The sequence below is a fragment of the Flavobacterium sp. GP15 genome (assembly GCF_014281985.1).
Classification (GTDB): domain Bacteria; phylum Bacteroidota; class Bacteroidia; order Flavobacteriales; family Flavobacteriaceae; genus Flavobacterium; species Flavobacterium pygoscelis.
Genome location: NZ_JACFTC010000002.1, coordinates 519042 through 576712, shown reverse-complemented (window position 1 = coordinate 576712; position 57671 = coordinate 519042). Strand labels below are relative to the sequence as shown.

The following is a 57671-nucleotide window of genomic DNA, read 5'->3' as shown; positions in this document are numbered from 1 at the left end:
ATTAGATAATTAACAACCCCAACATCATTAGATAAATTAAACTCAGCAGCCAATTTTGGCTTACGCAAATCAAGTCCAATTATAACTGTCTTTTTTTCACTTAAAGCAAATACTGTTGCTATATTTATGGAACAAAAAGTTTTTCCCTCGCCACTTATTGACGATGTAATCATTAAAGTTTTTGCCCCATCTACATTTTGTTTTTTATAAAGAAACTGAAGTGAGGATCGAATGGCTCTAAAGGATTCTGACAAAGCCGATTTGGGTTTATCAAATACCGCTAGATTTGTATTTTCTTTATTGATTCCAACCACACCTATTAATGGAATTTTAGTCATTTTACTAATATCTTCAGCGTTTTGAACTGAATTATTAATAAAGAAAATTGCAAAAATAAAAATCAAGGGGATCAGTATTCCTAAGAATAATGCTAATACATAATTTGCAGAAGTTTTAGGGCCAATTAAACCACCTCCAACATCTTTTGCGGGGTCAATAAAGTGAATGTCTGATAAATTTGCTGCCTTGACAATATCTGCTTCACTTCGTTTTTGAAGAAAAGTGCTGTAAATATTGTCGCTTAAATCATATTTCCTTTTAATTTTAATTAATTCTTGCTGATCCTCTGGAAGTTGCTTTATTGTACTTTCAGTTTCGTTTATCTTACTACTGATCATAGCCAAATCATACTGCAAAGAAGACTTTGCACTAGCAATATTTTCTAGAAGAACATTTTTTACAGCCTCCATTTGATTATCAAAATCACTAAATATCTTTTCGCTTTTTACGGCATAGGCCATTTCAGACCTTTGAGCAGATAACGCTATTAATTTTGAAACATTGACAACAATATTTGGATCTTCGATTCCTGCCACTGATGGCGCTGGAAGTTTTGCGTAATTGACACTATTTTTTAGGTAGGATTTTAAAGAATTATAATAGGCAATTTTGCGATTTACCTCGTCCTTTTTGACGTCAAATTCAACTATTTTTTCTGAGAATTTTACTCCGCCATCCTCAACATCGTAAATGTTTTTGCCTTTCCTAAAACTCTTTAATTCATTTCCGGTCTCTTTCAATTGAGACTCCATAGCCACCAAAGTACTATCTATAAAGGAAATCGTATTCGTAGCAAACTGATTCTTACTATCCAATTGCCTTTTGATCAGCATTTTTACAGTAGCATTCAGGTATTCTACCATTCTTGCTTTATTATTCCCTTGCATCGACAAGGTTATAATAGAACCTCCTTTGTCATCAGATCGAACTCCAATCCCTTTATAACTAGAAACTGTCCCGTCATAATCATTAAAACGAACAAAGTATTCTTTGCCTTTATAAAAACCTGGATTGTCATTTATTTGTAATTTCCAATTCAAAAAGGGCAACGACACTGACTCACCTACTTTATATTTTTTTACGAAATCACCAATTTCAACAGCTGTATTGCTGTAGGAATTAGTAGAATAAGTTAATATAGATACATTTGATGTAGCAAATGGAATTCTAAGTTCGTATTCATTTTCACTTAAAAACTTAATGCCAATTAGATTTCCAACAAGTTGTCCCTTCGACTTATCGATTGCCACGTAAAAAGGAACGGCACCATAAGCATCTACTAAATTGTATTTACCTTGAACTAAATAATCAATATAAAACTGGAGCTTATCTACCACTAACTCATTATGCGATCTAGACTGTAAAGTTGTTGAAATAGTTTGTACCTGATCTGAAGTCCCACCCCAATTAAAAACTAGGCTGGTATTTGAGGTAAAAAGTGGATTGCTTTCTTCTTTGACAGAAATAAGCGTTTCCATAGCATAAATTTTTTCTTTGCGTACGTTGACTTGATACGCAATTGTAAAAGTGATTATTAAACAAATTAAAAACCATTTCCAATAGCTGACAATTTTAATCAAAAACCCTTTGAAGTCAAAATTGACTTGATTTTCAAAAATTGAAAAATCTTTTATATCTAACATTTTCTATGTAAGGTTTTTATTTTTTTAACAACAAAAAAGTCGTTGTTGCCAAAGACAATAAGGTAATAATAGTCCCCAAAGATTCTATTCCCGTTTTCCCCGTTCCCCAAGTCTTTTGTTTTAAAGGCTTAATATAGACATAATCATTGGGTTGTAAGTAATAATAAGGAGATTTCATTACATTAATATCCGTAAGATCTAAGTCATGCATCTCAACACCTGTTGGTGTTTTTCGCATAATAGTAACTGCTTTCCTATTTCCTGTAATTGTAATATCGCCAGCATTTGCAATAGCTTCCATAATATTTAAATGCTCCTGAAACAAGGTCTTGGTACCTGGAGTTCCAATTTCTCCGTTGATCGTATATCGAAAACCAGCCAATTTTACAGTGACAAAAATATTAGCCTCTTTATTAAAATATTCGGCTAATAATTGCTTTTCTACAAATTGTCTAACTTCATCTAATGTATATCCAATTACATTTATATTTCCTAATACAGGGATTCTAATATTTCCATGATCATCCACTGTAAAACCATCAAAATATAATCCTGTTTCAGATTTACCCGCTGAAGCTTCATTATTTGTAGTATTAAAAATACTCACTAATTTAGGATCAATCGCTTTTATAGTAATGCTCAAAACATCATTAATTTGCAAACGATACGGTTTAGATTCGACAGCAGAAATAATTTCTTCTGGCTGTGCATTATCTTTTTTCTGAAGATAAATTAAATCTTGGGTTGGTATGCAAGACGAAACCATCAGACCTATAATTAGCGACAAACAGAGTACGTATTTGCTCATTTTTACTGTTTTTATTAAGCAACAAATATAGCTTTTCATTTACGAATTTAAAGCATCACTATTCTTTAAAATAGATTAATTATTTTTAAACCCTTTTTCAAACGGAATTCTTTGCAAAATACTTCTTCCGAGTGTTACTTCATCCGCATATTCTAGTTCATCACCCACTGAGATTCCTCTTGCGATGGTAGATATGATTATTTCAGATTCCGCAATTTGTTTGTAAATATAAAAATTAGTAGTATCCCCTTCCATAGTCGAACTTAACGCAAAAATAATTTCCTGAACTGTGCCTGATTTTACTTTTTCTACTAATGAATTTATATTCAGTTGACTCGGACCAACCCCGTCAATTGGTGAAATTTTCCCTCCAAGAACATGATAAATCCCTCTAAACTGGCCTGTGTTTTCGATAGCCATAACATCGCGTATGTCTTCAACAACACAGATTAATTGATGATTGCGATTATTATTAGCGCAGATTTCACATAAAATACTGTCCGAAATATTGTGACAACTCCCGCAATACTTTATATCTTGTCGCATTGCAACAAGCGCTTGTGACAAAAATACAGTTTGGTCTTTGGGTTGTTTTAATAAATGTAAAACCAATCGCAATGCGGTTCGCTTACCAATTCCTGGCAACTGAGACATTTCATTAACTGCTTTTTCTATTAATTTTGATGAAAATTCCATAATTACAAAAGTAATGAATTTGAAAAATAGTTATTTTAAAAACTGGAGTTGTATTTAAAAGGAAAATAAAATGGATAATTTTTTAAAATAAAATGTCTTACAATATTCTTTGATCAATATGAGAGTTGAAATTTCAAATCAATTTGTAAAAGAAAATAGGAATTAAAACACTTCGATTTTAGTATTTCTTTTTTTATTAATCCTAAATATAATATCAGAAACCCTGATTCTAATCTTCACTTATAGTATAAAACAACATTTTTTTTGATGAAGTTGTAACTATCAGTAAAAAGAATTTAACACAATAATTATGTCAGTTAATAACAAAACCAATATTCTTATCTCCTTATTGCTTAAAATAAAGAAACAAGAATACTGACTGTATCATTAAGATTAAAAAAATATTGAAATTTAATATTGATTTGTAGCCAACAATACTAATGTACAAGCTATTTCTACCTTAATATCATTTAATTTTAATAACTGATAGAATTCTGGATTTTCTGTACCAGGATTAAAAATAACACGTTTCGGTTTTACCTCTACGATGTAATTATAATAATCACGTTGGCGAGTTGGATTTAAATATAAAGTAACCGTATCAATGTTTTTTATTGGAATAGCTTTCGTTTGAATTTTTATTCCAGCCACTTCACCAGCATTCTGACCTAATGCAAGCACTGAGTGTCCTTTATCAACCAACATTGTTATCGCTTTAAAAGCATATCGGTCTGGCTTTGTAGTAGCGCCAAGAACTAAAGTTTTTTTACTCTTTATCATTTTATAGAATTGTATTGCACAAAAGTAAGCAAAAAGGATTGTTGGTTAAACTATTTTAAGGATTACTTATAAGTCAATAAAAAACATTAGGTTAACGTTAAAAAGTAAAAAAAGAGTATTTTTGCTATCATAAAAAACAAAACATGGATTTATTTATTTATCTTTTTGTAGCTCTTTTTTCGGTGTTAAACCCTATTGGCACAGTGCCTATTTTTGTAGGATTAACTCAAAATGACACTAAAAAAGAACGTTCAAGAATTTCTTTATGGACAGCGATAAATGTATTTATCATTCTTATTGTTTCTTTTTTTATCGGCCAATATGTATTGATTTTCTTTGGAATTAGCATAGATGCTTTAAGAATTGCCGGAGGAATTATCATTGTGAACTCTGGATTCTCATTACTTTCAGGAAAATTCAATAAAAAGAGAGGTATTAACAAAAAAGCAGAAACTGACGCACAAAAAAGAAATGACATTGCCTTAACACCGCTTGCAATCCCAATGTTGGCTGGCCCAGGATCTATTTCTCTTCTTATTGCTTTTTATCAAGAACACAACGAAACAGTAGAGATTATTGTTTCTTCTTTAGCAATTCTTGCTATCGCTTTTACAATCTTTATCATTCTTAGGAGCGCTCATTATTTAGCAAAAATTCTAGGAGCATCAGGAATAGTAGCTATTTCTAGAATCGTTGGTTTTATAGTTATTGCGATAGGCATACAATATATTGTAAGCGCCATTATTAATATTATAAAGACTAATTTGTAATAGTAAATTTAGAAGCCCTATCAAGTTAAATAAACGAGATAGGGCTTTTAAATTTAATTTCTTGGCAAGAAAATTTCTGCCATCATACATCTGGCGCTTCCACCTCCGCAAGCTTCAATTGTGTCTAAACTAGAACTCAATATTTCGGCATGTTTTTCTAACTGTGTAATTTGTTTTGAAGTCAAAGATTGATGCGCAGCTGCACTCATCACCAAATACCTTTTGTCGTTTGTTCCTCTAACTTCAAGCATGTTTCCTGCAAAATTATTTACCTGATCTTCTGAAATCAAAATAACTTCTTTATTATTTTCCTTGAGATTATCAAGAACCATTTTACGTTCTTTTTTATCATCAATGCAATCCATACAAATAACAGCAAAAGTCTCTCCCAAACACATCATTACATTAGTATGGTAAATTAATTTGCGTTCTGAATCAACCGTTTGAAAAGCTTCAAAGATTACTGGCGCATAATCAAAATCTTCACAGAATTCAATAAAGAGCTCTTCGTCTGCACGTGGTGATAAAGCACAATATGCTTTGCTATTCGCTCTATCCAAAAGTAAGCTTCCTGTACCTTCCAGAAAGAAACCATCTTCTTCTGCAGAAGTATAATCTACAATATTTTGAATCATAAATCCCTTCTCTTCCAGCATATCTAAAATTTCTTCTCTACGTTCTTGACGGCGATTTACAGCAAACATTGGATATAGTGCTACATCTCCATTTTCATGGAAAGAAATCCAGTTATTCGGGAAAATACTATCAGGAGTATCCGGATTTAAAGTATCATCCACCACAGTAACATCTACTCCTACAGCTTGTAATTTCTCTACAAAAACATCAAACTCTTGTTGCGCTTTTGCATTTACAGTAGCAGGCAAAAGCCCATCTAGTACTTTTTGATAATAGTTATTTACTGCCGTTTGTTCATTCATACGAAACGCAACTGGGCGAATCATTAATATAGAATTTGTTGTTTGTTTCATAATTTTATTATTGGTAATAATGACATCTAGCAATGTTCATCATTGTTAAATTAATCTCTAATTAATGGCAAAGTAGAACATCTTAATAAACCTTCTTGCTTTGCAATTTCTGTATATGGAATTTCTTCTACAACAAATCCGTTTTCTCGCAACCAATTGTTCAAACGAGTAAAATTTCTTTCGGAGACAACGACATTAGTGTCAATAGAAAACACATTAGAATTCATATCATACATTTCATCTCTAGTAATTTGAAATAAATTTTCTTTTCCAAAAAGATTGACTAAAAACAGATAATCGGCTTCTTCGCGAAAACCATTTTTATATATAATTGCCTTATTATTACCTAATGGCTGAAAACAACAATCTAAATGCAAGGCATTATCACGAGCTTCTATTTTAGATTTAACTAAGTCAAATTCTTTGACAATTTTTTGAGGAAACAAGTCTCTAATATACTGAACCCCTAACATATTTGTTCTTGCTGTAATATAATCTTTATAATCACTTCCTTTATAAGTTCCTATAAAAATATAATCGTTCCAAAGCATAACATCACCACCTTCTATATGAACTTCAGACGGTGGACGTACCACTTTTTTAGGATCTATTTGATCAATAATATACTGTATCGCATCTATTTCTAGTTCTCTATTGGGCAATATATTTGATTTTACAAAAATGTCTTCAATAACAAAACTAATGTCTCTTGTAAATATCTGATTGTAATTTTCAATATTTTCTGGACGATACACAGTTACATCGTATTTTTGTAAAACATTTTTAAAGGTTTGCATTTCATTGACCATATCTTGCTCTTTTGGATAAGTACCCGCTAAAATATGCTCTAATGATTTGGGATCGTAAGCCTCGGCTACTTCGGGTACAGGCCCACTACTAACTGCCGAACCCAGTACGACTGCTCTAAGTCTTGAACTTTCGTTATTTATATTTAGTTTTAACATCATTTTGGATTTTAGCAAATATAAAAAAGCTTCACTAATTAGTGAAGCTTTTACATTTGAAATTATCTTTTATCGGATTCTTTAAAATCTCTTAAAGGATGACCTGTATAAATTTGTCTTGGCCTTCCAATTGGCTCTTTATTTTCACGCATTTCTTTCCATTGTGCAATCCAACCTGGTAAACGACCAATAGCGAACATTACTGTAAACATATCAGTAGGAATACCTAAAGCTCTGTATATAATTCCTGAATAAAAATCTACGTTTGGATATAATTTTCTTGAAACGAAATAATCATCAACTAATGCTGATTCTTCTAGTTTTTTTGCAATTGCAAGAATTGGATCATTAACACCTAAAGTTGATAAAACTTCATCCGCTGCTTTTTTAATAATTTTTGCTCTAGGATCGAAATTTTTATAAACTCTATGTCCAAATCCCATTAAACGGAATGGATCATTTTTATCTTTGGCTTTAGCTAAATATTTATCTGCATCTCCACCTGTTCTGTGAATTTCTTCTAACATCTCAAGAACAGCTTGATTAGCACCTCCATGTAAAGGTCCCCAAAGTGCTGAAACTCCAGCAGAAATAGAAGCGAATAAACCTGCATGAGAAGAACCTACCATTCTTACAGTAGAAGTAGAACAATTTTGTTCGTGATCTGCATGAAGAATAAATAATTTATCTAACGCATCAACAACAATTTGGTTTGGTTTGTAAGGCTCATTAGGTAGCTCAAACATCAATCTCATAAAGTTTTGAACATATCCTTTTGTATTATCGTAATAATTTAAAGGATAACCCATACTTTTTCTATAAGTCCATGTTGCAATAACTAAAAATTTACCCATCGTTTTACAAACAGCCTCATACATCTCTTTCTCATTCTCTGCATTTACAGACTTTGGATTGAAAGCAGTTAAAGCACTAGTCAAAGCAGCTAAAACGCCCATAGGATGAGCCGTTTTAGGAAAACCATCAATGATGCTTTTCATTTCTTCATTAACTAAGGTATATCTTCTGATATCTTTTTCAAATTGCTCTAACTGAACTGCAGTTGGTAATTCTCCAAAAATAACTAAATACGAAACCTCAAGAAAATGGCCTTTTTCTGCTAAATCTTCAATTGCATATCCTCTGTATCGAAGTATACCCAATTCTCCATCTAAGAAAGTAATTTTACTAGTACATGAACCTGAATTTTTATAACCTGGATCGAGAGTTATCATACCTGATAAATCACGTAATTTGCTAATGTCAATAGCTACTTCATTCTCACTACCTGTAATAATAGGCAGTTCAAATTTCTCGCTATCAACCTCTAATATTGCTGTTTTTGACATCATATAATTGGAATAAACTTTTAAAAATAATAATTTACCAAATCTAAGGAATTTAACATTAAATAAAAAGAGAATTGTACCTTCAATATGTTAAATATAATAAAAAACCCACCCTCTTTTGGAGGGCAGGTTTTTTATAAGTTAAGTACTATGTTTAAAGTTTTATTTTATTTTAAATGCATTTTTGCCCGGGAAATAAGCAGTATCACCTAACTCTTCTTCTATTCTTAATAACTGATTGTATTTTGCCATTCTATCGGAACGAGAAGCAGAACCAGTTTTTATCTGACCACAGTTCAATGCAACCGCTAAATCTGCAATAGTATTATCTTCAGTTTCTCCTGAACGGTGCGACATCACAGAGGTATACCCAGCATTTTTAGCCATATTAACCGCCGCAATAGTTTCTGTCAAAGTTCCAATTTGGTTTACTTTAATAAGGATAGAATTAGCAATTCCTTTTTCAATACCTGTTGACAAACGCTCTACGTTAGTTACAAATAAATCATCACCTACTAATTGTACTTTATCACCAATTTTTTCAGTCAATAACTTCCAACCATCCCAGTCATTTTCATCCATACCGTCTTCAATAGAAATGATTGGATATTTCGCTACTAATTCAGCTAAATAATCAACTTGCTCTGAAGACGACCTAACTTTTCCAGTTTCACCTTCGAATTTAGAATAATCATATTTACCATTTACACAGAACTCTGCAGCGGCACAATCTAAAGCGATCATGATTTCATCTCCAAAACTATAACCAGCGTTTTCAACCGCTTTTTGGATAGTATCAAGCGCATCTTCAGTTCCACCAGGAAGATTTGGCGCAAAACCTCCTTCATCACCTACAGCAGTCGAAAGACCTCTATCATGAAGTACTTTTTTCAAACTATGAAAGATTTCAGTTCCCATTTGCATAGCTTGAGAAAATGAAGTTGCTTTAACCGGAAAGATCATAAATTCTTGAAAAGCAATTGGCGCATCAGAATGCGATCCTCCATTAATGATATTCATCATAGGCACAGGTAATGTATTTGCTGACACACCACCAACGTATCTGTATAAAGGCAATCCTAATTCATTTGCAGCTGCTTTTGCTACAGCAAGTGAAACCCCTAAAATAGCATTAGCACCTAGATTCGATTTATTTGAAGTTCCGTCTAAATCAATCATCATTTGATCAATTAAATTTTGTTCAAAAATAGAAACTCCCAAAAGTTCCTCAGCAATAATGGTATTTACATTTTTCACTGCATTCAAAACACCTTTTCCTAAATAGGCTTTTCCTCCATCGCGTAATTCTACTGCTTCATGTTCGCCTGTAGAAGCACCAGATGGTACTGCCGCTCTACCTAAAATTCCATTATCTGTAATTACATCTACTTCAATTGTAGGGTTACCTCTTGAATCAAAAATTTGCCTTGCGTGAATTTTTATAATTATACTCATAATACTTCGTTTTTATATTTAAATTACAAATATATCCTATCTATTTTGATTGATTTTATGAAAACTACGAATCTTATTAACGAAAACGTTGTAAATTATTTACAATTAATCAGTTTAAACTATTAAAAGTAAAAAAAGATTCAAAAAAGAAATTATAGATGTAATCTGGTTTGTTTTTATACATTTTAGGATTGAATCAAATAGAGTCAATCCTAAATCTGTCTTTTATAAAAATAATAACTGAAATTATCTTTTTAGATTCTTAATAAATTCATCAAATAAATAAGAAGAATCATGAGGACCTGGGCTAGCTTCTGGGTGATATTGAACTGAGAAACAGTTTTTATTTTTCATTCTCATACCTGCTACTGTTCCATCATTAAGATGAAGATGCGTAATTTCGAAATCATCATTAGCTTCTAATTCTTCTTTATTTACAGCAAAACCATGGTTTTGAGAAGTAACTTCCCCTTTTCCTGTAATAATATTTTTTACTGGATGATTAATACCTCTATGTCCGTTGAACATTTTATAAGTAGAAATTCCATTCGCTAAACCAATCACTTGATGTCCAAGACATATACCAAATAAAGGTTTATTATTTTCAAGTATTTCTTTAGCTACTTGAATAGCACCAGAAAGTGGCTCTGGATCACCAGGTCCATTCGACAAAAAATAACCATCTGGGTTGAATGATGCTAAATCTTGATACGTTGAATCATAAGGAAAAACCTTAATATAGCAATCTCTTTTAGCTAGATTACGTAGTATATTCGTTTTTATTCCTAAATCAAGTGCTGAGATTTTATAAGTAGCATTCTCTTCTCCGTAAAAATAGGGTTCCTTAGTAGAAACTTTAGAAGCTAATTCTAAACCTTTCATATCGGGAACGTTGGCTAAAGCTATTTTTAGATCAGCAACAGACGTTCCATCTGTGCAAATTACTGCATTCATAGCTCCGTTGTCACGGATATAGCTAACTAATGCTCTTGTATCAACATCAGAAATGCATATAAGATTTTGTTTTGTAAAATAATCCTCTAAACTTCCTGAAGCATCTTCACGAGAATAATTAAAACTAAAGTTTTTACAAACCAAACCTGATATTTTGATACTTTGTGATTCTACTTCTGAATCATTCACACCATAATTTCCGATATGTGCATTTGTAGCTACCATTAACTGCCCAAAATAAGAAGGGTCAGTAAAAATTTCTTGGTAACCAGTCATTCCTGTATTAAAACAAACTTCTCCAAAAGTAGTTCCACTGATACCAATAGATTTCCCGTGGAAAATAGTTCCATCGCTTAGTAGAAGTATAGCGCTTTGTCTTGTTGTGTATTTCATTCGTTGATTTCTAAATGTTGTAAGGTTGTTTGAGACACACTATGCGTGTAACATTTGTAGTTAATTCTGGTGCAAATTTAATTTAATAAAATAGTGAAAGCAAAAAAAATAAAAAAATATATAATTTTAAACTTTCTTTATAAAAGTTGTTAGAATGGCACAATTTCAAACCTAGCCCTGATGGGAGCGGCATCCTTATTGCCCAGTGTTTGGGCGAGAAGATACAGCAAAGAGCAGGAAAAATTATCTTTTGAAATTGAAACTTCTGCTAAAAAAAAAAATCAAAAAAAAAGGATAAACTATAAATAGCTTATCCTTAATTTTTATTGAATGATTATCTTCATAATTATTCAGCAGCGTCAGTAGTAGTTTCTGTTTCAGCAGCTGGAGCTTCAGTAGCTTCATCTGCCTTCTTAGTTTTAGCACCACGACGGCTTTTTGCTTTCTTAACTTCTTTTTTACCACCATTGTAAAGTTCATTAAAATCTACTAATTCGATCATTGCCATATCAGCATTATCTCCTAGACGATTTCCAACTTTAATGATACGAGTGTATCCACCTGGACGGTCACCAACTTTAGCAGCTACGTCTCTGAACAAGTCAGTTACCGCATATTTGCTACGTAAGTAAGCAAAAACGATACGACGATTGTGAGTCGTATCAGATTTAGATTTTGTTATTAAAGGCTCAACAAATTGTTTAAGCGCTTTTGCTTTAGCAACAGTAGTGTTAATACGTTTGTGCTCGATAAGAGAACAAGCCATATTAGCTAACATAGATTTTCTATGTGCTGTCTGTCTGCTTAAGTGATTGAATTTTTTTCCGTGTCTCATGACGTGTTTTTTTATACTTTCATCTTGATGCTATCCGTTTTGGAGATCAAAATATGAAGTAATTTATTCTTTATCTAATTTGTATTTCGCTAAATCCATACCGAAGTTTAAATTTTTAATGGCTACAAGTTCATCTAGCTCAGTTAAAGATTTTTTACCAAAATTACGGAATTTCATTAGGTCATTTTTATTGAACGATACTAAATCACCAAGTGTATCAACTTCAGCCGCTTTCAAGCAATTTAATGCTCTTACAGAAAGATCCATATCTACAAGCTTAGTTTTAAGCAATTGTCTCATATGTAATGATTCTTCATCATACGATTCTGTTTGTGCAATTTCGTCAGCCTCAAGTGTAATTCTTTCGTCAGAAAACAACATGAAATGGTGAATTAGAACTTTAGCAGCCTCAGTTAAAGCATCTTTAGGATTGATTGAACCATCAGTTTTAATTTCAAAAACTAATTTTTCATAATCTGTTTTTTGCTCAACACGGAAGTTTTCAATAGCGTATTTTACATTTTTTACCGGAGTAAAAATTGAGTCTGTAAAAATAGTTCCAATAGCAGCATTCTGTTTTTTATTCTCCTCAGCAGGAACATATCCTCTACCTTTTTCGATTGTTAAGTCGAAATTAAGTTTGATTTTACTATCTAAATTACAGATAACTAGTTCTGGATTCAAAACTTGGAAACCTGAAATAAATTTTTGAAAATCACCAGCTGTCAATTGATCTTTACCTGAAACAGAAATAGTAACTGATTCATTATCTATATCTTCAATCTGGCGTTTAAAACGTACTTGTTTAAGATTAAGAATAATTTCGGTAACGTCTTCAACAACTCCTGAAATAGTAGAAAACTCATGATCTACACCTTCAATGCGAACAGATGTAATTGCATAACCTTCTAATGCTGAAAGCAAAACTCTTCTAAGTGCATTACCAACGGTCAATCCGTAACCAGGTTCTAAAGGTCTAAATTCAAATTTACCTTCAAAATCGGTTGAATCGATCATGATAACTTTATCGGGCTTCTGAAAATTAAATATTGCCATAAATTTCGACTAAGTCAATTATTATTTGTTGTACAACTCTACGATTAATTGTTCTTTAATGTTTTCTGGGATTTGAAGTCTTGCAGGTACAGAAACAAAAGTACCTTCTTTAACGTCATTATTCCAAGTAATCCATTCATAAACATGACTTGAATTAGATAAAGAACGTTCGATAGCCTCTAAAGATTTAGATTTTTCACGAACTGCAACTTTGTCACCAGGTTTAAGGTGGTAAGAAGCGATATTTACAACATCACCGTTAACAGTGATATGTCTGTGAGAAACTAATTGTCTAGCGCCTCTTCTAGAAGGAGCGATACCCATTCTAAAAACAACGTTGTCTAATCTTGCTTCACATAATTGTAAAAGAACCTCACCAGTAACACCTTTAGTAGCTGATGCTTTTTTGAATAAACCTCTGAATTGTTTTTCTAAAATTCCATAAGAATATTTAGCTTTTTGCTTTTCCATTAACTGGATTGCATATTCAGATTTTTTTCCTCTTTTTTTAGCCATCCCGTGTTGTCCAGGTGGGTAATTTCTTTTTTCGAAAGATTTATCATCTCCGAAGATTGCTTCGCCAAATTTACGAGCAATTCTAGTTTTTGGACCAGTATATCTTGCCATTTCTAAAAAATTAAATTAAGGTAGAGATTATGAATTCAGGTCATATCCTTCGATAATCGTATATTCTACCTAGTTATACTTAAATATATTATTAAACTCTACGTCTTTTTGGAGGACGACATCCGTTGTGAGGCATTGGAGTAACATCGATAATCTCAGTCACTTCAATTCCACCGTTATGCAAAGAACGAATAGCAGACTCACGTCCGTTTCCTGGTCCTTTTACATAAACTTTAACTTTTTTAAGTCCAGCTTCAAGAGCTACTTTACTACAATCTTCTGCTGCCATTTGAGCTGCATATGGAGTATTCTTTTTAGAACCTCTAAAGCCCATTTTTCCAGCCGAAGACCAAGAAATAACTTCACCTTTTTTGTTAGTCAAAGAAATGATGATATTGTTAAAAGTAGCAGAAATATGAGCTTCTCCCGTTGATTCAACGATAACTTTACGTTTTTTTGCAGTTGCTTTAGCCATATTACTTATTATTTAGTTGCTTTTTTCTTGTTAGCAACAGTTTTTCTTTTACCTTTTCTTGTTCTAGAGTTGTTTTTAGTTCTTTGTCCTCTTAAAGGAAGACCAGTTCTATGACGGATACCTCTATAACATCCAATATCCATTAAACGTTTGATGTTTAAAGAAACCTCAGAACGCAATTCTCCTTCAATTTTGAAAGTTGATACTGCTTCACGAATTGCTCCGATCTCATCATCATTCCAATCTTGAACTTTTTTATCTTGGCTAACTTGAGCTTTTTCTAAAATCTCAATAGCTCTACTTTTTCCTAATCCAAAGATATAGGTAAGTGCTATAACACCTCTCTTATTTTTTGGGATATCTACCCCTGCTATTCTTGCCATAATTATCCTTGTCTTTGTTTAAATCTAGGATTCTTTTTGTTTATTACGTACAATCTCCCTTTTCTTCGCACAATTTTGCACTCGGGACTTCTCTTTTTTACTGAAGCTCTAACTTTCATTTTGAATATCCTTTAATATCTATAAGTAATTCTTGCTTTTGACAAGTCATAAGGGCTCATTTCTAGCTTCACTTTATCACCAGGTAATAATTTGATATAATGCATACGCATTTTTCCAGAAATATGGGCGATTACAATATGTCCATTCTCTAACTCTACACGGAACATCGCATTTGATAATGCTTCGATGATTGACCCGTCTTGTTCTATTGCTGATTGTTTTGCCATAAAGTTAAGCTACTGCTTTTCTATTTTTTCCACTTTTCATTAAACCATCATAATGTTTGTTCAACAAATATGAATTGATTTGCTGCATTGTATCTATGGCAACTCCAACCATAATTATTAATGAAGTACCTCCAAAAAACATTGCCCAAGATTGTTGAACATCCATAACACTTACAATTATTGCTGGGAACACAGCAATTAGAGCTAGAAATAAAGATCCTGGAAAAGTTATTAAAGACATCACTTTGTCAAGATAATCTGAGGTTTCAACTCCTGGACGAATCCCTGGAATAAATCCACCACTTCTTTTCAAGTCATCTGACATTTTGTTCGTAGGAACAGTAATGGCCGTGTAAAAGAATGTAAAGACAATAATTAAAGTTGCAAATACAAAATTATACCAAAAACCAAACATATTACTAAAAGCACCAACGACAGATTGTGATGCATCTGATTTTGACAAACCGGCTAAAGCAGCTGGTATAAACATAATCGCTTGTGCAAATATTATTGGCATAACTCCAGAAGCATTAAGCTTCAAAGGAATCCATTGTCTATTTCCATTAAGCATATCTTGCTCGAAATCACCTGAAGTTGTACGACGTGCATACTGAACAGGTATTTTTCTAACTGCCATAACTAAGAGTACACAACAGATAATAACTAGTAACCAAACAATGATTTCAATAACTAATAACATTGGACCACCATTATTGTTGGTAACCCTAGTTGTAAATTCCTGAATAAATGCTTGTGGCAGCCTAGCTAAAATACCAACCATAATCAACAATGATATACCATTTCCAATTCCCTTATCAGTAATTTTCTCTCCTAACCACATGGCGAAAATTGTACCTGTAACTAAAATAACTACTGAAGAAAATAAGAATTCAAATGAATTGAACCCCAATAAAAATGCATTACTAGGTAATGTTCTATATAAATTATAGATGTAAGTTGGACCTTGAACTAAAGTTATTCCAATTGTCAACCAACGAGTAATTTGATTAATCTTTTTTCTACCGCTTTCTCCATCACTTTGCAATTTTTGTAAATAAGGAATAGCAATTCCCATTAACTGAACTACAATTGAAGCAGAAATATAAGGCATAATTCCTAAAGCAAAAACTGACGCTTGAGAAAATGCACCTCCAGTAAACATGTCAAGAATTGAACCAATTCCCTCTTTGGTTTGCCCAGCTAAATTACCTAACTGTGTAGCATCAATGCCTGGTAGGGTAACTTGCGCCCCAAAACGATAAACTAAAAGTAATCCTAATGTAATTAAGATTCTATTTTTAAGTTCTTCAATTTTCCAAACATTACTTATTGATTCAATAAATTTCTTCATATTAATAGAAAAATTACATTGTTACAGCTTCTCCACCAGCAGCTTCAATAGCAGCTTTTGCAGTAGCAGTAAATTTGTGAGCGGTTACTTTTAATTTTGCTGTCAATTCACCTCTACCTAAAATCTTTACGATTTCATTTTTAGTAGCTAAACGATTAGCAACATAAACTGTCATATCAACAGTATCTTTAATAACACCATTATCAACTAAAAGTTGAAGTGTATCAAGATTTACACCTTCGTAATCTTTACGATTGATGTTTGTAAAACCAAACTTAGGCACACGTCTTTGAAGTGGCATTTGCCCTCCCTCAAAACCAATCTTTTTAGAATAACCAGAACGAGATTTTGCTCCTTTGTGTCCTCTTGCAGAAGTACCACCTTTTCCAGAACCTTCTCCTCTACCTAATCTTTTATTCTGATTGTGTGTAGAACCTTCAGCAGGTTGTAAGTTACTTAAATTCATAACAGTATTTGTTATTTAGTTTCTTCAACAGAAACTAAGTGTTTAACTTTATTTATCATCCCAAGGATTGTAGGGTTTGAATCATGCTCTACAACTTGTCCCATTTTACGTAGACCTAAAGCTTCTAATCCTCTCTTTTGAGAAAGAGGACAGTTGATTTTGCTTCTAACTTGTTTTACTAATAATTTAGCCATAATTTCCTTGAATTAACCTTTAAAAACTTTTTCTAAAGAAACACCTCTTTGTTTTGCAACAGCATAAGCACTTCTCATTTGTAATAAAGCATCAAAAGTTGCTTTTACTACGTTGTGAGGATTTGAAGATCCTTGTGATTTAGATAATACATCATGAATCCCTACTGATTCAAGAACTGAACGAACAGCTCCACCAGCAATAACTCCTGTACCATGAGAGGCAGGAATTAAGAAAACACGTGCACCACCAAATTTACCTTTTTGTTCGTGAGGAACTGAAAGACCATTCAAAGGAATCTTAACTAGATTTTTCTTAGCATCTTCTACTGCTTTCGCAATTGCTTCAGAAACGTCTTTAGATTTCCCTAAACCATGTCCAACCACTCCATTTTCATCACCTACAACTACAATAGCAGAAAAACCGAAAGCTCTACCACCTTTTGTAACCTTAGTAACACGATTTACACTTACCAAACGATCTTTTAATTCAAGACCACTTGGTTTTACTAACTCTACATTCTTGTATTTACTATTAGACATACTATATTAGAATTTAAGTCCAGCCGCTCTTGCGCCTTCCGCTAATGATTTAATACGACCGTGATATAAATAACCTCCTCTATCGAAAGTTACTACCTCAATTCCGGCTTTTAAAGCTTTTTCAGCAACTAGTTTTCCAACTGCTGTAGCCACTTCGATATTCGTACCGTTACCTATTTCTTTTTCTCTTGAAGAAGCTGCTAATAAAGTAACACCGTTTACGTCATCAATAAGTTGAGCGTAAATTTCTTTGTTACTTCTAAATACAGATAGTCTTGGATTTGTAGCAGTACCACTAATCGTTTTTCTAATTCTGAATCTAATTCTTTGTCTTCTTTCAGGTTTTGTTAATGACATAATCTTATTTTTTAAGCTGATTTACCTGCTTTTCTTCTTAATACTTCACCTACAAATTTAACACCTTTTCCTTTATACGGCTCTGGCTTACGGAAACCTCTGATTTTCGCAGCTACTTGCCCTAAAAGTTGTTTGTCAAATGATGTTAATTTAACTATAGGGTTCTTACCTTTTTCAGATATTGTTTCTAAAGTAACTTCAGGAGCAATTTCTAAAACTATATTGTGAGAGAATCCAAGTGCTAAATCTAATTTTTGTCCTTGATTTGAAGCTCTATAACCAACTCCTACCAATTCTAATGACTTTGTAAAACCTTCTGTAACACCGATAATCATATTATTGATTAAAGATCTGTACAAACCATGTTTTGCTCTTTGGTCTTTGTGATCAGACGATCTTTCTACTTGAACTTGATCGCCTTCAACTGTAACAGTAACGTCCGAAAACTCCTGAGTTAGTTGACCATTTTTTCCTTTTACTGTAATAATACCATTTGCAACTTCAACAGTTACACCAGCTGGTATAGTTACCGGACTTTTACCTATTCTTGACATCTTTATATAGTCTTTAAATTAGTATACGTAACAAATAACTTCACCACCTACGTTCAATTGTTTTGCTTTCTTTCCAGTCATTAACCCTTTAGAAGTTGACACGATAGCAATACCTAATCCGTTAAGGATTCTAGGAATAGATGAAGAACTTGAATATTTACGTAAACCTGGTTTACTAATTCTTTGGATATCTTTAATTACCGGCTCTTTAGTATCTTTATCATACTTTAAAGCGATTTTGATTGAACCCTGAACAGCGTTGTCCTCAAATTTGTAACTCAAGATATAACCTTGATCAAATAAGATCTTAGTTATTTCTTTTTTTAGATTAGATGCAGGAATTTCTACAACTTTGTGGTTTGCAGCCACAGCGTTACGAACTCTTGTCAAATAATCAGCAATAGGATCTGTATACATTATGTATCAATTTGCGGTTTTGGTTTTCGATGAACTATTCATCGAACCTGAAACCAGTTTATAAATATGAATGATACAGACGTAACTAGGTTGCGTCTGTATCAGAACGTAATAAAATTACGTATTACCAAGATGCTTTTTTAACACCTGGAATCAATCCGTTATTTGCCATTTCACGAAATGTAACACGTGAAAGACCGAATTGACGCATATATCCTCTTGGTCTACCTGTTAATTTACAACGATTGTGCAAACGAACTGGTGAAGCATTTTTCGGTAACTTTTGCAAACCTACGAAATCTCCAGCTTCTAACAAAGCTTTTCTTTTCTCAGCAAACTTAGCTACTGTTTTTTCTCTCTTAACCTCGCGGGCTTTCATTGATTCTTTAGCCATGTCTTAATTCTTTTTAAAAGGTAATCCTAATTCTGTTAATAGAGACTTTGCTTCTTTATCCGTTTTTGCAGACGTTACAAAAGTAATATCCATTCCTGATATTTTGTTTACTTTGTCAATATCAATTTCTGGGAAAATGATTTGCTCTAAAACACCAAGATTGTAATTACCTCTTCCATCGAATCCAGTAGCTTTGATACCACTAAAATCTCTAACACGTGGCAAAGCTGAAGTTACAAGTCTATCTAAAAACTCATACATTCTTTCTCCACGCAAAGTAACTTTTGCTCCAATCGGCATCCCTTTTCTCAATTTAAAAGACGCAACGTCTTTCTTAGAGATAGTAGATACTGCTTTCTGTCCAGTGATCTTTGTTAACTCATCAACTGCATAGTCAATTAGTTTTTTATCAGATACAGCTGCACCAACTCCTTTACTTAAAACGATTTTTTCCAATTTAGGAACTTGCATTACGTTTACGTATCCGAATTCCTCTTTAAGAGCAGCGATTACTCTGCTCTTATATTCTTCTTTTAGTCTAGGTATATACGCCATTACTATAGTACTTGATTAGATTTTTTTGAAAATCTTACTTTCTTATCTCCTTCTACTCTAATACCAACTCTAGTTGTTTCCTTAGTTTTAGGATCAATTAAAGAGATGTTAGATATTTGTATAGAAGCTTCTTTCTTTACAATACCACCTTGAGGGCTTTTTGCACTTGGTTTCGTGTGTTTAGAAACCATATTTACACCTTCAACAATCGCTTTGTTTTTCTCTTTGTACACACGTAATACTTTACCTTCAGCACCTTTATGGTCTCCAGCAATTACTCTTACGATGTCACCTGATTTTATTTTTAGCTTTATCATCTTAAAACGAATTAAAGCACTTCTGGTGCTAATGATACAATTTTCATGAATTGTTTTTCACGAAGTTCTCTTGCTACTGGACCAAAAACACGAGTTCCTCTCATTTCACCTGCAGCATTCAAAAGAACACATGCATTGTCATCGAAACGGATATAAGAACCATCAGCTCTTCTCACTTCTTTTTTGGTACGTACAACAACTGCAGTTGAAACAGCCCCTTTTTTAACGCTTCCGTTAGGTGCTGTATCTTTGATAGAAACTACAATTTTGTCACCAACAGAGGCATACCTTCTTTTGGTACCTCCTAAAACACGGATAGTTAAAACTTCTTTAGCTCCAGTGTTATCTGCTACTTTTAATCTTGACTCTTGTTGTACCATAATTATTTAGCTCTTTCTAAGATTTCAACTAACCTCCAACATTTAGTTTTACTTAAAGGACGCGTTTCGCTAATCCTTACCGTATCTCCAATGTTACAGTCGTTCATTTCGTCGTGTGCGTGATACTTTTTAGTTTTCAACACGAACTTACCGTATAATGGGTGTTTTACTTTACGTACTTCTGCAACAACAATAGACTTATCCATTTTGTCTGAAGTCACAACACCAATTCTCTCTTTTCTTAAATTTCTTTTTTCTTCCATCTTTCAGCAGACTACAGTTATTGTAACTCTCTTTTAGTAAGTTCTGTAGCTAATCTAGCAACCACTCTTCTTACACTTCTAATTTGAAGTGGGTTCTCAATTGGTGAAATAGCGTGAGCCATTTTTAGATCAGCATATGTTTTCTTAGTCTGGCTAAGCTTTTCTTGCAACTCTGCTGCAGAAAGATCTTTTATTTCTGATTGTTTCATAATATAATATAGATTATGCTTCGAAATCTCTAGCAACAACGAATTTTGTTTTTACTGGAAGCTTTTGAGCTGCAAGACGTAATGCCTCTTTTGCAACTGATAAAGGAACTCCTCCAACTTCAAACATAATTCTTCCGGGTTTAACAACAGCAGCCCAATATTCAACGGCTCCTTTACCTTTACCCATACGTACCTCAAGAGGCTTCTTAGTAATTGGTTTGTCTGGAAATACTTTGATCCATAATTGTCCTTCTCTTTTCATAAAACGAGTTGCAGCAATACGCGCAGCTTCGATTTGACGTGAGGTTAAGAACATTCCATCTTCATGTACAGATTTAATACCAAACATTCCATTTGAAAGCTCATACCCTCTATGAGAGTTCCCTTTCATTTTACCCTTTTGTACCTTACGGTATTTTGTTCTTTTAGGCTGTAACATTTTTCTTTAATTTAAAAATTTACTTTCGTTTACGAGCATCTGGTTTTCCACCTTTGTTAAAAGGTTTTCTGTCTCCTCTTGGAGAATCTCCACCTTTACCTCCACCAGTACCAGATTGTTTTTTGTCCATTCCAGCAAGCGGAGAAAGATCTCTCTTTCCATAAACTTCACCTTTCATGATCCACACTTTGATCCCCATTCTACCATAAGTAGTATGCGCTTCAGCTAATGCATAATCAATATCGGCTCTGAAAGTTGATAGAGGAATTCTTCCTTCTTTGAAACCTTCTGAACGTGCCATCTCTGCACCATTCAAACGACCAGAAATCAAAACTTTGATACCTTCAGCGTTCATACGCATAGAAGCAGCAATAGCCATTTTGATTGCACGTCTGTAAGAAATACGGCTTTCGATTTGACGACAGATGCTTGTAGCAACTAGATACGCGTCAAGTTCAGGTCTTTTTATTTCAAAGATGTTGATTTGAACCTCTTTGTCAGTAATTTTCTTAAGCTCTTCTTTCAACTTGTCTACCTCTTGTCCACCTTTTCCGATAATGATACCAGGTCTAGCAGTAGTGATAGTAACGGTTACAAGTTTCAAAGTTCTCTCGATGATTACTTTTGATACACTAGCTTTTGATAAACGAGCATGGATATACTTTCTGATTTTGTGATCTTCGGCAAGTTTATCACCATAATCATTTCCACCATACCAGTTTGAGTCCCATCCTCTGATGATACCAAGTCTATTTCCAATTGGATTTGTCTTTTGTCCCATCTTGTATTAAATTGCTTGTGTGTTATTAATAGATCCAAGCACGATTGTTACGTGATTAGAACGTTTTCTAATTCTGTGAGCACGACCTTGTGGAGCTGGACGAAGTCTTTTCAACATCATTCCACCATCTACTGTAATCGTTTTAACAAATAAACCAGCTTCTTCCATATTAGCGTCTGGGTTTTTTGCTTGCCAGTTGGCAATAACAGATAAAACCAATTTTTCTAATTTTCTTGAAGCTTCTTTAGAACTAAATCTTAAGATGTTCAATGCTCTCTCTACCTTCTGACCTCTTACCAAGTCCGCTACTAAGCGCATTTTTCTAGGTGAAGTAGGGCAGTTATTCAATTTTGCGAAAGCTATAGACTTATTAGCCTCTTTTCTCGCATCTGCTGTTTCTCTTTTACGAACTCCCATTGCTTCTTATTTTTTACCTTTATTTTTTGCTCCAGCATGACCTCTAAAAGATCTAGTTGGTGAAAATTCTCCTAATTTGTGACCTACCATGTTTTCTGTTACGTAAACTGGTACAAATTGACGACCGTTATGAACTGCGATAGTTTGTCCAACAAAGTCTGGAGTAATCATAGAAGCGCGAGACCAAGTCTTAACTACTCCTTTATTTCCACCAGCGATGTTTTCTTGAACTTTCTTGTCTAACTTATAATGAACGAAAGGTCCTTTTTTTAATGAACGTGCCATATCTTATTATTTCTTTCTACGTTCTACGATATACTTGTTACTCGGGTTTTTCTTAGAACGAGTTCTATAACCTTTAGCTGGTATTCCATTTCTTGAACGTGGATGTCCACCAGAAGAACGTCCTTCACCACCACCCATTGGGTGATCGACAGGGTTCATTGCAACAGGTCTTGTTCTAGGTCTTCTACCTAACCATCTTGTTCTACCTGCTTTACCAGATACAACTAATTGGTGGTCTGAATTTGAAACCGCTCCAATTGTAGCCGAACAAGTCAACAAGATTAATCTTGTTTCACCAGAAGGCATTTTGATTGTAGCATATTTTCCATCTCTTGCCATTAATTGAGCAAATGTTCCAGCAGAACGAGCGATTACAGCTCCTTGTCCTGGTCTCAATTCGATACAAGAAATTACAGTTCCTAGTGGAACTCTACTTAAAGGTAATGTATTACCAATTTCAGGTTGAGATTCTGGACCAGAAACTAATTTCTGACCAACTTTCAATCCGTTTTGAGCAATAACATAAGTTTTCTCACCATCAGCATAAGCTAATAATGCGATAAAAGCAGTACGATTTGGATCATATTCGATTGATTTCACTGTAGCTGGAATTCCTTCTTTTGTACGTTTGAAATCAATAATACGATATCTCTGCTTGTGACCACCACCCGTATAACGCATGGTCATCTTTCCTTGACTATTTCTACCTCCAGAGTTTTTTATCGGCGCTATCAAAGAGCGTTCCGGCTTATCAGTTGTAATGGCGTCATAACCATTCACAACTCTAAATCGCTGACCTGGGGTAATAGGTTTTAATTTTCTTACTGACATTTTATCTTAGATATTGTTGTAAAAATCAATTGTTTCTCCTTCTTGTACTTGTACAATTGCTTTTTTGATTGCATTTGTCTTTCCACTGATTAAACCACTTTTAGTGTATTTTGTAGTTCTATCCGGTCTTACGTTCATCGTGTTAACGCTCAAAATCGTTACTCCATAAGCAGCTTCAATAGCTTTCTTAATTTGTACTTTATTGGCTTTTTTGTCAACAACGAATCCGAAGCGGTTTAAAACTTCACTTTCTTTGGTTACTTTTTCCGTTACTATAGGCTTAATTATGATGCTCATATCCTATTATTTACTTAAATTTTCTTCAATTATCTCTAAAGAACTCTCTAAAAGAACTAAATTATTAGCATTTAGAATAGCATAAGTGCTTAATTCTAAGCTACTTACAACGCTAGAGCCTTTTAAATTGCGTGAGGACAAATATACATTTTTATTGGTATCACCCAATACAAATAGAGATTTTTTATTTTCTAACTCTAAAGCTTTCAAAACGTTGATGAAATTTTTAGTGTTTGGTGTTTCAAAATTAAAGTCTTCAAGAACGATAATATTCGATTCTTTTGCTTTGATTGAGAAAGCTGATTTTCTAGCCAAACGTTTCAAGCTTTTATTCAATTTGAATGAATAACTTCTTGGTCTTGGTCCGAAAACTGTTCCACCACCTTTAAACAATGGATTCTTTGCACTACCCGCACGAGCAGTACCAGTTCCTTTTTGTTTTTTTATCTTACGAGTACTTCCCGCTACTTCAGCTCTTTCTTTAGCTTTGTGCGTTCCTTGTCTTTGATTAGCAAGATATTGCTTTACATCAAGGTATACTGCGTGATTGTTTGGTTCTATACCAAATACTGAATCAGAAAGTTGAACTTTTCTTCCAGTATCTTTTCCGTTGAAATCTAATACTTTTGCTTCCATTACTTCTGAATGATTACATAAGAGTTGTTATGACCAGGAACACATCCTTTTATAACAAGTAGGTTCTTTTCAGCAACTACTTTTAAAACTCTAAGGTTTTGAACTTTTACATTGTCTCCTCCCATACGTCCAGCCATACGCATTCCTTTGAATACTCTAGATGGATAAGAAGAAGCTCCTACAGAACCTGGCGCTCTTAAACGGTTGTGTTGACCGTGAGTTGCTTGTCCAACACCACCAAAACCGTGACGTTTAACAACCCCTTGAAAACCTTTACCTTTAGATACACCTTGTACATCTACAAATTCTCCTTCAGCAAAAATAGAAACATCTATAAGATCTCCTAATTTTTGTTCAGTTGCAAAATCTTGGAATTCAACGACTTTTTTCTTAGCTACAGTTCCCGCTTTTTTAAAGTGACCTAAGGCCGCTTTTGTGGAATGTTTCTCGTTTTTGTCATCGAAACCTAGTTGCAACGCTTCGTACCCGTCAACACCTTTGGTTCTGACTTGGGTAACAACGCATGGTCCAGCTTCGATTACTGTACAAGGAATGTTTTTCCCGTTTTCGTCGAAAATGCTAGTCATGCCGATTTTTCTACCAATTAACCCAGACATAATTATTAATTATTAATTATTAAATATAAACATAGAACGCAGCTTTTAACCGAATCCTATTTTTTTTAGTGGTGCAAAAGTATAACTTATTTGCACACAAACCAAAAAAAATATTTTTCAATTAAAAGCAGCGTTCTTTTTTACTCTTAAACTACTTAAACTTTGATTTCAACTTCAACTCCACTTGGCAATTCAAGTTTCATTAAAGCATCAATAGTTTTAGATGAAGATGAATAAATGTCAATTAATCTCTTGTATGACATTACTTCAAATTGCTCTCTCGCTTTTTTGTTAACGTGTGGAGAACGCAATACAGTGAAAAGTTTTTTGTGAGTTGGCAAAGGAATTGGTCCTGTAACTACTGCACCTGTACTCTTAACAGTTTTTACAATCTTCTCAGCAGACTTGTCTACCAACATGTGATCGTAAGATTTTAATTTTATTCTGATTTTTTGACTCATTTTCTTAAAGATTAAGCGTTTCCTTTTGCTTTTTTGATTACTGCTTCCGAAATATTAGCAGGTGTTTCAGCGTAGTGTGAAAATTCCATTGTAGAAGTTGCTCTACCAGAAGAAAGTGTTCTTAATGTTGTAACATAACCAAACATTTCTGATAACGGAACATCCGCTTTAATAGTTTTAGCACCAGCTCTATCACCCATGTCATTTACCTGACCTCTACGACGGTTGATATCACCTACGATATCACCCATGTTTTCTTCTGGCGTAATAACTTCCATCTTCATGATTGGCTCAAGAATAACAGCTCCAGCAGCTTTAGCTACTTCTCTGTAACCCATTCTAGCAGCTAACTCAAAAGATAGTGCATCTGAATCCACAGGGTGAAAAGATCCGTCTGTCAAAGTTACTTTCAAACTATCTACTTGGTATCCAGCTAATGGACCAGTTTTCATAGCTTCTCTAAAACCTTTTTCAACAGATGGGATATATTCTTTAGGAACGTTACCACCTTTTACAGCATTTACGAACTGTAATCCAACTGGAGCTTTACCGTCTACTTCATCAGCAGGCTCTAATGTAAATACGATATCACCGAATTTACCACGACCTCCAGATTGTTTCTTGTACGTTTCTCTGTGCGTTGCAGATCTTGTAAAAGCTTCTTTATATTCAACTTGAGGCTCACCTTGATTCACTTCAACTTTAAACTCACGTCTCATACGATCGATAAGTACATCTAAGTGAAGCTCACCCATACCTGATATAATAGTTTGACCTGAAGCTTCATCAGTTCTAACTGTAAACGTAGGATCTTCTTCAGCTAATTTAGCTAAAGCCATACCCATTTTATCAACATCAACTTTAGTTTTAGGCTCAATTGCAACCCCGATTACCGGAGCTGGAAACTTCATTGACTCAAGAATAATTGGGTGTTTTTCATCACACATTGTATCTCCAGTCTTGATATCTTTAAACCCAACTGCTGCCCCAATATCTCCAGCTTCGATAAAATCGATTGGATTTTGCTTGTTAGCGTGCATTTGATAGATACGAGAAATTCTTTCTTTGTTTCCTGAACGAGTGTTCAAGATATATGAACCTGCATCTAAACGTCCTGAGTAAGCACGGAAAAACGCTAAACGACCTACGAATGGGTCAGTAGCAATTTTAAAAGCTAAAGCCGCGAATGGCTCAGCTACAGATGGCTTACGTAAGATTTTAACTTGGTCTTCTTCTAACAATTCAGCATCATCAGGATGAATTCCCCAAATACCTTCTTTCTCCATTGGAGATGGTAAGTATTTACAAACTGCATCTAATAAAAACTGAACTCCTTTGTTTTTGAATGATGATCCACATAACATAGGTATAATCGCCATGTCAATAGTAGCCGCTCTTAATGCGTTGTTTATCTCCTCTTCAGTAATAGAAGTTTCATCTTCCATGTACTTATCTAAAAGATTCTCATCGTAATCAGCAACTGCTTCAATCAAAATAGATCTATATTCTTTCACTTCTGCAAGCATATCCTCAGGGATAGGCACAATATCATAAGTAGCACCGTGATTTTCATCATGCCAAATCATAGCTTGATTTTTCACTAAGTCAACTACTCCTTTGAAATCATTCTCTTCACCAATTGGCAAAGTAATCGCAACAGCATTAGATTTCAACATGTCTCTAACTTGTTGGCATACTCCCAAGAAGTTAGAACCTTGACGGTCCATTTTGTTTACGAATCCCATACGCGGAACTCTATATTGATCTGCTAATCTCCAGTTCGTTTCAGATTGAGGCTCAACACCATCAACTGCACTAAACAAGAAAACTAAACCATCTAACACACGTAAAGAACGATTCACCTCTACAGTAAAATCAACGTGTCCTGGAGTATCAATAATATTAAAGTGGTAAGGTAACGATTCAGGCAAAACTTTACCTTGTTGAGTTGGAAAATTCCACTCACAAGTTGTAGCAGCAGAAGTAATTGTAATACCTCTTTCTTGCTCTTGTGCCATCCAGTCCATTGTTGCAGAACCTTCGTGAGTTTCACCAATTTTATGGTTCTTCCCTGTATAAAAAAGAATACGCTCTGTTGTTGTTGTTTTACCAGCATCAATGTGAGCAGCGATTCCAATATTTCTTGTATATCTTAAGTCTCTAGCCATTTCTCTATGAATTAAAATCTAAAGTGAGAGAAAGCTTTATTAGCTTCTGCCATTTTGTGAGTATCCATTCTTTTCTTAACAGCAGCACCTTCTTCTTTAGCCGCAGCTAAACATTCTGAAGCTAACCTTTGAGCCATTGACTTTTCGTTTCTTCTTCTTGAATATAGAATTAACCATTTCATCGCCATAGAAATTTTTCTATCTGGACGAATTTGCATTGGTATTTGGAATGTAGCTCCACCTACTCTACGACTACGTACTTCTACGTGAGGCATAACGTTAGTTAAAGCATCTTTCCATATTTCTAATGATGGTTTTTCTGCATCTTGTTTTTTAGACTCAATGATGTCAATAGCATCATAAAATACTTTAAACGCTGTCGATTTCTTTCCATCCCACATTAAGTTGTTCACAAAACGTGTTACCAGTTGGTCATTAAACCTTGGATCTGGTAAAAGTGGTCTCTTCTTTGCCGCTCTTTTTCTCATGTCTTTTTTTTAATAAAATTACACACCTATAAGTCACGATTAATCGTGCCTATATAATGCAAACTTTAAATTACTTTTTTGCTTCTTTTGGGCGTTTTGCTCCGTACTTAGATCTTCTTTGCGTTCTTCCTGCTACTCCTGACGTATCAAGTGCACCACGAACGATATGATATCTAACTCCTGGTAAATCTTTTACCCTTCCACCCCTAACTAATACTATCGAGTGCTCTTGTAGATTGTGTCCTTCACCAGGGATGTAGGCATTTACTTCATTACCATTTGTCAAACGTACACGCGCTACTTTACGCATTGCAGAGTTTGGTTTTTTTGGTGTTGTAGTGTAAACACGCGTACAAACCCCTCTTCTTTGAGGACAAGAATCTAAAGCAACCGATTTACTCTTCTTAGTCATCTGAGTTCTTCCTGTTCTTACTAATTGTTGAATTGTTGGCATAATTAATACTAAAAATTTCTTATTATATTAAATTCCCGCTTTTTACGGGGTTGCAAATGTAGAAAATATTTTTTACTCCACAAACGCTAATTCATTAAATTTTTATTCAACTAATAATTTGTCCCTGAATAATATAAAGAAACACCTTTAATAATTGAGTTTTAAAATTACTAGTACAGTCTCAATTCCTAAAGAATCATTTTGAAGTTTGATTTACATTAGAAACAATAGATATTTGCATTACATTTATTAAAAAAACTAATCATTTTGAAATCATTTTTATTTTTTATTTTCTTTTTCACTATTTGCTGGAACACTTCTGCGCAGAATTTTTATTTAAAAATTAAAGGAAAAAATAATTTAGAAAATAAAACAATCGACTCTTTAATCTTTAATACCAAGCATAAAAACATAAAATCATTAACTGACGAAATAAAGGCTTTCTCACTTAAACTAACAAAATTAGGATACATCGACAATATCACAGATGATGCAAAACTAATAAACGACTCTATTTATATATCGGAATTTATCTTGGGTGAAAAAATAAAATTTTTAACTATTAATCTTGACACAGACAGTTTACTCGCCTCCATTATTTCATCAAGCATTAAAAACAACAAAATACAATTACCCTACAATGAAATAGATTTTTTTTTAAAAGAAACTTCACAAAAACTTGAAAAAATAGGATACGCATTAGCAAAATTAAAATTGATCAATATAGAAAGGAACCAAAATACTTTATATGCAGATTTAAAATTAGAAACAGCGCAAAAAAGAAATTTAAACACTATCACAATGCGATATGCTGAAGAAGAAACGACTAAATTCCCAAAAGGACATTTAAAACAAATAAATAAGAAATACCAAAATACAATTTTCAATCAAAAGACAGTTGAAAAAATTAATGATGATTTTAATAAATTCAGTTTTGTAAATCAAGTAAAATATCCAGAAATCCTATTCACCCAAGACAGCACTACTATCTATGTGTATTTAGAAAAAAGAAAATCGAATAATTTTGATGGATTTCTAGGTTTTTCTAATAATGAAAATAAAAAGATTACTTTAAATGGCTATCTAGATTTAAAATTAGATAATATTTTAGGCTCAGGAGAAGAACTTTCTGTCTATTGGAAAAGCGACGGAAATAACCAAAAGTCATTTAAAGGAAGCCTTGAAATTCCCTATCTTTTCAAAAGTCCAGTAGGCATAAAAACGCAACTAAATATTTTCAGACAAGATTCGACATTTCAAAACACAAATATAGCAATCGACTTAAGCTATTTTATAAATTACGGCTCGAGAATATACATAGGTTATCACACAACTGAATCGAGTAACATTCAAAATTTGGAATCAAATTTAATAAGCGATTTCAACAACTCATTCATCACTTCAAGCTTTGAGTTTACTAAATTCAACAATCCCAATACCGCTTTCCCAATAAAAACCCAGATAGGGACATCTCTTGCATTAGGATCAAGAGAAATCAAAAATTTGACAAATAATACTACCAATCAACAATTTATCATTAATTTAAACATTAAACATAACATACTATTAAACAATAAAAGCGCCATAGAATTAAAAACACAAAATTATTATATGCAAAGTAAACGCTATCTCGCAAATGAATTATTTCGTTTTGGTGGATTAAACAGCATAAGAGGTTTTCCCGAGAATAGTCTCAATGCCTACTATTATTCTACAATAACAACTGAATATCGTTATTTAATAACACCTAACCTTTATATTCATAGCATACTAGACTACAGTATTTTAAAGAATAAATTAGAATTTTCAAATTCAATTTACACCGAAAATTTAATAGGTTTAGGAGCAGGAATTGGTATAAACACAAAAAATGGATTGTTTAAAATAGCAGTTGCAAACGGCAACAATACCAAGAATAAATTCGAAACTTACAACACAATTTTACACATTAGTTATAATGTTAAATTTTAGTAATAAGTAACTAAAAAAATTAGAAGCGTTTAAAATTTCATTAAACTAACCAAAAAATATTTAGAAATTAAATTTCAATTGATTTTTAGTAGAATTCTTATTGCTGATTGCATAACAAATCTTTGCTTAGGTCAGAATTGTTTCAGGAATTCTTTGAAGTATTTTTTCGAATAATGCAGAGATGCACTTTCTAGTTGTAAGTCTATTAGTAAGACGAATTAAATCTGGAAATGAAAGTGATTTTGATAAAAAATATTTTATTAAAGCAACGGAAAGTAAAATATTGATATTTAGTTCTATTGACATTAAAACTTAAAATTAAATTCACTCACTTGTATCATTAAAGTTAAACTGAAACACGACTGAGTTGAATTATAAGGAATTGTTATTATAAAAATGGGGATTAAAAAAGACAAAAAAGCACTTGGATGTACAAATTAAAAATTAAAAGGATTTAATATATCCACTAGAATATTTGGACCTATTTTTCTAAATGATTTTTCAGGATAAGCAGCTGGTGTGAGCGTTAGGAAAAAAATCTTAATCTGCCTACAAATGTAGCATCAAGATGAGTTAGAATCTTATAAGTGATAATCAAATGTTAATTGTAATTAACTTAATACCTATGAGGAATAATTAATTCAACCAAAGTTTCTCAAAGCCAAGAAATGTGTTAAAATTATGATTATAGTAATCATAAATTCAACAACTTAATGCAACAGTTTTATTTTTTAAATTTGTTGTATCTGGAAAAGAAGCGAGATAGATTAATCTTTACCGAGCGTACTATTATAGAGACTTTACTCTCTCAAATGAGATCAATTTAATGCATATCCAGGCAATTAGATAGAAATAGAAGTTCAATATACAGAGAAGTCAAAAAATGGATTCATAAACCCTCTGATGTATCTCAAGTACACTTTTCAGATTTTTTTTACTAAATATGAGTATTTAAAAAAAAGAAAACTCGATAAAAATAGACACCTATTTTAGGTTGAACGTATTTGTATGGAGAGGATTGCTCAAAAATCACTAACCAGAACAAATTGATAAAAGCATCAAAGATTTACATCCAAATGGTCCTGTAATATCTATTTATTATGAAGCAATTTATAAACATATTTAAAAGCATAGACTATCAAGATTAGGACGGAAGTTAATTAAAACAACACCCTACAGCTATTCTAAAAAAGAAACAAAAAGAGATCTGGTTTTAAAAGATCGAGAATTAAAGATGGTGTTAATATTGAAATGAGGCCAAACATAGAGGACAGAAAACAACTAATTCATTGAGAAGCTGACCAAATTGTAGGTCTTGGACACAAAATCGCCATAGCTATGATGGTAGAAAGAAAAAAAAAAAAGATTTACATACATTATTTTCCTAAAAGACAGAACATCTTAAACAATTACACAAGCTGTAGCTAAAACTTTTAACCTCTTAATCAAACAAGCAAAAAAAACAATGATTTAAAGGTAGCTCGTAAATAGCAAATATCCTCCATAGTACAGTTTATATTATTACATAATTATATTTTACTGAACTACAGTTCTTTTGGGTGAAGGTGAAGAAAGAGACATAATATCTGGTAGTTTAACTGTTACAATATCTATTATGACGCATGAATAACAGCGTCTTATAATTATTGAGGTTTGGGAACAGATGCTACAACACACTTATTATTGTCAAAACTAATTTATACAAACCCTAATACTATAAAGCAAGAAAAAATAGGAACACAAGCTTAGTTTGATATGTAAAATAGAGAGTTTAAGCATGAAATTTATATTAAAGATTGGATTTTCCAAATTAAATACCTCTGCAAAATCTAGTAATAATTTATTCTTAACTGTTGATGTGAGATATATTTATCCAGTAGTTGAACAGTCATTAAATTTAGAAAATTACACGTCTTTATCAATTGTAAATGGCGGTGACAATTTATCAAAAGATTATTTTGGGATAAATTCTAACATAATTATTAATTTAATATTAAACCACATCAGGAAATTTTGATTCGGTTTTGGTATTAATTAAATTTAACATTAATCTAATTGTTGAGTATAATTAATTAGAATTTTGATATTATTCAATGATCTGTTAATATAAATTTATTCATATTAACAGATCATATTTAGAGTAGTTGTTTTTAATGAAATTGTAACTTTAAATACATCAAAAACCTTAAAGTAAATATTTATAATTCTGTAAAGTTCAAATAATAGAGAAAACATTTTTCAAGTATTTTTCGTGATTTTCTAAAATATAAGGTTACTGTTCAAGGTCTTTTTCATTTATTCTCATTAAAATTTCCAAAACTATATTAGCTTTCATAATAAATCTAATTAATTTCTTAATAGAAGATAACCTCTATCCACAAGCAATAAACTATCAAAGATTTGGAATTTCAAATCTTTAAGTGTTTGAACAATGCGAAAATTACCTTTTACGATTTTGATAGAATAGAATACTTTTAAACCTGAACAAATCCATTTTAAATTGTACCCATATAATCACACATCGTGTAAAACTTAAAACGTTTTATGGAGCAATTTCAAAATTATTTCTAGACATTTTAATATTATTTTACCTTATTTTTTTTAAATCTTTAAATGACTAATAAAACAATTATAAAAATCTGAAAATCAGCCATAAAAAAGTTATATTATTTTTATTAATTGAAATAGTTTAATTCGGATTTCATTATAATGACAACGATCGATTAAATTTACTATAAACATATTTTCTACTTTTTTTTAAAAACTTAACCACACCATCAATTGACATATATTAAGCCACTAGGATTAATTGCTAATTCAATAGCAGTTATTTAAAATCTCCTTCCTACATTAAAATGGCAGTAGAATCAAAGTTCAATGAACTAATAACATATAAAATTCTAAATCAAATTTTATTAAAACATGAAATAGATATTAGGTATTTTTAAAATTCAAGACTCTAAAATTAAGGTTTTTAACCAATTTCAGAATCATTTATATTTACTTGTAAAAATTACAGATAACATGTTACCTTCCACTAAATATAAAAAACCAACAATAAATGTAATTTACACTCTTTTTATTACGATTTGTTCAAAATATTCTTACAATAAAAATATTTAACATAATTTAATTACAGAAAAAATGAAATGTTATAGGAAAGTTAACAAATTATTAAGATGTTTGTTAAACTAATTCAAAATTTTAAAAAATGAAACTTAAGTTCAATGGATTCTTAGTACTATTATTAGTACTAGCGGCACAAATTACTTTTGGCCAAGAAAGAGTTGTTTCAGGAACAGTTTCCGATAATGCAGGAATGCCATTACCAGGCGCAAGTGTATTAGTAAAAGGAACTAAAAATGGGACACAAACTGATTTTGACGGAACATATTCCATCAAAGTATCTCCAAACCAAATGTTAATATTTACATATATTGGCATGAAAACGCAGGAATTACCTGCAACATCATCAATAGTTAATGCTAAGCTAAAAGATGATTCAGTACAATTAGAAGGTGTTGTAGTAATTGGTGTGTTAGGTATTAAAAGAAGTAAAAACGCACTAACATCTGCCACACAAATTGTATCTAGCAAAGAGCTTACACAAGCAGCAAATCCAAACGTTGTACAGTCTTTAGTTGGTAAAGTTTCTGGTCTTCAAATAAACAAATCTAGTAGCGGAGTAAACGGTACAACTAGAATAGTTTTGAGAGGCTCTAGATCAATTACAGGAAATAACGAAGCGTTAATTGTTATTGACAATGCTATATCTACATCTGCAGCTTTACAACAATTACCTCCTGAGTTAATTGAAAGCGTTAATGTAATAAAAGGTATGCAGGGTGCTGCACTTTATGGAGAACAAGGTGTTAACGGTGTAATTTTAGTTACTACTGTCAAAGGAAAAGAAAAAGGAAGAATTACAGTAAATGTAAATTCAGCAGTTGATTTTGAAACAGTAGCTTTCTTGCCAAAAACACAACAAAAATATGGACAAGGTTGGGATGGAGTTCAAGATCAACAGGAAAATGGATCATGGGGATTACCTTATGATGGTGTATTAAGACCAACAGGATTACCTCAAGCAGATGGTAATAGATTCGAAAGACCATATTCAGCCATAAAAAACAACATTAAAGATTTTTACCAGACAGGTATAACTTCGCAAAATGGTTTTTCAATAAATGCAGGTTCAACAGATTCTTACGCATTAATTTCTGCAAATAAGGTAAAAACAGATTTCGTTGTTAACGGAGACAAACTAGAAAGAAATAGCTTTTTATTTAAAGCAGGTAAAAAAATTAATAGATTAAGCATTGACGGAAGCGTAAACTATTCTCATCAAAAAAGTAGCGAAACTTCTTCAACTTTGCTTAATGACTTAATTCAAACTCCTGGAAACATAGATTTAAATTTATTTAAAAATTCAGGGAATGAAGGTAACTATACTATTTATTTCAAAAATCCATTTTGGACAATAGACAATAACAGGAGCGACTCTAGAAGATCATTTATTAATACAATTGCAGCATTAAAATATGATTTAAATAAAAATATCAGTATTACCTATACTGGAAACTTACAGTTCACTGCTAGAGATGCACAATCTCACATTAATCAATACAGAGAAACTCCAGCTTTAGCCGGTGCTGGCGCCAATAGAAATCAAACTTCTGAGTTTTTCTCTAATCAATCTTATTTAAGAACTTATTATGGAGATTTATTAGTAAATTTTAATTACAATCTTACAGAAGATTTAAGCTTAAAAGCAAACGTTGGTAGTAATATGCAGGATCGTAATTATAGAATAACTTCTCAAGGCGGTCAAAATCTTGACATCCCAGGATGGTATCATATTAACAATGTTTTGAGTCCATCAAGTCCATCATCTCTAGACAATAGATCACAAAAATCAAATCGTGCATCTGTATTAGCAAACGTAGATTTAGCATATAGAGATTATTTATTTTTAAATCTTACAGGCCGTAACGATTGGACGTCTGTATTATCTAAAGAAAATAATAATTTTTTCTATCCAAGTGCGGGTATATCATTTGTTCCTACTTTAGCATTTGAAGGATTAAAAAGTGAAACTCTTAATTATTTAAAACTTTCAGCTAATATTGTAAAAGTAGGAAATTCATCTTCTATTCAACCTTATGCAATATCTGAAATAGGGGTTTTCCCAACAGGATTTCCTTATGGTCAATTAGGATCATATATTGTTAATCAAAGACCTACAGATAAAAATATAAAACCTGAATTTGTAACAACAAAAGAGTTAAACTTAAATATCGGATTATTTAATAACAGAATAACAATTGATGGTTCTGCTTATATTTCTGAAACTAAAGATTTAATCACTTCTGCTACAGCATCATCAGCTTCAGGTCTTGCAACTTCTCAGTCTAACATTGGAGACATGACTACAAAAGGTTTAGAAATAGATTTAGGATTAATACCAATTAAAACAGAAAATTTCTCTTGGAAATTAAGAGCAAGCTACTCTACTAATAAATCAGTAATTAATTCATTAGCTGCAGGAGCAAATGAAATCAATCTTTTATCTGATGCAAATACAGGAACTGGAGTTTTTGCACAAGTTGGTCAAGAATTTCCATTAATCAAAGGGTCAACATTTGTTAGAGATGCAAATGGAGGTATTATAGTAAACCAATTTGGTCTTCCTACAAGATCTTCTTCTAATTCAATTTTAGGAAAAGCAACTCCCGATTACATTTTGGGTTTAACAAACTCTATCGAATTTAAAGGAATCACATTAACAGCTGTTATGGATTATAGAACAGGACATCAAATTATATCTGGAACAAAATATGATTTAACATGGCCGGGAAGATTAGTAGAATCTGCTGATTTCGACAGAGAAGTAGGATTCATTTTACCAAATTCTGTTATTCAGACGGCTCCAGGATCAGGTGTATATGTTCCAAATAATTCTGTTTACACAGCAGCAGGTTATGATCCAAATGGAATTATTGATTATTATGCTACAGCAAGTAGAACAGGTGAGCATAATGTTATTGATGCAACTGCATTTAAAGTTAGAGAATTATCTTTAAGCTATTCTATGCCGACTTCTATTATTGAAAGAATGGGATTAACTGCACTTAGATTCGGTATAAATGCTAGAAATCCTTTTACAGTTTTAGCAGACGGTAATAAAGGCTATACAGACCCAGAAGCTTCAGACAGTACTGCAAATAATGGAAATGGAATTGGATACTCAGGAACAGGACAATATCCAAATACAAGAACTTTTGGTGGAAGCATCAACTTAACTTTTTAATTAAAATAACATGAAAAAAATATTTTTATTAATTGCTGTTTTAACACTTTCACTAACATCATGTAGTGATTATTTAGCAGACAATGATAACGTTAATAGTCCATTGGCAGATGCTATTCCGCCAAGACTAATTTTGCCTGGTGCTCAAACCCAGGCTTTTAGAACACAAGCAATTAACATGAATCAGCTTGGAAGCATTATGACAAATGCATGGGGAGGAAATATATATCAATTTACAAATCCTTTACAAGTAGAATACTCATATAACTTCAGTAATGGTACATACGCAGCAGTATGGGATGGTTTGTATAGAAGTATAAATAACTTCCAAAAAATCATTGAAACTCCTTTGGCAGATCAACAAAATTACATTGCAATCTCCAAAATAATGAAAGCTCACTACATGCAGTATATTGTTGATTTGTATGGTGACTGCCCTTATTTCGATGCATTTAAAGGACAAAATAATTTAACTCCTATTTACTCTGACGATGCACTAATATATAAGGATTTGATTAGAGAATTGGAAGAAGCTAGAACTCTTATTCAGAATGCTTCTCCAACAGCAATAGGAGCAACTACCGATGTCGTTTTTGCAGGAGATATGTCAAAATGGTTAAAATTAGCCAATACAATAGAGCTTAGAATACTTTTAAGACAAAGTAAATTAACTGATGCAACTACTTTAGCTTATTTAAACACAAAATATGCAGATCTAAAAACTTTAAATAATTTTGTAAATGCAGATGTTTTAATCAATCCTGGATACTCTGCTGCTAATGATGCAAAACAAAATCCGTTTTATGGGAATTTTGGAAGAGACGCAGCTGGTTCAACCACAAACACAACTAACACATTATTTACGTCTTCTAAATTTTTTGCTGACGTTTTGAATGGCGAAGCAGGAGGCCCTACCGCAGGTGTTATTGACCCAAGGAGAGCTAGAATCTGGACTCAAGTTGGCGGTAAAGTTGTAGGAACTGATCAAGGACAAAAACCAGTACCTGGACAAAACAACTCTACAAATCCTACTTCAAGATTCGGAGCGGGTTTAACAGGTTATGCAGGAGCAAACGCAGCTGCAGCAAACGTAGCAGCATCTTCAAAAGCAGGGGTTTTAATGCTATTATCTGAAAGTAAATTTCTTCAAGCAGAAGCTGTTCAAAGAGGTTATTTAATTGGAACAGCACAAACTTTATTTAATGAAGGAGTACAAGCATCATTCACTTACTTAGGAGCTACAATTGGAACGTATCTTACTGACATTGACAGTAAAGCTAATTTTGGTTGGTCAGCATCAACTGACAAGGTACAAGTTATTCTTACTCAAAAGTGGATTGCATTGAGTGGTATTCATGGTGTTGAGAATTATATTAATTACACCCGTACTGGATACCCAGTAATACCTGGATCTATAAATGGGTTTAATTTACAGCCAACCAGGCCTAAAAGATTAATCTATCCATTGTCAGAGTATAATGCAAATTCTGCAAATGTGCCTATTTTGACATCTGCTCAAATAACAACTCAAGGTCCTTTCTGGTACGTACCATAATTAATACCATTTCTAATATTTAAAAAGGCTGCTCTAAAAGGCAGCCTTTTTTTATTTAATAATGTAGTAATTTTAAAACTTATACAAAAAAATTAAGTGTCTTTGTATAAATGGAATTGAAAAATAATAAACTTTAAGATTAATTCAATATAAAAAAAAAGAAGTTAAAAAGAATTACTAAGTTATTTTTGTTGAGCAATAATTAGAATAATTACTTTATCCAATTGCAAACAAAATTATTTATAAAGTCAAAAAAAATAAAAAGATTTATTTAATCCCGATAAGAAAATTTTAAAAAAGAACAAAAATTATAATATTTGTTTTTAAAGATACGAATACTATTTCTATAAATTATTAAGAAATTAATTAGCGTTAATTATAATAAGTGGATTATTAAAATTAAACCTAATCATCAATTTCTTTGATATTTTTTTTTTAAAGAAATGAATCGATTAAAACAATAGACAAAAGTGAGCTAATTAAGAAATCACTCATAATTATAAAAGAAATTGAGTAATTACACTATACTATTGCTTTCTTTATTAAATATAATTTAAGCAATCTGCAGCTAAAAAAAAAAATGATTTTGTTGTTAAATATTCCCTGCGTTTATCAATGAATTAATAATTAACAAAAAAGTAATTTTAATATTTTTCCAAATAAAATTACTAATAGAATTGAGTAAGCTTAGCAGTTTGATGAATGTAATAATGTTAAAATAACAATAACATTATTAAAATTTCTATATAAATATATTCAAAAGATGATAGATAATCACCATGAAAATGCTAGATTAATTCCAGTAAAATTCTTCACATTAATGCGTAAAAAAAATTAAAATTAAATTTTAAATAAATTATGCATAAAAACAATATATAATTTGATTAAAAATTGTAGGCTGAAAAAAGTTATTAAAATTTACATAACAGACTACAATTTAATTTTAACACAAATAATAGAAATAATTGTAGGAAAGTTAACAATTTTTTAAGAAATTTGTTAGACTAATTCAAAATTTTATAAAATGAAACTAAAGTTCAATGGATTCTTAGTACTACTATTAGTGCTAATCGCGCAACTAACCTTTGCGCAAGAAAGAGCTGTTTCTGGGACTGTTTCCGACAATTCAGGTATGCCTTTACCAGGTGTTAGTGTATTGATTAAGGGAACCAAATCTGGAACACAAACTGATTTTGATGGAAAGTTCTCTATCAAAGCATCACCAAACCAAACTTTGCTATTTAGCTACATTGGGATGAAATCTCAAGAAATAGTTGCTAGTACAAGTATAATCAACATTAGATTGAAAGATGATTCAGTTCAATTAGAAGGAGTTGTAGTTACTGCCCTTGGCATTAAAAAACAAGAAAGAGCATTAGGGTACTCAACTTCAGTAGTTAATACTGATGAAATAATCAAAGGTGGAAATCAGAATTTTGTAAACGCCCTAGGTGGAAAAGTTGCAGGCTTACAAGTAATCGCTTCAGGTGGAGCACCTGGGCAAGCAAGTAGATTAGTAATTAGAGGTGGAAATAAATCACTTACTAATTCAAACGAACCACTTTACGTGATCGATGGTGTACCAATATCTAATTCAAATGACGGTAATGGAAATACAGTTGAAGGTTTCGCAAGTCCTAATAGAGCTTCAGATATTAATCCAAACGATATTGAATCTGTCACTGTACTTAAAGGTTCTGCAGGTGCAGTACTATATGGAAATAGAGGCTCAAACGGAGTTATCTTAATAACTACTAAATCAGGTAAAAACAATAGTGGCGTACCCGTGATAGAATTTACTAGCCAATTTGCGGCTGATGAAGCTTTAATTCTCCCAGATTATCAAAGAGAATTTGCACAAGGTAATAATGGTGTTACGTATGCAGAGGGAGGATCTCGCTCTTTCGGACCAAGAATCACTGGACAAACAGTAAATAGTGCGGGTGCAGGTGCAGCCAGGGGCTTAGGACCACAGGCAATCAAACTAAAAGCTTTTGATCCTAGAAAAGACTTTTTAAATACGGGATTTACAAACAATAATAACATATCGTTATCTAATTCTTCGGATAAATACAGCATGTTTGCTTCATTAGGAAATTCTAGACAGACATCTATTATCCCGAATCAAGGATTTAACAAGATTAATGCTAGATTTAATGGGAATTACAAGTTTTCTAATAAATTCAATGCAGGTGTAAACTTCTCTTATAATACTTCAAATGGAGATCTACCCTTTACTGGTCAAGATGGAAACAATCCAATTTTTGCATTATATCACATGCCTATAACTTGGGATATTTTAGGATACGGATACGAAAGACCTGATGGAAGACAGATAAACTCAAGAGGTGGATCTTTTGATAACCCATTATGGACGGTAAATAAAAACTCAGCAACCACCGATAGTAAAAGATACATTATGAGTGTAAATTTAGGCTATGAATTAGCTAGCTGGATGAAATTAAACTATCGTTTAGGGAATGATAACTTAGTGGATAATAGAAAGATATTTAGAGATAAAAATAGCGGAAGTGCTCCTACAGGTTTTCTGTCTTTTGATGATATCTCAAGAAACGAAATAACATCTACACTTACATCAACTTTTAACACAAAAATTACAGATAAATTTGCTGCCACTTTGTTAATAGGCCAAGATATTAATACTAGAACATTTAGGCAAAATATTATTACCGGATCTCAATTAGTACTACCAGGAATACAAAACACAAATAATATCCAAACTTTTGATCCAGGTTTTAATCAAACAAGCAAACGTAACTTAATTGGTGCATTTGGAAATTTAACGCTGAGTTACAACAATTATCTTTTTTTAGATATAGTTGGACGTAACGAGTGGAGTTCGACCTTACCTAAACAAAACAGAAGTTTCTTTTATCCAGGAGCTAGTGCATCATTTATATTTTCAGAAGCATTAGATATAAAAGGGGATTTATTAAACTATGGAAAATTAAGAGTTGGTGCATCAAAAACAGCTCGTGATGCAAATGTTTATTTGACACAACAAACATTTCAGCTAGGTCAGTTTGCTGATGGATTTACAGATGGTATTACTTTCCCTTTTAATGGAATTCCAGGATACACTGTTGACAATACAATTGCAAATGCTAATTTAAAACCAGAATTTACAACAGAATATGAAGTTGGTATTGAATTAAAAATGTTTAAAAACAGACTTGGTTTAGACGCTTCATTTTTTAAAAATGTAAATACTGGTGGAATTATACCATTAGATATTTCACCAGCTTCAGGCGCAACAAATACAATTATTAATAGTGGTGAAACAAATTCTAGAGGAATTGAATTAGCTTTACGCGGAACACCAATTCAAACAAAAGATTTTAGATGGGACATTAACGTAAATTTTAGTAAAATTAAATCTAAAGTTGTTGCAACTTATCCAGGTGTTGACAAAATTTTCTTAGGAGGATTTGGAGGGAATCCTGCAATTTTCGCTATTAAAGATGAGAGATACGGTAACATAGTAGGTTCAGCATATCAGCGCAATTCAAATGGACAAATTTTAACGGATGACGATGGATATCCATTATTTGAAGACGGTAAAAATCTAGGATATGTAGAACCCGATTGGACCGGTGGAATTACAAACACATTTACATATAAAAATTTATATGTTTCTGCACAAATAGACACAAGACAAGGAGGAAGTATTTATAGTGGAACTGAGGAGTTATTAGATTTTTATGGTGTATCAGCAAAAACTGCAAATAGAGAACAAGATTATACATTTCCTGGAGTAAATTCAACAACAGGTAATCCTAATGATGTAGTGCTTAAAAGAGATGCAGTTTGGTATGGTAATGCATATCCTAATGAAGAGTATGTTTATGAAAATAATTGGGTTAAACTAAGAGAGGCATCTATAGGCTATACCTTCAAACTAACTGACAAAAAAATAAAAGCATTAGACATTAGCTTTTATGGACGTAACTTGGCGTTATGGACAAAAATACCTCACATAGACCCAGAATCAAGTTCTTTTGGAACTGGTAATGCTCAAGGTGTTTCTAGATTTGCTTTTCCTACAACGAGAACAATTGGATTTAATCTAAAAGTTCAATTTTAAAAAAAAAATATGAAAAAAATAAATTTTATTAACAGAACAATTCATACAAAAAATATTTTTGTTGGAATTTTTTCAATAATGTTATTTATATCCTCATGTTCCAGTGAGCTAGATATTAATAACGACCCTAACGCACCAACGATAGTGCCTAATTCAACATTACTAACATCATCTGAAGTTAATTTAGGATACATCATTGGAGGTGAAGCAACACGTATGCCAGCCAATATTGTTCAATATTACGCTGGACACAGAGGACAACCTCTGGAATATTCACGTTATGATATAACACCCGCTTCTACTGACGGATTATGGACAAATATGTACAATGTACTTGCAGATCTAAAAGCTATAGAAAATAATACAGCAGAGAGCAATGATAAATTATACTTAGGAATATCCCAATTATTACAAGTATATAGTTTTAGTGTTTTAACTGATGCTTTTGGAGACATTCCTTACAATGAAGCATTACAATTATCAGGTAATATAAATCCAGCCTATGACAAACAAGAAGCCATTTATGATGCTTTATTAGTAAATGTTGACAAAGGTATAGCAAATGTAATTACTAACTCAGGATCAAATCCTGGAACAGCTGATGTTATATATAATGGTTCAGCTGCAAAATGGGCTGCTTTTGGAACTTCACTAAAGCTTAGATTATTAAATCATTTAAGTTTAAGAAGACCAACTCTAGCTTTAGCATATTTACAAACGAATCCGACTTTGATCATTAATTCAACAAATGATGCAAAAGTAGTATTTGGTATTAGCGCCTCGAACGCTAATCCAATTTTTCAATTTGATGTTTTATCTGGGAGAAAGGATAACGCAATAGCAAATACTATTGTTAATAAAATGAAATCTTTATCTGATCCTAGAATTCCTGTATATTTTAAACCAGTTAATAATGGTGCTTTAGCAGGTCAATTCTTAGGAAACATTCCTGGTGATGATAACGATGATTCTGGTGAAAACTTATTTTCTAGAACCGGATCAGCATATGCTTCAACAAATTCTCCAGTAGTACTAATAAGTGCTGCTGAAGTAAACTTTATTAAAGCAGAAATTTATTTTAGAGCTAATGACGCAATAAATTCTGAAATTAGTTATAAAAATGCAATTACAGAAGATATGAATTCTTTAGGCTTAGGATCTTCTGCATCTAGTTATTTAACAAATCCTTTAGTTACATACAATAACACCCTACAGAGAATAATGGAGCAAAAATGGATTACCATGTTCCAAGGAGCATATGAATCTTTTGTTGATTGGAGAAGGACTGGCTATCCAGTATTATTACCTTCAGTCAACAACAGAACTAGTAATAACATACCTGTAAGACTATCATATCCTCAAATTGAGATTAATGTAAATACGGCTGCTCTCAAGGCAGGGCCAGGCATTCCATTACCTTATGTCTCGTTAAGTAATAAGGTTTGGTGGGATTTATAAAAACCCTAAATAACAAAACCACCACTTTAAAAAGTGGTGGTTTTTTTTATATCTTTGCACCATGGAAAAAGAACATCAAATATTTGGGATTAGAGCAATAATTGAAGCCATCCAAGCAGGGGCAACAGTAGACAAAGTATACATTCAAAAGGAAGCAAGCAGCGAACTAATGAAGGATTTAATGAAAGTAATGAAGAGAGGTAACATCAACTTTTCTTACGTTCCTGTTGAAAAACTTAATAGGCTAACACCGAACAATCATCAAGGTGCTGTAGCCACAATCTCTCCTATTTCCTTTTTTGACTTGGAATCTTTAATTGAATCAGTAATTGAAAACGGAAAAAAACCATTGTTTTTAATTTTAGATCAAATATCTGATGCTCGTAATTTTGGCGCCATTATTCGTACCGCTGAATGCACAGGCGTAAATGGTATCATCGTTCAAAAAGCAGGATCTGCGCCAGTTAATGGTGACACGGTAAAAACATCTGCTGGAGCTGTATTTAATATTCCTATTTGTAAAGTGGAACACATTAAAGACGCCATTTTCTTATTGCAAGCTAGCGGAATTAAAACTATAGCTGCAACAGAAAAAACAGATAAAAACATTTACGATATTACTCTGAATGAACCTGTTGCTATCATTATGGGGTCAGAAGATCGTGGGGTTAATCCATCGGTTTTAAAAATCGTAGATGAAAAAGCAAAACTACCTATGTTTGGAACAATTGGTTCGCTGAATGTTTCTGTAGCATGTGGTGCTTTTTTATATGAGGCTGTAAGACAAAGACAATAATCCTATTTTATACTTTTTCATAAAGCAATAAATAGTATATAAAATATTAAAAGTGAATTAAGACTCCGGTTTTGATTCACTTTTTTCGTTAGAAGTAATTTCATACGATACCGGAATGTTAGAAAAATAATAAGTTAGAATGATCTCATCCTCTACTACTGGAAGATTTACAAAATTGCCCTTTTCATCAAAACGCTGCATAAATTTATCTTCTTCAGAGTTATAATCTGGTTTTTCCCAATCGTATTTAGGTACCTTTTTATACTCTGGTGTTTTATAAATGATAGATAAAATAAAACCTGCTAGTAATCCAGATAAATGTCCTTCCCAAGAAATAGACTTTTCACCGGGTACATCTGGAGTTGGAAAAATATACCAAACTAACCCACCATACACAATAATTACGGTAAGTGAAAGAGCAATAAGCCGAATATGTTTTGTTTGAATACCTTTGAAAAAAATAAAACTAAACAAGACATATATTAAACCACTTGCACCAATATGATAATTTTCTCTTCCAATGCTCCACGTTAATATCCCTGAAAGCAAAATGCCGAAAAGCACAACTTTTAAGGATTTTCTGGGATAAAAAAATTGCAATGCTGCCAAAAGAACTAGTAATGGGAGTGAATTGTTATATAAATGTTCTGTATCAGCATGAATAAAAGGGCTAAAAACAACACCTTGCAATCCAGAGAAAGTCCTAGGATAAATTCCGTTTTGAATAAAATCATAATCAAAGCGGACTTCTAACCAAAAAACAAGCCATATTACAACCACAAAAATTAATGGTAATATAACTACAGCATTTGTAAATTTAAAATCCTTATCCATTTAGTAAATATCATCAATCAATATTTAATTGGTTTCAAAAATATAGCCAAAGCCAAATAAATGCTAATTTGTCATAGTTAAAACCAAAAAAGACAATTATAAACAAATACTTTAGCCCAGATTGCAGAGAAAATCCTTTTCTTTTTGTTGATTGCGAGGAACGAAGCAATCAATAAAAAAGAAAAGATTGCAACGGAAAGCTGGAAATAGCTCCAAGAAATAAAAAGAAAGGTTATTTTTACCGATGGTAATTTTTAATTTAAAAATTAAAATTTAATAATAAATGGAAGCACCCCTTGCAGAACGCATAAGACCTCAAAAATTACAAGATTATGTAAGTCAATCTCATTTGGTGGGTCCAAATGGCTCATTGACACAACAAATTATTAAAGGAATTATACCCTCTTTAATTTTATGGGGACCTCCAGGAACTGGTAAAACAACTTTGGCTCAAATTATCGCTCAAGAATCAAAAAGACCTTTTTATATTTTAAGTGCTATTAATTCTGGAGTTAAGGATATTAGAGAGGTTATTGAAAAAGCCAAACAAAGTGGTGGATTATTTACAGCTAGAAATCCTATTCTTTTTATTGATGAAATTCATCGTTTTAGCAAATCACAACAAGACTCTTTATTAGCTGCTGTAGAAAAAGGTTGGATTACCTTAATAGGCGCAACAACAGAAAACCCAAGCTTTGAAGTTATACCTGCTCTTTTGTCCCGCTGTCAGGTTTATGTTTTGAATGCTTTTACAAAAAAAGATTTAGAATCTTTATTAGAGCGTGCCATGAAAACCGACAGCTATTTGGCTACAAAAAAAATTAATTTAAAAGAAACAGAGGCTTTACTGCGCCTTTCTGGTGGTGATGGACGCAAACTATTAAATATTTTTGAACTAGTCGTAAACGCTTCTAATGAAGACGAAATTATAATTACTAATGATCGAGTTTTTGAATTAGTACAACAAAATACAGTTCTATATGACAAATCTGGAGAGCAACATTATGACATTGTTTCTGCTTTTATAAAATCGATCCGCGGAAGCGATCCTAATGGAGCTGTTTATTGGCTTGCCAGAATGATTGAAGGTGGAGAGGATGTAAAATTTATTGCTAGAAGAATGCTGATACTAAGTAGTGAGGACATCGGAAATGCGAATCCTACAGCATTTATAATGGCCAATAATACTTTTCAGGCGGTTAGTACTATTGGCTATCCTGAAAGTAGAATTATTTTAAGTCAGTGCGCTGTGTATCTCGCAACTTCTGCCAAAAGCAATGCTTCGTATTTAGCAATTGGAACTGCTCAGCAGTTGGTAAAACAAACGGGGGATTTGCCAGTACCTATCCATTTGCGCAATGCACCCACAAAATTAATGAAGGAATTGGGATATGGTGAAGAATATAAATATTCTCATGATTACACTAATAATTTTGCAGATCAAGAATTTTTGCCAGAAGTGCTTAGCAACAATCCGATATATATACCAGGAAATAATTCAAGAGAAAATAGTATTCGTGAATTTCTAAAAAATCGTTGGAAAGAAAAATATGGATATTAATTTTTTATTTAAAGGAAAGAGAAGTCAAGAAAAAGAAAAGTAGAAAATTTAAAGTTCTACCGAATTAATTAACTGCTGGCGAATTTCTTTTAAATTATTTTCATTTATAAAATGATTATTACTGTAAACTGCTTTAATCTCTTTTAATGCGTTTAAGTCTTGAAGTGGATTTTTTTCTAAAACTATAAAATCTGCAGTTTTACCTACTTCTAAAGTACCATAATTTTCTTTAAAAAAGTTAGCAAAATTAGTAGTCGCCATCTTTAAAATGCTGAAATTAGATAAATCGGCATTTTTAAGTAATTCCATCTCATCTAAAATAGTTGATCCAGTCATCATAAACTTTGAGGAAGCATCAGGGCTTAGAATCATTTTTACGCCTGCTTGATCTAGTTTTTTTATAATTATGTATTTTGCCTCTAATGATTTTAATTGTTTAGCAACTTCAGTCTGATATGCTTCGTTGCCCATTTTTTCTCTATACGCTTTTGTCTCTGAAATCCATTTGTTCATCATTATTTTTGAAACAAATTCCATTCCGCGTAAGTTTCTTAGCTCCTCTAATGAATATCTACCCGAACCAACATTATACCAAGAAAGAGTAGGACAAATTACAATTTCTTTATTTTTAATAATATTAATTCTAGCATCAATCTTATCATCAGTTTCGCCTGACAAACCTCCTAAATGTTCAAAAGAATTATAATTTGACGCAAAAATAGTTTTCTCTTCTAGCTGATTTCCATTTGAAACAAATGGAAAATGACCACTAATTGAAAAATTATACTTTTTACAAACACTATCTAATTGCTTAAAAAAAACGTCATTTTTAAGACTTAAAACTTTAAGGAAATCAAATCCATTCTCTTTTGCGGCTTTTACAAAAGATTCTATCTGTTCTAAGTTTAAATCAGAATTTCTTGTAATAGGTGGTGGAGAAAGATATAATTTTGGATAATAACTATCGATGCTATTATACTTATTTCTCCATTCTTTATGTATCCAATCCCCACGCATAGAACGTAACTTAGTCACACCATTAATCAAATTCAATTTCAAAACTCTTTCCATTTCTGGCTCTGTCTCAGGAAAATGAACATGAGCATCTGCGAGTGAAGGCATTATAAATTTTCCTGTACCATCATATATTGTAGCATTCTTGTCTTTAATTTTCTTCGTTTTACCAATAGAAATTATCTTCCCATTTTGTACAATTACATCTTGACTTTTCACTACTTCATCTTTCGTCATTGAAATAACAGAAACATTAGAAACTATAAAATTCCTGGTTTCATTAATTTTATTCTGTGCCAGAAAGAACATTGATTGAAATACGAATAAAAGAGTGAACATTTTTTTCATGGAGAACAAGAATTTAATGAAAATAAACTTTAGCAAAAATAAATAGATAATTATATAAACAATGTGTCTAAAACTTAATATTTAATTTCTCAGAAACAAGTTTTTCATTCTGATAATATTCAAAAAACCATTGATTATCTTTTAGAATTAAAGAACCTTGTAAATTATCTTTCATTGCAATAAAAGAATTGGGCTGTGATGTTTTCATTAATTTCATTACTACTTTTGGCGTACTATCAATCAATTGATATCCCGTTGGTGTAACTTGTGCATACAATAAATTTTTATCGTTTAGTACCACAGTAGTCTGATTACTTTCAGTAACTATAGTCTGATTAGTTGCGTTGTTGGCAACAATTTCCTGACTAACATTTGTTTTTGTTTTATTAGAAGTACCGTTAAACTTATAATTCAATTCATTAACCGATTGAAAAGCTTCGTTGAGAGCTTGTGTGTAAGCAGTTTGAAAATCTTTATCTTTACTCCTACCGATTTTAGATTTAAAAATTACATTATCATTACAATCTTTGAGCGTTATAAAAAGCTTTGTTACTAAAAAACCACTTTCCTTTTCTACATCTGCATATAGTAAACTGCAACGATCGTTATACTCTGCTGGCACACTTTCTTTAGCGTAAAAAGATTCAAAACCTGCTTTGGTAAAATAAAACTTCGTAATCGTGTTCAATCGATATTGATTTTCGGATCTTAAAAAATTAAATTTTAACGGAACAATAACCGCACTATAATTATTTACAGATTGCGCATAAGAAAAACTAAACGCGAACATTAGCAATAATAGGATTAACTTTTTCATAATTTATAAATATTTTTTTAGTTCTAATAAATGATTAATTTGCTTGATATGATTCTCAATAATAGTGTTGTTTTCATTAAAAAAGATTGCATCTAAACCTGCATCTAAAGCACCTTTTACATCCGCTTCTAAACTATCACCAATCATAATGCTATTTTCTTTTTTTGCTTTTGCTAAATCTAATGCATAATCAAATATAATAGGATTAGGCTTTTTTACGCCAGCCATTTCTGAATTAGTAACGGTTAAGAAATAAGGCGTTATTTTAGAATTATTCATTTTTTTAAATTGAACTTCAGCAAAACCATTAGTTATAATATGCAAATTATATTTTGACTTGAGGTAGTCCAACACTTCTATTGTGCCATCAAAAAGATGGTTGTTATCTGGTAAAAACTGAATATAATCATCTGAAATCTTATCAATTTCTTGATCAGAAATAGAATAATTTATAGCATCAAAAGAATTTTTTAATCTATTGTAACGCAATTCTTCATGCGTAATTTTATCATATTGGTAAAGTCTCCAGCATTCTTGATTTATTGGAATGTATTTTTCGATAAATTCTTTAGTTTCTATTTCTGGATGATTTCTGTTAAAAATCTCTTCAAAAGTCAGCTCTGAATTTTTATCAAAATCCCATAGTGTATGATCTAAATCAAAAAAAACATCGGTTATGTGTGGTAATTTCATTTTCTATTTTTAAAATATTCCTTCGTCTGCAAAACTAAAATAGCTAGATTCCGTTACTATTAGATGATCAAGTACTTTTATTTCTAAACTGTCACCTGCTAATTTTAATTTTTTAGTAATTTGTTTGTCAGCCTCACTAGGAATCAAAGTTCCTGAAGGATGATTATGGCATAAAATTAATGCCGTTGCAAACATTTCGAGTGCTGTTTTAAAAACAATTCTCACGTCAACTAATGTTCCTGTGATTCCGCCTTTACTTAATTGCGATTTTGAAATTACCTTATTTGAATTATTCAAATAGATAATCCAAAACTCTTCATGAGGCAATTCTCCGATAATGGGTTGCATTATTTCAAAAATAACTTTACTAGAAGTTACTTTTTTTAATTCCACAGCTTCTTCGGAACGTCTTCTTCTCCCTAATTCTAAAGCTGCGATTATTGATATCGCTTTTGCTTCGCCAATCCCTTTAAAAACCATTAATTGTGTAATTGAGAGTTTGCCTAAAGCATTTAAATTACAATCAACACTTGCTAAAATTCGCTTACTTAAATCAACTGCAGATTCGCTTCTACTCCCCGATCCGATCAATATCGCAATTAGTTCCGCATCACTTAAAACACTTTTACCTTTCAGCATAAGTTTTTCACGTGGCTTGTCATCTTCGGACCAATTGGTGATAGGAAAAAAGGAATTTTCAGCCATAGTATTTTTTATCTTTAATTCAATTTATCCTTTTTAGTTCACAATTATTTGCTTTACCTCATCAAAATTTAAGCCTCCATAATTCCCTGAACTCATTAATAGCAAAGCTGAGTTGTCAAAATTTTGTTTGAATAAAAATTCCTTAAATTCAACAGGATTAGTATAAATTATTAAATCTTTACGATTAAAAGCAGCAGCAATTTGATCGTAACTCACTTCATCCAACTGCTTTATTTTTACAGCATCTGGTGAGTAAAAAACAACTGCTGTATCTGCATATGCTAATGCACCTTCATATTCCTTTAAAAACTCAGCATTCAAACTGCTATAAGTGTGCAATTCTAAACAAGCTATTAAGGTTCTATTTGGATATTGTTCTTTTACTGCTTTAGTGGTCGCTGCGACCTTACTAGGAGAATGCGCAAAGTCTTTATAAGCTACTTTAGTTTTGCTTTCTGCTATTTTTTCTAAGCGTTTTGATGCTCCTTTAAAACTAGCAATTGCTTCATAAAAATCAGCTTCATCGACGCCCATATTCTGGCAAATCCATTTGGCTCCAGCTAAATTATTTAAATTATGAGCACCAAAAACTTCTATTGGCATATCGCCTTCAGGTGTTTCTAATAAAGTGACACCTTCTTCAACTGAATAATTTGGAGTATGATACGCCATTTTCCTAATTGGATTTATTGCCGCTTCTGCCACACGTTTTACCTCAGGATCTTCTTCGTTGTAAACTAAAATTCCACCATTAGTAATTTTGCTAATAAAAATTTCAAACTGCTCTACATAATTCTCATAGGTCGGGAAAACATTGATGTGATCCCAGGCAATTCCAGAAATCAAAGCTATGTTAGGTTGGTATAAATGAAATTTTGGTCTTCTATCAATTGGTGAAGACAAATATTCATCTCCTTCTAAAACTATAAAATCATTTTCTTCAGTAAGATGCACCATCGTATCAAAACCTTCTAATTGTGCACCTACCATATAATCAACAGCAATATCATGATAATGCATTACGTGTAAAATCATTGATGTGATTGTAGTTTTTCCATGAGAACCACCAATTACGACGCGTGTTTTATTTTTAGATTGTTCGTATAAGAACTCGGGATAGGAATAAATTTTTAATCCAAGTTCCTGAGCTTTTAGTAATTCAGGATTATCTGCTTTTGCATGCATTCCTAGAATTACAGCTTCTATATTGGCCGTTATTTTTTCAGGAAACCAACCTAATTCAGCTGGCAAAATTCCTTTTTTATCTAATCTGGATTTTGAAGGTTCAAAAATAGCATCGTCACTACCCGTAACTTGATATCCTTTATTATGAAGAGCTAATGCTAAATTGTGCATGGCACTTCCGCCAATAGCTATAAAATGTGTACGCATTCTAATTTTTTTGATTTAAATTTTATTATTAAGAGGAGTGATAACTATCTCGAATTTTTTTTATTATATACTTCTAAAACAGATTTTGCCTTATCTGGTTGTTTCATTTTATTTTTATAGAGATTAGCTAATTTATAATAACTTACTTTAGAACCCGTAAGTTCAATCGCTTTTTTGTATTGTTTTTCTGCTAATTCATATCTTTTAAAAAATTCATCTATGTGTCCTCTTGACAAATAACCATCTACGGTTGACAGTTGCATTAATTCGTTTGAATATTTGATGGCTTTTGATTCACTTCCGCCAACAATTCCGGGTAACTGAATATACAATTCGATCAAAGCCCATCTTGACTCAATATGTTTGGGATTTAAACTAATTGCTTTCTCAAAAGACTCTTTGACTTCATCAATCATTCCTAACGCTTTAAACTTATTAGAATCTTTAGCTTTCATTCCTAAAGCACCTCCATACTTATAATAATAATTGGCTTCTAATGGTTTTAACTCTTTTAATCTTTTATAGTATGCTATTGCTTTATCCCATGATTTGTTTTGGCCTGCAATATCTCCTAAATATTCTATTGTTTTTAAATCTCCCGAATTAGATTTTAGGTACAACTCAAAAAGTGCTTGTGCTTGCTCAAATTTTTCCTCCTGAAAAAATTTTTCTGCTTTTTCAAAGTTAGATTGTGACCACATCAGAAAGGGTATCAATAAAAAAAATATATGTTTCATTGTTCAAAAATAACGAAATTAATAATTGAAATGTATTTTACACACAAAAGGTTTTATATTAAAAAAGCCTCTTAACTTGATTTAAACACAAGGTAAGAGGCTTTTATTATTTTAGACTAAATTTATTTTACTATTGTCATTTCATCGATAATATGCTTTGCTCCAGCATATTTATCTATTATCCAAAGTACATAACGAATATCAACACTAATAGTTCTTTGTAATTTTGCATCAAAGATTACATCACCAGCCATAGCTTCGATATTTCCATCAAAAGCAATACCTACTAATTCCCCTTTACCGTTTAATACCGGTGAACCTGAATTTCCTCCCGTAATATCATTATCAGTCAAAAAGTTTACTGGCATATATCCAGCTTTATCAGCATATTGTCCAAAATCTTTAGCCGCATTCAACTCTAATAATCGAGCTGGCAAATCAAATTCTTGGTCTCCTGCTTTATACTTTTTAACCATTCCAGTCATTGTAGTATAATTGTTCACTGTAGCATCATTGCGTTTGTCTGCAGGCAAAGCACGCACTTTTCCGTAAGTTAATCTCAAAGTAGAGTTAGCGTCCGGATATTTTATTGAATTCATTTTAGATTCACGTAAGCCTTCAACTAAATTACGGAATGCAATTGCGAAATCATCATCTGCTTTTAATTGCTCAGGAGTTTTAGCTCTCATTTTTAATGATAACTGATTTGAAACAACATATAATGGATCATTTGTGATATTTTCTGGTTTTGGATCTTTCATAAAAGCCAAAACACTTTCTTTAGTAGCAAAAATACTTTTGGCCACAGCGTTATTTACATAGCCAGTAAAATCACCTTTATTGTCTTGACTTAATTTGGCAATACCTTCAGGAAGTCCGTAAGCAGCACCTTTTGATGTATATAAATTCAATTGTGCTGCAAATACATCTTTTTCTAAAGGAGCATAAAAATTACCATAAACGTTTTCAATAAACTGATTTAATTTTGGAAGCATTTCAGTCTTCTTTGCGTCGTTTTCCTTATAATAAGAAATCAAAGCATTACCTAAATTAGCAGGAGCAGCTCCGTATGCAGCTGTTCTCATTAATTGACTTAAGTAATTATCATGGCTTGATTTTAAATTTGTTTGAGCGTAATAATTATTAATGGTAGCGATCACAGTACCATATTTCTCTTTATTCGCTTTTTTATTAGCCCAAGCATTAAATTTAGCTTCTTCTTTAGATTTGGTAACAGCTGTACCCGCTTTAGTCAAAGCATCAATCATTCCTTGACGATTTTTCCAGTAATTGGCTGTCGAAGCATATTTAGATGCATACTCTAATTTAACCGTTTCATCCTTGTCCATGTAAACCTTCATTCTATCCATTCCGGTTTTGGCACCTTCAACCCATGCTGGATAAGCAAATTTTACGTTTTGCTCAATTCCTCCTGCAGGCATCCAACGGTTGGTACGTCCTGGATAACCTAAAATCATAGCAAAATCATTTTCTTGAACCCCTTTGATACTTACTGGTAAATAATGTTTAGGTTGTAATGGCACATTATTTTTAGAATATTCTGCTGGATTTCCATTAGCATCAGCGTACACTCTAAACATAGAGAAATCAGCTGTGTGTCTTGGCCACTCCCAGTTATCAGTGTCTCCACCAAATTTACCTAGACTTTCTGGTGGTGTTCCAACTAGACGAACATCTTTGTAATCTTGATAAACAAAATAGTAATATTCATTTCCTTGAAAGAAAGGACGAACAGAAACGGTATATTTTCCTCCATCACTATTTTCTTTTTCGATTAAAGCCATTTCTTGCTGAATCGCTTTATTTCTTTCTGCTTCTGTCATTTTATCATTTACTTTAGATAAAATTCTTTTGGAAACATCATCCATACGAACAAAGAAACGTACGAATAAAGACTTTGGTTTCATTTCAGCACTTTTATCTTTTGCCCAAAAACCATTTTTTAGATAATTTTGCTCTTCAGAAGATAGTTCAGCAATTGCATCATATCCACAGTGGTGATTCGTTAAAACTAATCCTTCTTTTGAAACCATTTCGGCAGTACAACCACCATTAAATTGTACTACAGCATCTTTCAAACTATGATTATTGATACTGTAAATTTCTTCAGCAGTAAGCTGTAAACCCAATTTTTCCATATCTCTATGGTTCAATCTTTCGATAAACATCAAAAACCACATTCCTTCATCTGCTTTTGCTGGAAAAGCCACGAGACACATGGTAAAGAATAAAATTATTTTTTTCATAATGTAACTATTTTTTTGTTGTGCGAATATAAATCATTTTCGCAATCTCGACCTCTCTTTGCCAAACAAACATTAGTATCAGATGCTATTTTAATATAATTTTATGAATTTAATAATTTTACATAAAAAAAGGCACTCTATTTCTAGAGCACCTTATTATGAAAATTTAGCAATTATTCATTCAACATTTTCCATAATTTGTCTTTTAATTCGGTCAAACCTTGTTGGGCTATAGACGAAATAAACATATAGGGAACACCTTTGAAAGAAACATCTAATTCTGCTTTTAATTCTGCTTTCAACTCTTCATCGAGCATGTCACATTTAGAAATTACAACCATACGTTCCTTATCTAACATCTCAGGATTGTATTTTGTTAACTCATTCACTAGAATATCATATTCTCCTTTGATGTCTGGAGTATCCACAGGAACAAGAAAAAGCAAAGTTGAATTTCTTTCGATATGTCTTAAGAAGTAATGACCTAATCCTTTACCCTCAGCGGCTCCTTCAATAATTCCAGGAATATCCGCAATTACAAAAGATTGAAAATCCCGATAAGCTACAATTCCTAAATTAGGTTTTAAAGTAGTAAAAGGATAATCTGCAATTTTTGGTTTAGCAGAAGTTAAAACAGATAATAAAGTTGATTTTCCAGCATTAGGAAAACCTACTAAACCTACATCTGCTAATACTTTAAGCTCTAAAATAACATCCATTTCTATTCCAGGCAAACCGGGCTGAGAATATCTTGGCGTTTGATTGGTTGAACTTCTAAAGTGCCAGTTTCCTAAACCACCTTTACCTCCGCGAGAAAGAACTTGTTTCTCACCATCATCTGTTATTTCAAATAGGATTTCTCCTGTTTCTTTATCTTTCACTACAGTACCTAATGGTACCTCGATATACTTGTCATCTCCATCAGCACCCGTACTTCTATCACCACTACCATCTCCCCCATTACCTGCTTTAATATGTCTTGCAAATTTTAGGTGAAATAAGGTCCAAAGTCCTTTATTACCAACTAAATAAACGTGACCACCACGACCACCATCACCACCATCCGGCCCACCTTTTTCAATAAATTTTTCTCTATGCAAATGCGTTGATCCTTTCCCTCCTTTTCCGGAAGAAACAAATATTTTTACGTAATCTACAAAATTCCCCTCTGTCATTTTTTCTACTATTCAATTTTCAACTATACCTATAAAACTCATTCTGAGCTTTTAATCGCTATAAAACTATTATTACATTTGTAATGCTTTGACCATTACTTTGTCAATCTTTACACCATCCATATCAATTACTTCCAACTCAAACTTTTGCCAAACCAGCTTTTCGCCTTGTTTAGGAATACGGGACAATTCAGTCATTATTAATCCGCTTACCGTCGTGACTTCATAATCATTAATTAATTCATCCAATTCAAAATAAGTCAAGAAATCATGTAATGAATAATGCCCATCTACTAACCAAGTTCCATCTTCTCTTTCTATTAACTGAAAATCATCTTTATAAAACTCAGCAGCATCACCTACCAATGCTTCTAGAATATCATTTAGGGTAATTATGCCCTGAAAAACACCATATTCATCTGATACAAATGCGTAATGAATCCCTGATTTTTTAAAATTTTCTAAAGCAACATAAGCGGTTGTTTGCTCCATCATAAAAGGAGCCTCTGTCATTATATCTGCTAAGTTGAAATTTTCATTTTCAAAATGAGCAAAAATATTTTTTAAATTCACTACACCTACTATATCATCATAATTGCCATTATAAACGGGATAAATGGAGTGCAATTCTTTTAGCATATACTCTTTAACTTCCTCTTTATTTGAATTTAAAGGCAAAAACATAACCGATTTTCTATGGGTCATCAAAGAGTTTATTTTTCGGTCGCCAATATGAAAAACGCGCTCTACAATATCTTGTTCAATTTCTTGTACTTCACCACCTTCGGTACCTTCTTTAATAATTGCTTTGATTTCTTCCTCAGTGACTTTTCCGTCAGCTGTAGGTTTTATTTGCAATATATCTAATAAAAAATCTGTAGAATGTGTTAATAACCAAATAAAAGGAGCCGTTACGATAGAAACTATTTTCATTGGCAGCGCCACCGCTTTTGCAATTGCTTCTGGATGATTTAAACCTATTCTCTTAGGCAACAATTCCCCTAAAACTAGAGAGAAAAAAGTCAGTATTACTACAACAAGACCAACAGCAACTGGATGTGCGTATGGTTTTAAGACTTCAAATCCTTGTATAAAAATCTCAACGTCTTTTGTTATTTTGTCACCACTATAAATACCGGTAAGAATTCCGATTAGGGTAATTCCTATCTGTACAGTTGACAAAAATTTGTTTGGCGAATTT

At 32.3% G+C, this 57671-nt stretch carries 60 protein-coding genes (2 of these 60 cut by a window edge); 8 read left to right on the top strand and 52 right to left on the bottom strand.

What is annotated here, in order from left to right; genetic code table 11:
• The 4 genes from H2650_RS06770 to H2650_RS06755 form a co-directional block, all read right to left on the bottom strand.
• Nucleotides 1-1982, bottom strand: partial view of a polysaccharide biosynthesis tyrosine autokinase gene (locus H2650_RS06770; protein ID WP_188049973.1) — the 5' portion only. Its footprint begins 466 nt before the window's first position; 1982 of the gene's 2448 nt are visible here — the first part of the coding sequence; its start codon is at nucleotides 1980-1982; its stop codon lies beyond the left edge, outside the window.
• 16 nt (nucleotides 1983-1998) lie between these two features.
• Nucleotides 1999-2790 (bottom strand): polysaccharide biosynthesis/export family protein, encoded by a 792-nt coding sequence (locus H2650_RS06765; RefSeq protein ID WP_188049972.1) that lies wholly within the window; start codon nucleotides 2788-2790, stop codon nucleotides 1999-2001.
• 75 nt (nucleotides 2791-2865) lie between these two features.
• Nucleotides 2866-3486 carry a recombination mediator RecR gene (gene recR, locus H2650_RS06760; RefSeq protein WP_188049971.1) on the bottom strand — a complete coding sequence of 207 codons (621 nt, stop codon included), beginning with the start codon at nucleotides 3484-3486 and terminating at the stop codon, nucleotides 2866-2868.
• Between the two features lie 411 nt (nucleotides 3487-3897).
• The gene (locus H2650_RS06755; RefSeq protein WP_188050279.1) at nucleotides 3898-4263 is read right to left on the bottom strand and encodes a CoA-binding protein; all 366 of its coding nucleotides are present in this window, start codon (nucleotides 4261-4263) and stop codon (nucleotides 3898-3900) included.
• 146 nt (nucleotides 4264-4409) lie between these two features.
• On the opposite strand from H2650_RS06755, the gene H2650_RS06750 reads away from it, so the two are divergent.
• A complete protein-coding gene (locus tag H2650_RS06750) occupies nucleotides 4410-5036 on the top strand; it encodes a MarC family NAAT transporter (RefSeq protein ID WP_188049970.1) in 627 nt (208 codons plus the stop codon).
• A gap of 53 nt (nucleotides 5037-5089) precedes the next feature.
• Here the strand turns inward: H2650_RS06750 and ctlX are convergent, their stop codons facing one another.
• The 37 genes from ctlX to rpsL all read right to left on the bottom strand — a co-directional run bounded on the left by ctlX (nucleotide 5090) and on the right by rpsL (nucleotide 28732).
• Nucleotides 5090-6025, bottom strand: coding sequence for a citrulline utilization hydrolase CtlX (ctlX, locus tag H2650_RS06745; protein ID WP_188049969.1), 936 nt, complete (start codon nucleotides 6023-6025; stop codon nucleotides 5090-5092).
• Nucleotides 6026-6075: 50 nt separating this feature from the next.
• Entirely contained in the window at nucleotides 6076-6990 is a 915-nt protein-coding gene (locus tag H2650_RS06740; protein WP_188050278.1) for a dimethylarginine dimethylaminohydrolase family protein, read from the bottom strand.
• Nucleotides 6991-7052: 62 nt separating this feature from the next.
• Complete coding sequence (locus H2650_RS06735; protein WP_188050277.1) at nucleotides 7053-8336, bottom strand: citrate synthase; 1284 nt, start codon at nucleotides 8334-8336, stop codon at nucleotides 7053-7055.
• Between the two features lie 162 nt (nucleotides 8337-8498).
• Nucleotides 8499-9791: a phosphopyruvate hydratase gene (gene eno, locus H2650_RS06730; protein ID WP_188049968.1), complete on the bottom strand. Its 1293-nt coding sequence runs from the start codon at nucleotides 9789-9791 to the stop codon at nucleotides 8499-8501.
• 246 nt (nucleotides 9792-10037) lie between these two features.
• The gene (gene carA, locus H2650_RS06725; RefSeq protein ID WP_188049967.1) at nucleotides 10038-11138 is read right to left on the bottom strand and encodes a glutamine-hydrolyzing carbamoyl-phosphate synthase small subunit; all 1101 of its coding nucleotides are present in this window, start codon (nucleotides 11136-11138) and stop codon (nucleotides 10038-10040) included.
• A 346-nt stretch (nucleotides 11139-11484) separates the two neighbouring features.
• Nucleotides 11485-11973 carry a 50S ribosomal protein L17 gene (gene rplQ / locus H2650_RS06720; protein ID WP_188049966.1) on the bottom strand — a complete coding sequence of 163 codons (489 nt, stop codon included), beginning with the start codon at nucleotides 11971-11973 and terminating at the stop codon, nucleotides 11485-11487.
• 63 nt (nucleotides 11974-12036) lie between these two features.
• Nucleotides 12037-13029: a DNA-directed RNA polymerase subunit alpha gene (locus tag H2650_RS06715; RefSeq protein ID WP_035668087.1), complete on the bottom strand. Its 993-nt coding sequence runs from the start codon at nucleotides 13027-13029 to the stop codon at nucleotides 12037-12039.
• Nucleotides 13030-13050: 21 nt separating this feature from the next.
• Nucleotides 13051-13656, bottom strand: a complete 606-nt coding sequence (rpsD, locus tag H2650_RS06710) for a 30S ribosomal protein S4 (protein ID WP_188049965.1) — start codon at nucleotides 13654-13656, stop codon at nucleotides 13051-13053.
• 91 nt (nucleotides 13657-13747) lie between these two features.
• Nucleotides 13748-14131 (bottom strand): 30S ribosomal protein S11, encoded by a 384-nt coding sequence (gene rpsK, locus H2650_RS06705; protein ID WP_024981527.1) that lies wholly within the window; start codon nucleotides 14129-14131, stop codon nucleotides 13748-13750.
• Between the two features lie 8 nt (nucleotides 14132-14139).
• Nucleotides 14140-14514: a 30S ribosomal protein S13 gene (rpsM, locus tag H2650_RS06700; RefSeq protein ID WP_161644169.1), complete on the bottom strand. Its 375-nt coding sequence runs from the start codon at nucleotides 14512-14514 to the stop codon at nucleotides 14140-14142.
• A 2-nt stretch (nucleotides 14515-14516) separates the two neighbouring features.
• Entirely contained in the window at nucleotides 14517-14633 is a 117-nt protein-coding gene (ykgO, locus tag H2650_RS06695) for a type B 50S ribosomal protein L36 (protein WP_008992256.1), read from the bottom strand.
• Nucleotides 14634-14645: 12 nt separating this feature from the next.
• Complete coding sequence (gene infA / locus H2650_RS06690; RefSeq protein ID WP_007136545.1) at nucleotides 14646-14861, bottom strand: translation initiation factor IF-1; 216 nt, start codon at nucleotides 14859-14861, stop codon at nucleotides 14646-14648.
• A 4-nt stretch (nucleotides 14862-14865) separates the two neighbouring features.
• Nucleotides 14866-16212 carry a preprotein translocase subunit SecY gene (gene secY, locus H2650_RS06685; RefSeq protein WP_188049964.1) on the bottom strand — a complete coding sequence of 449 codons (1347 nt, stop codon included), beginning with the start codon at nucleotides 16210-16212 and terminating at the stop codon, nucleotides 14866-14868.
• A gap of 13 nt (nucleotides 16213-16225) precedes the next feature.
• A complete protein-coding gene (gene rplO / locus H2650_RS06680) occupies nucleotides 16226-16678 on the bottom strand; it encodes a 50S ribosomal protein L15 (RefSeq protein ID WP_066081007.1) in 453 nt (150 codons plus the stop codon).
• An 11-nt stretch (nucleotides 16679-16689) separates the two neighbouring features.
• Complete coding sequence (gene rpmD / locus H2650_RS06675) at nucleotides 16690-16872, bottom strand: 50S ribosomal protein L30 (protein ID WP_166138180.1); 183 nt, start codon at nucleotides 16870-16872, stop codon at nucleotides 16690-16692.
• A gap of 12 nt (nucleotides 16873-16884) precedes the next feature.
• Nucleotides 16885-17412 carry a 30S ribosomal protein S5 gene (gene rpsE, locus H2650_RS06670; protein WP_121925773.1) on the bottom strand — a complete coding sequence of 176 codons (528 nt, stop codon included), beginning with the start codon at nucleotides 17410-17412 and terminating at the stop codon, nucleotides 16885-16887.
• A gap of 6 nt (nucleotides 17413-17418) precedes the next feature.
• Nucleotides 17419-17769, bottom strand: coding sequence for a 50S ribosomal protein L18 (rplR, locus tag H2650_RS06665; RefSeq protein ID WP_121925772.1), 351 nt, complete (start codon nucleotides 17767-17769; stop codon nucleotides 17419-17421).
• Between the two features lie 11 nt (nucleotides 17770-17780).
• Complete coding sequence (gene rplF, locus H2650_RS06660; protein WP_121925771.1) at nucleotides 17781-18323, bottom strand: 50S ribosomal protein L6; 543 nt, start codon at nucleotides 18321-18323, stop codon at nucleotides 17781-17783.
• An 18-nt stretch (nucleotides 18324-18341) separates the two neighbouring features.
• A complete protein-coding gene (gene rpsH, locus H2650_RS06655) occupies nucleotides 18342-18740 on the bottom strand; it encodes a 30S ribosomal protein S8 (RefSeq protein ID WP_121925770.1) in 399 nt (132 codons plus the stop codon).
• Nucleotides 18741-18864: 124 nt separating this feature from the next.
• Nucleotides 18865-19134 (bottom strand): 30S ribosomal protein S14, encoded by a 270-nt coding sequence (gene rpsN, locus H2650_RS06650; RefSeq protein WP_188049963.1) that lies wholly within the window; start codon nucleotides 19132-19134, stop codon nucleotides 18865-18867.
• A 3-nt stretch (nucleotides 19135-19137) separates the two neighbouring features.
• Nucleotides 19138-19689, bottom strand: a complete 552-nt coding sequence (gene rplE, locus H2650_RS06645) for a 50S ribosomal protein L5 (protein WP_121925769.1) — start codon at nucleotides 19687-19689, stop codon at nucleotides 19138-19140.
• 2 nt (nucleotides 19690-19691) lie between these two features.
• The gene (gene rplX / locus H2650_RS06640) at nucleotides 19692-20006 is read right to left on the bottom strand and encodes a 50S ribosomal protein L24 (RefSeq protein WP_188049962.1); all 315 of its coding nucleotides are present in this window, start codon (nucleotides 20004-20006) and stop codon (nucleotides 19692-19694) included.
• An 11-nt stretch (nucleotides 20007-20017) separates the two neighbouring features.
• Nucleotides 20018-20386 (bottom strand): 50S ribosomal protein L14, encoded by a 369-nt coding sequence (gene rplN, locus H2650_RS06635; protein ID WP_026717863.1) that lies wholly within the window; start codon nucleotides 20384-20386, stop codon nucleotides 20018-20020.
• Between the two features lie 2 nt (nucleotides 20387-20388).
• On the bottom strand, nucleotides 20389-20649 hold the full coding sequence (rpsQ, locus tag H2650_RS06630; RefSeq protein WP_072992295.1) for a 30S ribosomal protein S17: 261 nt from the start codon (nucleotides 20647-20649) through the stop codon (nucleotides 20389-20391).
• A 17-nt stretch (nucleotides 20650-20666) separates the two neighbouring features.
• The gene (gene rpmC / locus H2650_RS06625) at nucleotides 20667-20858 is read right to left on the bottom strand and encodes a 50S ribosomal protein L29 (protein ID WP_066081030.1); all 192 of its coding nucleotides are present in this window, start codon (nucleotides 20856-20858) and stop codon (nucleotides 20667-20669) included.
• Between the two features lie 13 nt (nucleotides 20859-20871).
• The gene (gene rplP / locus H2650_RS06620; RefSeq protein WP_121925766.1) at nucleotides 20872-21297 is read right to left on the bottom strand and encodes a 50S ribosomal protein L16; all 426 of its coding nucleotides are present in this window, start codon (nucleotides 21295-21297) and stop codon (nucleotides 20872-20874) included.
• A 19-nt stretch (nucleotides 21298-21316) separates the two neighbouring features.
• A complete protein-coding gene (rpsC, locus tag H2650_RS06615; RefSeq protein ID WP_039110223.1) occupies nucleotides 21317-22078 on the bottom strand; it encodes a 30S ribosomal protein S3 in 762 nt (253 codons plus the stop codon).
• Between the two features lie 6 nt (nucleotides 22079-22084).
• Entirely contained in the window at nucleotides 22085-22495 is a 411-nt protein-coding gene (rplV, locus tag H2650_RS06610; RefSeq protein WP_007136561.1) for a 50S ribosomal protein L22, read from the bottom strand.
• Between the two features lie 6 nt (nucleotides 22496-22501).
• Nucleotides 22502-22780 (bottom strand): 30S ribosomal protein S19, encoded by a 279-nt coding sequence (rpsS, locus tag H2650_RS06605; protein ID WP_007136562.1) that lies wholly within the window; start codon nucleotides 22778-22780, stop codon nucleotides 22502-22504.
• Nucleotides 22781-22786: 6 nt separating this feature from the next.
• The gene (rplB, locus tag H2650_RS06600) at nucleotides 22787-23611 is read right to left on the bottom strand and encodes a 50S ribosomal protein L2 (RefSeq protein ID WP_035668122.1); all 825 of its coding nucleotides are present in this window, start codon (nucleotides 23609-23611) and stop codon (nucleotides 22787-22789) included.
• A 6-nt stretch (nucleotides 23612-23617) separates the two neighbouring features.
• On the bottom strand, nucleotides 23618-23908 hold the full coding sequence (rplW, locus tag H2650_RS06595; RefSeq protein WP_066081040.1) for a 50S ribosomal protein L23: 291 nt from the start codon (nucleotides 23906-23908) through the stop codon (nucleotides 23618-23620).
• 6 nt (nucleotides 23909-23914) lie between these two features.
• The gene (rplD, locus tag H2650_RS06590) at nucleotides 23915-24544 is read right to left on the bottom strand and encodes a 50S ribosomal protein L4 (protein ID WP_035668126.1); all 630 of its coding nucleotides are present in this window, start codon (nucleotides 24542-24544) and stop codon (nucleotides 23915-23917) included.
• Nucleotides 24544-25161: a 50S ribosomal protein L3 gene (gene rplC, locus H2650_RS06585; RefSeq protein ID WP_072945403.1), complete on the bottom strand. Its 618-nt coding sequence runs from the start codon at nucleotides 25159-25161 to the stop codon at nucleotides 24544-24546. The genes rplD and rplC overlap by 1 nt, the downstream gene beginning before the upstream one ends.
• A gap of 155 nt (nucleotides 25162-25316) precedes the next feature.
• The gene (gene rpsJ / locus H2650_RS06580; RefSeq protein WP_011963470.1) at nucleotides 25317-25622 is read right to left on the bottom strand and encodes a 30S ribosomal protein S10; all 306 of its coding nucleotides are present in this window, start codon (nucleotides 25620-25622) and stop codon (nucleotides 25317-25319) included.
• 11 nt (nucleotides 25623-25633) lie between these two features.
• Complete coding sequence (fusA, locus tag H2650_RS06575; protein WP_188049961.1) at nucleotides 25634-27790, bottom strand: elongation factor G; 2157 nt, start codon at nucleotides 27788-27790, stop codon at nucleotides 25634-25636.
• 11 nt (nucleotides 27791-27801) lie between these two features.
• Nucleotides 27802-28278 (bottom strand): 30S ribosomal protein S7, encoded by a 477-nt coding sequence (gene rpsG, locus H2650_RS06570; protein ID WP_035668130.1) that lies wholly within the window; start codon nucleotides 28276-28278, stop codon nucleotides 27802-27804.
• Nucleotides 28279-28348: 70 nt separating this feature from the next.
• Nucleotides 28349-28732: a 30S ribosomal protein S12 gene (gene rpsL, locus H2650_RS06565; protein ID WP_022828353.1), complete on the bottom strand. Its 384-nt coding sequence runs from the start codon at nucleotides 28730-28732 to the stop codon at nucleotides 28349-28351.
• A gap of 267 nt (nucleotides 28733-28999) precedes the next feature.
• Between rpsL and H2650_RS06560 the strand changes: the two genes are divergently transcribed.
• Entirely contained in the window at nucleotides 29000-30703 is a 1704-nt protein-coding gene (locus H2650_RS06560) for a hypothetical protein (RefSeq protein WP_223151076.1), read from the top strand.
• A 126-nt stretch (nucleotides 30704-30829) separates the two neighbouring features.
• Here the strand turns inward: H2650_RS06560 and H2650_RS06555 are convergent, their stop codons facing one another.
• Nucleotides 30830-31009, bottom strand: coding sequence for a hypothetical protein (locus tag H2650_RS06555; protein ID WP_188049960.1), 180 nt, complete (start codon nucleotides 31007-31009; stop codon nucleotides 30830-30832).
• A gap of 2905 nt (nucleotides 31010-33914) precedes the next feature.
• On the opposite strand from H2650_RS06555, the gene H2650_RS06550 reads away from it, so the two are divergent.
• The 5 genes from H2650_RS06550 (at nucleotide 33915) to rlmB (ending at nucleotide 44927) form a co-directional block, all read left to right on the top strand.
• Nucleotides 33915-37013, top strand: coding sequence for a SusC/RagA family TonB-linked outer membrane protein (locus H2650_RS06550; protein ID WP_188049959.1), 3099 nt, complete (start codon nucleotides 33915-33917; stop codon nucleotides 37011-37013).
• A 10-nt stretch (nucleotides 37014-37023) separates the two neighbouring features.
• On the top strand, nucleotides 37024-38568 hold the full coding sequence (locus tag H2650_RS06545; protein ID WP_188049958.1) for a SusD/RagB family nutrient-binding outer membrane lipoprotein: 1545 nt from the start codon (nucleotides 37024-37026) through the stop codon (nucleotides 38566-38568).
• Nucleotides 38569-39592: 1024 nt separating this feature from the next.
• The gene (locus tag H2650_RS06540) at nucleotides 39593-42673 is read left to right on the top strand and encodes a SusC/RagA family TonB-linked outer membrane protein (protein ID WP_188049957.1); all 3081 of its coding nucleotides are present in this window, start codon (nucleotides 39593-39595) and stop codon (nucleotides 42671-42673) included.
• 9 nt (nucleotides 42674-42682) lie between these two features.
• The gene (locus tag H2650_RS06535; RefSeq protein WP_188049956.1) at nucleotides 42683-44131 is read left to right on the top strand and encodes a SusD/RagB family nutrient-binding outer membrane lipoprotein; all 1449 of its coding nucleotides are present in this window, start codon (nucleotides 42683-42685) and stop codon (nucleotides 44129-44131) included.
• Between the two features lie 61 nt (nucleotides 44132-44192).
• Complete coding sequence (gene rlmB / locus H2650_RS06530; protein WP_188049955.1) at nucleotides 44193-44927, top strand: 23S rRNA (guanosine(2251)-2'-O)-methyltransferase RlmB; 735 nt, start codon at nucleotides 44193-44195, stop codon at nucleotides 44925-44927.
• A 57-nt stretch (nucleotides 44928-44984) separates the two neighbouring features.
• On the opposite strand, the gene H2650_RS06525 is transcribed toward rlmB, so the two are convergent.
• A complete protein-coding gene (locus H2650_RS06525; protein ID WP_188049954.1) occupies nucleotides 44985-45761 on the bottom strand; it encodes a rhomboid family intramembrane serine protease in 777 nt (258 codons plus the stop codon).
• Nucleotides 45762-46044: 283 nt separating this feature from the next.
• Between H2650_RS06525 and H2650_RS06520 the strand changes: the two genes are divergently transcribed.
• Entirely contained in the window at nucleotides 46045-47322 is a 1278-nt protein-coding gene (locus H2650_RS06520) for a replication-associated recombination protein A (RefSeq protein ID WP_188049953.1), read from the top strand.
• 48 nt (nucleotides 47323-47370) lie between these two features.
• Here the strand turns inward: H2650_RS06520 and H2650_RS06515 are convergent, their stop codons facing one another.
• The 9 genes from H2650_RS06515 to H2650_RS06475 all read right to left on the bottom strand — a co-directional run.
• Complete coding sequence (locus H2650_RS06515) at nucleotides 47371-48684, bottom strand: amidohydrolase family protein (protein ID WP_188049952.1); 1314 nt, start codon at nucleotides 48682-48684, stop codon at nucleotides 47371-47373.
• A gap of 67 nt (nucleotides 48685-48751) precedes the next feature.
• On the bottom strand, nucleotides 48752-49501 hold the full coding sequence (locus H2650_RS06510; RefSeq protein ID WP_188049951.1) for a hypothetical protein: 750 nt from the start codon (nucleotides 49499-49501) through the stop codon (nucleotides 48752-48754).
• Nucleotides 49502-49504: 3 nt separating this feature from the next.
• Entirely contained in the window at nucleotides 49505-50194 is a 690-nt protein-coding gene (locus H2650_RS06505; RefSeq protein WP_188049950.1) for a YjjG family noncanonical pyrimidine nucleotidase, read from the bottom strand.
• Nucleotides 50195-50203: 9 nt separating this feature from the next.
• Nucleotides 50204-50899 carry a DNA repair protein RadC gene (gene radC / locus H2650_RS06500; RefSeq protein WP_188049949.1) on the bottom strand — a complete coding sequence of 232 codons (696 nt, stop codon included), beginning with the start codon at nucleotides 50897-50899 and terminating at the stop codon, nucleotides 50204-50206.
• Between the two features lie 33 nt (nucleotides 50900-50932).
• Nucleotides 50933-52291: a UDP-N-acetylmuramate--L-alanine ligase gene (gene murC / locus H2650_RS06495; protein ID WP_188049948.1), complete on the bottom strand. Its 1359-nt coding sequence runs from the start codon at nucleotides 52289-52291 to the stop codon at nucleotides 50933-50935.
• A 44-nt stretch (nucleotides 52292-52335) separates the two neighbouring features.
• Nucleotides 52336-53028: a lipopolysaccharide assembly protein LapB gene (locus H2650_RS06490; RefSeq protein ID WP_188049947.1), complete on the bottom strand. Its 693-nt coding sequence runs from the start codon at nucleotides 53026-53028 to the stop codon at nucleotides 52336-52338.
• A gap of 122 nt (nucleotides 53029-53150) precedes the next feature.
• Entirely contained in the window at nucleotides 53151-55295 is a 2145-nt protein-coding gene (locus tag H2650_RS06485; RefSeq protein ID WP_188049946.1) for a S46 family peptidase, read from the bottom strand.
• Nucleotides 55296-55468: 173 nt separating this feature from the next.
• On the bottom strand, nucleotides 55469-56470 hold the full coding sequence (obgE, locus tag H2650_RS06480) for a GTPase ObgE (protein WP_188049945.1): 1002 nt from the start codon (nucleotides 56468-56470) through the stop codon (nucleotides 55469-55471).
• 72 nt (nucleotides 56471-56542) lie between these two features.
• Nucleotides 56543-57671, bottom strand: partial view of a hemolysin family protein gene (locus H2650_RS06475; protein WP_188049944.1) — the 3' portion only. It continues 146 nt past the right edge of the window; 1129 of the gene's 1275 nt are visible here — the last part of the coding sequence; its start codon lies beyond the right edge, outside the window; the stop codon is at nucleotides 56543-56545.

Coding starts and splice junctions, on each gene's coding strand:
- rplE (WP_121925769.1), bottom strand. CDS start 19,689: ATGGCGTATATACCTAGACTAAAAGAAGAATATAAGAGCAGAGTAATC.
- recR (WP_188049971.1), bottom strand. CDS start 3,486: ATGGAATTTTCATCAAAATTAATAGAAAAAGCAGTTAATGAAATGTCT.
- rlmB (WP_188049955.1), top strand. CDS start 44,193: ATGGAAAAAGAACATCAAATATTTGGGATTAGAGCAATAATTGAAGCC.
- H2650_RS06520 (WP_188049953.1), top strand. CDS start 46,045: ATGGAAGCACCCCTTGCAGAACGCATAAGACCTCAAAAATTACAAGAT.
- rplV (WP_007136561.1), bottom strand. CDS start 22,495: ATGGGAGTTCGTAAAAGAGAAACAGCAGATGCGAGAAAAGAGGCTAAT.
- rplD (WP_035668126.1), bottom strand. CDS start 24,544: ATGGAAGCAAAAGTATTAGATTTCAACGGAAAAGATACTGGAAGAAAA.
- rpsN (WP_188049963.1), bottom strand. CDS start 19,134: ATGGCTAAAGAATCAATGAAAGCCCGCGAGGTTAAGAGAGAAAAAACA.
- carA (WP_188049967.1), bottom strand. CDS start 11,138: ATGAAATACACAACAAGACAAAGCGCTATACTTCTACTAAGCGATGGA.
- rplN (WP_026717863.1), bottom strand. CDS start 20,386: ATGGTACAACAAGAGTCAAGATTAAAAGTAGCAGATAACACTGGAGCT.
- infA (WP_007136545.1), bottom strand. CDS start 14,861: ATGGCAAAACAATCAGCAATAGAACAAGACGGGTCAATCATCGAAGCA.
- obgE (WP_188049945.1), bottom strand. CDS start 56,470: ATGACAGAGGGGAATTTTGTAGATTACGTAAAAATATTTGTTTCTTCC.
- H2650_RS06540 (WP_188049957.1), top strand. CDS start 39,593: ATGAAACTAAAGTTCAATGGATTCTTAGTACTACTATTAGTGCTAATC.
- rpsD (WP_188049965.1), bottom strand. CDS start 13,656: ATGGCAAGATATACTGGTCCAAAAACTAGAATTGCTCGTAAATTTGGC.
- rplO (WP_066081007.1), bottom strand. CDS start 16,678: ATGAATTTAAGTAACTTACAACCTGCTGAAGGTTCTACACACAATCAG.
- radC (WP_188049949.1), bottom strand. CDS start 50,899: ATGGCTGAAAATTCCTTTTTTCCTATCACCAATTGGTCCGAAGATGAC.
- rpsM (WP_161644169.1), bottom strand. CDS start 14,514: ATGGCAAGAATAGCAGGGGTAGATATCCCAAAAAATAAGAGAGGTGTT.
- H2650_RS06750 (WP_188049970.1), top strand. CDS start 4,410: ATGGATTTATTTATTTATCTTTTTGTAGCTCTTTTTTCGGTGTTAAAC.
- rpsQ (WP_072992295.1), bottom strand. CDS start 20,649: ATGGAAGAAAAAAGAAATTTAAGAAAAGAGAGAATTGGTGTTGTGACT.
- rpsS (WP_007136562.1), bottom strand. CDS start 22,780: ATGGCACGTTCATTAAAAAAAGGACCTTTCGTTCATTATAAGTTAGAC.
- H2650_RS06535 (WP_188049956.1), top strand. CDS start 42,683: ATGAAAAAAATAAATTTTATTAACAGAACAATTCATACAAAAAATATT.
- fusA (WP_188049961.1), bottom strand. CDS start 27,790: ATGGCTAGAGACTTAAGATATACAAGAAATATTGGAATCGCTGCTCAC.
- rplB (WP_035668122.1), bottom strand. CDS start 23,611: ATGTCAGTAAGAAAATTAAAACCTATTACCCCAGGTCAGCGATTTAGA.
- H2650_RS06485 (WP_188049946.1), bottom strand. CDS start 55,295: ATGAAAAAAATAATTTTATTCTTTACCATGTGTCTCGTGGCTTTTCCA.
- rpmD (WP_166138180.1), bottom strand. CDS start 16,872: ATGGCTAAATTATTAGTAAAACAAGTTAGAAGCAAAATCAACTGTCCT.
- H2650_RS06735 (WP_188050277.1), bottom strand. CDS start 8,336: ATGTCAAAAACAGCAATATTAGAGGTTGATAGCGAGAAATTTGAACTG.
- rplR (WP_121925772.1), bottom strand. CDS start 17,769: ATGTCATTAACAAAACCTGAAAGAAGACAAAGAATTAGATTCAGAATT.
- secY (WP_188049964.1), bottom strand. CDS start 16,212: ATGAAGAAATTTATTGAATCAATAAGTAATGTTTGGAAAATTGAAGAA.
- rpsL (WP_022828353.1), bottom strand. CDS start 28,732: ATGCCAACAATTCAACAATTAGTAAGAACAGGAAGAACTCAGATGACT.
- ctlX (WP_188049969.1), bottom strand. CDS start 6,025: ATGAAACAAACAACAAATTCTATATTAATGATTCGCCCAGTTGCGTTT.
- H2650_RS06545 (WP_188049958.1), top strand. CDS start 37,024: ATGAAAAAAATATTTTTATTAATTGCTGTTTTAACACTTTCACTAACA.
- murC (WP_188049948.1), bottom strand. CDS start 52,291: ATGCGTACACATTTTATAGCTATTGGCGGAAGTGCCATGCACAATTTA.
- rplC (WP_072945403.1), bottom strand. CDS start 25,161: ATGTCTGGGTTAATTGGTAGAAAAATCGGCATGACTAGCATTTTCGAC.
- H2650_RS06550 (WP_188049959.1), top strand. CDS start 33,915: ATGAAACTTAAGTTCAATGGATTCTTAGTACTATTATTAGTACTAGCG.
- eno (WP_188049968.1), bottom strand. CDS start 9,791: ATGAGTATAATTATAAAAATTCACGCAAGGCAAATTTTTGATTCAAGA.
- rpsK (WP_024981527.1), bottom strand. CDS start 14,131: ATGGCTAAAGCAACTGCAAAAAAACGTAAAGTTATCGTTGAATCAACG.
- rplW (WP_066081040.1), bottom strand. CDS start 23,908: ATGAGCATCATAATTAAGCCTATAGTAACGGAAAAAGTAACCAAAGAA.
- rpsH (WP_121925770.1), bottom strand. CDS start 18,740: ATGTATACAGATCCTATTGCTGATTATTTGACAAGAGTTCGTAACGCT.
- H2650_RS06515 (WP_188049952.1), bottom strand. CDS start 48,684: ATGAAAAAAATGTTCACTCTTTTATTCGTATTTCAATCAATGTTCTTT.
- H2650_RS06525 (WP_188049954.1), bottom strand. CDS start 45,761: ATGGATAAGGATTTTAAATTTACAAATGCTGTAGTTATATTACCATTA.
- H2650_RS06555 (WP_188049960.1), bottom strand. CDS start 31,009: ATGTCAATAGAACTAAATATCAATATTTTACTTTCCGTTGCTTTAATA.
- rplF (WP_121925771.1), bottom strand. CDS start 18,323: ATGTCAAGAATAGGTAAAAGTCCGGTAACTATACCAGCTGGTGTAACT.
- H2650_RS06765 (WP_188049972.1), bottom strand. CDS start 2,790: ATGAGCAAATACGTACTCTGTTTGTCGCTAATTATAGGTCTGATGGTT.
- rplQ (WP_188049966.1), bottom strand. CDS start 11,973: ATGAGACACGGAAAAAAATTCAATCACTTAAGCAGACAGACAGCACAT.
- ykgO (WP_008992256.1), bottom strand. CDS start 14,633: ATGAAAGTTAGAGCTTCAGTAAAAAAGAGAAGTCCCGAGTGCAAAATT.
- rpmC (WP_066081030.1), bottom strand. CDS start 20,858: ATGAAACAATCAGAAATAAAAGATCTTTCTGCAGCAGAGTTGCAAGAA.
- rpsE (WP_121925773.1), bottom strand. CDS start 17,412: ATGTCTAATAGTAAATACAAGAATGTAGAGTTAGTAAAACCAAGTGGT.
- rpsJ (WP_011963470.1), bottom strand. CDS start 25,622: ATGAGTCAAAAAATCAGAATAAAATTAAAATCTTACGATCACATGTTG.
- rplX (WP_188049962.1), bottom strand. CDS start 20,006: ATGATAAAGCTAAAAATAAAATCAGGTGACATCGTAAGAGTAATTGCT.
- H2650_RS06740 (WP_188050278.1), bottom strand. CDS start 6,990: ATGTTAAAACTAAATATAAATAACGAAAGTTCAAGACTTAGAGCAGTC.
- rpsC (WP_039110223.1), bottom strand. CDS start 22,078: ATGGGACAAAAGACAAATCCAATTGGAAATAGACTTGGTATCATCAGA.
- H2650_RS06505 (WP_188049950.1), bottom strand. CDS start 50,194: ATGAAATTACCACACATAACCGATGTTTTTTTTGATTTAGATCATACA.
- rplP (WP_121925766.1), bottom strand. CDS start 21,297: ATGTTACAGCCTAAAAGAACAAAATACCGTAAGGTACAAAAGGGTAAA.
- H2650_RS06490 (WP_188049947.1), bottom strand. CDS start 53,028: ATGAAACATATATTTTTTTTATTGATACCCTTTCTGATGTGGTCACAA.
- H2650_RS06510 (WP_188049951.1), bottom strand. CDS start 49,501: ATGAAAAAGTTAATCCTATTATTGCTAATGTTCGCGTTTAGTTTTTCT.
- H2650_RS06715 (WP_035668087.1), bottom strand. CDS start 13,029: ATGGCAATATTTAATTTTCAGAAGCCCGATAAAGTTATCATGATCGAT.
- rpsG (WP_035668130.1), bottom strand. CDS start 28,278: ATGAGAAAAAGAGCGGCAAAGAAGAGACCACTTTTACCAGATCCAAGG.